59 protein-coding genes (1 of these 59 running past the window's edge) are annotated in these 55340 nt (G+C 63.3%); 33 read left to right on the forward strand and 26 right to left on the reverse strand.

Annotated elements, in window-relative coordinates; genetic code table 11:
• Positions 1-178: 178 nt before the first annotated feature.
• Positions 179-1561 carry a cysteine--tRNA ligase gene (gene cysS, locus N436_RS12735; protein WP_060499013.1) on the reverse strand — a complete coding sequence of 461 codons (1383 nt, stop codon included), beginning with the start codon at positions 1559-1561 and terminating at the stop codon, positions 179-181.
• Between the two features lie 9 nt (positions 1562-1570).
• On the reverse strand, positions 1571-3274 hold the full coding sequence (locus N436_RS12740) for a glutamine--tRNA ligase/YqeY domain fusion protein (RefSeq protein ID WP_105947678.1): 1704 nt from the start codon (positions 3272-3274) through the stop codon (positions 1571-1573).
• A 248-nt stretch (positions 3275-3522) separates the two neighbouring features.
• Between N436_RS12740 and N436_RS12745 the strand changes: the two genes are divergently transcribed.
• Together N436_RS12745 and N436_RS12750 are read left to right on the forward strand one after the other, a co-directional pair.
• Entirely contained in the window at positions 3523-4023 is a 501-nt protein-coding gene (locus tag N436_RS12745) for a peptidylprolyl isomerase (RefSeq protein WP_060499011.1), read from the forward strand.
• A complete protein-coding gene (locus tag N436_RS12750) occupies positions 4020-4742 on the forward strand; it encodes a UDP-2,3-diacylglucosamine diphosphatase (RefSeq protein ID WP_105947679.1) in 723 nt (240 codons plus the stop codon). The genes N436_RS12745 and N436_RS12750 overlap by 4 nt, the downstream gene beginning before the upstream one ends.
• Positions 4743-4865: 123 nt before the next feature.
• Here N436_RS12750 and N436_RS12755 read toward each other — a convergent pair whose 3' ends face one another.
• Positions 4866-7172: an acylase gene (locus N436_RS12755; RefSeq protein WP_105947680.1), complete on the reverse strand. Its 2307-nt coding sequence runs from the start codon at positions 7170-7172 to the stop codon at positions 4866-4868.
• A 196-nt stretch (positions 7173-7368) separates the two neighbouring features.
• Between N436_RS12755 and N436_RS12760 the strand changes: the two genes are divergently transcribed.
• A complete protein-coding gene (locus N436_RS12760) occupies positions 7369-7743 on the forward strand; it encodes a fe2+ zn2+ uptake regulation protein (protein ID WP_016714110.1) in 375 nt (124 codons plus the stop codon).
• Positions 7744-7779: 36 nt separating this feature from the next.
• Here the strand turns inward: N436_RS12760 and N436_RS12765 are convergent, their stop codons facing one another.
• Positions 7780-7968: a hypothetical protein gene (locus N436_RS12765; RefSeq protein ID WP_003248064.1), complete on the reverse strand. Its 189-nt coding sequence runs from the start codon at positions 7966-7968 to the stop codon at positions 7780-7782.
• A gap of 151 nt (positions 7969-8119) precedes the next feature.
• On the opposite strand from N436_RS12765, the gene N436_RS12770 reads away from it, so the two are divergent.
• From N436_RS12770 to N436_RS12785, 4 genes are all read left to right on the forward strand, one after another.
• Positions 8120-8578 (forward strand): hypothetical protein, encoded by a 459-nt coding sequence (locus N436_RS12770; protein ID WP_110741189.1) that lies wholly within the window; start codon positions 8120-8122, stop codon positions 8576-8578.
• Between the two features lie 250 nt (positions 8579-8828).
• Complete coding sequence (locus tag N436_RS12775) at positions 8829-9209, forward strand: Mor transcription activator family protein (protein WP_019097046.1); 381 nt, start codon at positions 8829-8831, stop codon at positions 9207-9209.
• Between the two features lie 61 nt (positions 9210-9270).
• A complete protein-coding gene (locus N436_RS12780) occupies positions 9271-9915 on the forward strand; it encodes a DUF2589 domain-containing protein (RefSeq protein WP_105947682.1) in 645 nt (214 codons plus the stop codon).
• A gap of 74 nt (positions 9916-9989) precedes the next feature.
• On the forward strand, positions 9990-10544 hold the full coding sequence (locus N436_RS12785) for a DUF2589 domain-containing protein (protein ID WP_105947683.1): 555 nt from the start codon (positions 9990-9992) through the stop codon (positions 10542-10544).
• An 18-nt stretch (positions 10545-10562) separates the two neighbouring features.
• Here the strand turns inward: N436_RS12785 and N436_RS12790 are convergent, their stop codons facing one another.
• Genes N436_RS12790 through N436_RS12800 form a run of 3 tightly spaced genes read right to left on the reverse strand, consistent with a single transcriptional unit; the run spans position 10563 to position 16679 of the window.
• Entirely contained in the window at positions 10563-14237 is a 3675-nt protein-coding gene (locus tag N436_RS12790) for a translocation/assembly module TamB domain-containing protein (protein ID WP_105947684.1), read from the reverse strand.
• The gene (locus tag N436_RS12795) at positions 14234-15976 is read right to left on the reverse strand and encodes an autotransporter assembly complex family protein (protein WP_060499003.1); all 1743 of its coding nucleotides are present in this window, start codon (positions 15974-15976) and stop codon (positions 14234-14236) included. Before N436_RS12795 ends, N436_RS12790 begins: the two co-directional genes overlap by 4 nt.
• A 52-nt stretch (positions 15977-16028) precedes the next feature.
• Positions 16029-16679 carry an N-acetyltransferase gene (locus N436_RS12800; protein ID WP_019097051.1) on the reverse strand — a complete coding sequence of 217 codons (651 nt, stop codon included), beginning with the start codon at positions 16677-16679 and terminating at the stop codon, positions 16029-16031.
• A 162-nt stretch (positions 16680-16841) separates the two neighbouring features.
• Between N436_RS12800 and xthA the strand changes: the two genes are divergently transcribed.
• Positions 16842-17654, forward strand: coding sequence for an exodeoxyribonuclease III (xthA, locus tag N436_RS12805; RefSeq protein WP_105947686.1), 813 nt, complete (start codon positions 16842-16844; stop codon positions 17652-17654).
• A 160-nt stretch (positions 17655-17814) separates the two neighbouring features.
• On the opposite strand, the gene N436_RS12810 is transcribed toward xthA, so the two are convergent.
• Both N436_RS12810 and N436_RS12815 read right to left on the reverse strand, forming a co-directional pair.
• The gene (locus N436_RS12810) at positions 17815-18567 is read right to left on the reverse strand and encodes an anti-sigma factor (RefSeq protein WP_110741190.1); all 753 of its coding nucleotides are present in this window, start codon (positions 18565-18567) and stop codon (positions 17815-17817) included.
• Positions 18564-19085, reverse strand: coding sequence for a sigma-70 family RNA polymerase sigma factor (locus N436_RS12815; RefSeq protein ID WP_105947688.1), 522 nt, complete (start codon positions 19083-19085; stop codon positions 18564-18566). Before N436_RS12815 ends, N436_RS12810 begins: the two co-directional genes overlap by 4 nt.
• Before the next feature lie 124 nt (positions 19086-19209).
• On the opposite strand from N436_RS12815, the gene N436_RS12820 reads away from it, so the two are divergent.
• The 5 genes from N436_RS12820 to N436_RS12840 all read left to right on the forward strand — a co-directional run bounded on the left by N436_RS12820 (position 19210) and on the right by N436_RS12840 (position 23009).
• Positions 19210-20262 (forward strand): catalase family peroxidase, encoded by a 1053-nt coding sequence (locus tag N436_RS12820; RefSeq protein ID WP_110741191.1) that lies wholly within the window; start codon positions 19210-19212, stop codon positions 20260-20262.
• The gene (locus N436_RS12825; RefSeq protein ID WP_105947690.1) at positions 20259-20792 is read left to right on the forward strand and encodes a cytochrome b; all 534 of its coding nucleotides are present in this window, start codon (positions 20259-20261) and stop codon (positions 20790-20792) included. Before N436_RS12820 ends, N436_RS12825 begins: the two co-directional genes overlap by 4 nt.
• 82 nt (positions 20793-20874) lie before the next feature.
• Positions 20875-22080, forward strand: coding sequence for an MFS transporter (locus N436_RS12830; RefSeq protein WP_105947691.1), 1206 nt, complete (start codon positions 20875-20877; stop codon positions 22078-22080).
• Between the two features lie 81 nt (positions 22081-22161).
• Positions 22162-22707 carry a cupin domain-containing protein gene (locus tag N436_RS12835; protein WP_003248033.1) on the forward strand — a complete coding sequence of 182 codons (546 nt, stop codon included), beginning with the start codon at positions 22162-22164 and terminating at the stop codon, positions 22705-22707.
• Between the two features lie 2 nt (positions 22708-22709).
• On the forward strand, positions 22710-23009 hold the full coding sequence (locus tag N436_RS12840; RefSeq protein WP_177410299.1) for a hypothetical protein: 300 nt from the start codon (positions 22710-22712) through the stop codon (positions 23007-23009).
• Here N436_RS12840 and N436_RS12845 read toward each other — a convergent pair.
• Complete coding sequence (locus N436_RS12845) at positions 22982-23596, reverse strand: 2-hydroxychromene-2-carboxylate isomerase (protein ID WP_105947692.1); 615 nt, start codon at positions 23594-23596, stop codon at positions 22982-22984. The genes N436_RS12840 and N436_RS12845 overlap by 28 nt on opposite strands.
• Before the next feature lie 30 nt (positions 23597-23626).
• Positions 23627-24358 (reverse strand): SDR family oxidoreductase, encoded by a 732-nt coding sequence (locus tag N436_RS12850; RefSeq protein ID WP_105947693.1) that lies wholly within the window; start codon positions 24356-24358, stop codon positions 23627-23629.
• A gap of 89 nt (positions 24359-24447) precedes the next feature.
• Between N436_RS12850 and N436_RS12855 the strand changes: the two genes are divergently transcribed.
• On the forward strand, positions 24448-25011 hold the full coding sequence (locus N436_RS12855; RefSeq protein WP_105947694.1) for a TetR/AcrR family transcriptional regulator: 564 nt from the start codon (positions 24448-24450) through the stop codon (positions 25009-25011).
• Complete coding sequence (locus tag N436_RS12860; RefSeq protein WP_105947695.1) at positions 24998-25591, forward strand: DUF4157 domain-containing protein; 594 nt, start codon at positions 24998-25000, stop codon at positions 25589-25591. The genes N436_RS12855 and N436_RS12860 overlap by 14 nt, the downstream gene beginning before the upstream one ends.
• Before the next feature lie 47 nt (positions 25592-25638).
• Here N436_RS12860 and N436_RS12865 read toward each other — a convergent pair whose 3' ends face one another.
• On the reverse strand, positions 25639-26631 hold the full coding sequence (locus N436_RS12865) for a bile acid:sodium symporter family protein (RefSeq protein WP_371920911.1): 993 nt from the start codon (positions 26629-26631) through the stop codon (positions 25639-25641).
• Between the two features lie 119 nt (positions 26632-26750).
• Between N436_RS12865 and ampC the strand changes: the two genes are divergently transcribed.
• Both ampC and N436_RS12875 read left to right on the forward strand, forming a co-directional pair.
• Positions 26751-27893, forward strand: a complete 1143-nt coding sequence (gene ampC, locus N436_RS12870) for a class C beta-lactamase (protein ID WP_105947697.1) — start codon at positions 26751-26753, stop codon at positions 27891-27893.
• A 301-nt stretch (positions 27894-28194) separates the two neighbouring features.
• Positions 28195-28527, forward strand: coding sequence for a hypothetical protein (locus N436_RS12875; protein ID WP_003253895.1), 333 nt, complete (start codon positions 28195-28197; stop codon positions 28525-28527).
• Positions 28528-28573: 46 nt separating this feature from the next.
• Here the strand turns inward: N436_RS12875 and N436_RS12880 are convergent, their stop codons facing one another.
• The 6 genes from N436_RS12880 to N436_RS12905 all read right to left on the reverse strand — a co-directional run bounded on the left by N436_RS12880 (position 28574) and on the right by N436_RS12905 (position 32584).
• Entirely contained in the window at positions 28574-28885 is a 312-nt protein-coding gene (locus N436_RS12880; RefSeq protein WP_060498990.1) for a hypothetical protein, read from the reverse strand.
• A gap of 142 nt (positions 28886-29027) precedes the next feature.
• Entirely contained in the window at positions 29028-29216 is a 189-nt protein-coding gene (locus N436_RS12885) for a hypothetical protein (RefSeq protein ID WP_003253897.1), read from the reverse strand.
• 138 nt (positions 29217-29354) lie between these two features.
• Positions 29355-29675, reverse strand: coding sequence for a YbjQ family protein (locus N436_RS12890; protein ID WP_060498989.1), 321 nt, complete (start codon positions 29673-29675; stop codon positions 29355-29357).
• A gap of 69 nt (positions 29676-29744) precedes the next feature.
• Positions 29745-30629: an O-acetylserine/cysteine exporter gene (locus tag N436_RS12895; protein WP_019099052.1), complete on the reverse strand. Its 885-nt coding sequence runs from the start codon at positions 30627-30629 to the stop codon at positions 29745-29747.
• A 121-nt stretch (positions 30630-30750) separates the two neighbouring features.
• Positions 30751-31560: a class II aldolase/adducin family protein gene (locus tag N436_RS12900; protein ID WP_256589729.1), complete on the reverse strand. Its 810-nt coding sequence runs from the start codon at positions 31558-31560 to the stop codon at positions 30751-30753.
• On the reverse strand, positions 31541-32584 hold the full coding sequence (locus N436_RS12905; RefSeq protein ID WP_105947699.1) for an ABC transporter substrate-binding protein: 1044 nt from the start codon (positions 32582-32584) through the stop codon (positions 31541-31543). Before N436_RS12905 ends, N436_RS12900 begins: the two co-directional genes overlap by 20 nt.
• Before the next feature lie 177 nt (positions 32585-32761).
• Between N436_RS12905 and N436_RS12910 the strand changes: the two genes are divergently transcribed.
• The 3 genes from N436_RS12910 to N436_RS12920 all read left to right on the forward strand — a co-directional run bounded on the left by N436_RS12910 (position 32762) and on the right by N436_RS12920 (position 36637).
• Positions 32762-34714 carry an FAD-dependent oxidoreductase gene (locus tag N436_RS12910; protein WP_105947700.1) on the forward strand — a complete coding sequence of 651 codons (1953 nt, stop codon included), beginning with the start codon at positions 32762-32764 and terminating at the stop codon, positions 34712-34714.
• 39 nt (positions 34715-34753) lie between these two features.
• Positions 34754-35353 (forward strand): helix-turn-helix domain-containing protein, encoded by a 600-nt coding sequence (locus tag N436_RS12915; protein ID WP_105947701.1) that lies wholly within the window; start codon positions 34754-34756, stop codon positions 35351-35353.
• Between the two features lie 81 nt (positions 35354-35434).
• Positions 35435-36637, forward strand: a complete 1203-nt coding sequence (locus N436_RS12920) for an NAD(P)/FAD-dependent oxidoreductase (protein ID WP_110741192.1) — start codon at positions 35435-35437, stop codon at positions 36635-36637.
• A gap of 45 nt (positions 36638-36682) precedes the next feature.
• On the opposite strand, the gene N436_RS12925 is transcribed toward N436_RS12920, so the two are convergent.
• Complete coding sequence (locus N436_RS12925) at positions 36683-37294, reverse strand: FMN-dependent NADH-azoreductase (RefSeq protein ID WP_060498984.1); 612 nt, start codon at positions 37292-37294, stop codon at positions 36683-36685.
• A gap of 133 nt (positions 37295-37427) precedes the next feature.
• Between N436_RS12925 and N436_RS12930 the strand changes: the two genes are divergently transcribed.
• Both N436_RS12930 and N436_RS12935 read left to right on the forward strand, forming a co-directional pair.
• The gene (locus tag N436_RS12930) at positions 37428-38330 is read left to right on the forward strand and encodes a LysR substrate-binding domain-containing protein (RefSeq protein WP_060498983.1); all 903 of its coding nucleotides are present in this window, start codon (positions 37428-37430) and stop codon (positions 38328-38330) included.
• Positions 38323-38682 (forward strand): MmcQ/YjbR family DNA-binding protein, encoded by a 360-nt coding sequence (locus tag N436_RS12935; RefSeq protein WP_105947703.1) that lies wholly within the window; start codon positions 38323-38325, stop codon positions 38680-38682. The genes N436_RS12930 and N436_RS12935 overlap by 8 nt, the downstream gene beginning before the upstream one ends.
• A 58-nt stretch (positions 38683-38740) precedes the next feature.
• Here the strand turns inward: N436_RS12935 and N436_RS12940 are convergent, their stop codons facing one another.
• Positions 38741-39154 carry a DUF1294 domain-containing protein gene (locus tag N436_RS12940; RefSeq protein ID WP_105947704.1) on the reverse strand — a complete coding sequence of 138 codons (414 nt, stop codon included), beginning with the start codon at positions 39152-39154 and terminating at the stop codon, positions 38741-38743.
• Complete coding sequence (locus tag N436_RS12945; protein WP_110741353.1) at positions 39147-39977, reverse strand: undecaprenyl-diphosphate phosphatase; 831 nt, start codon at positions 39975-39977, stop codon at positions 39147-39149. Before N436_RS12945 ends, N436_RS12940 begins: the two co-directional genes overlap by 8 nt.
• A 300-nt stretch (positions 39978-40277) precedes the next feature.
• On the opposite strand from N436_RS12945, the gene mcpP reads away from it, so the two are divergent.
• The 11 genes from mcpP (at position 40278) to N436_RS13005 (ending at position 51946) form a co-directional block, all read left to right on the forward strand.
• Positions 40278-41912: a methyl-accepting chemotaxis protein McpP gene (gene mcpP, locus N436_RS12950; RefSeq protein ID WP_110741193.1), complete on the forward strand. Its 1635-nt coding sequence runs from the start codon at positions 40278-40280 to the stop codon at positions 41910-41912.
• Positions 41913-42106: 194 nt separating this feature from the next.
• Positions 42107-42673, forward strand: a complete 567-nt coding sequence (gene pnuC, locus N436_RS12960) for a nicotinamide riboside transporter PnuC (RefSeq protein ID WP_105947706.1) — start codon at positions 42107-42109, stop codon at positions 42671-42673.
• On the forward strand, positions 42670-43239 hold the full coding sequence (locus N436_RS12965; RefSeq protein ID WP_105947707.1) for an AAA family ATPase: 570 nt from the start codon (positions 42670-42672) through the stop codon (positions 43237-43239). Before pnuC ends, N436_RS12965 begins: the two co-directional genes overlap by 4 nt.
• Positions 43240-43536: 297 nt before the next feature.
• A complete protein-coding gene (locus tag N436_RS12970; RefSeq protein WP_016714143.1) occupies positions 43537-43977 on the forward strand; it encodes a hypothetical protein in 441 nt (146 codons plus the stop codon).
• 1 nt (position 43978) lies between these two features.
• The gene (locus tag N436_RS12975; protein WP_105947708.1) at positions 43979-44557 is read left to right on the forward strand and encodes an adhesin; all 579 of its coding nucleotides are present in this window, start codon (positions 43979-43981) and stop codon (positions 44555-44557) included.
• 51 nt (positions 44558-44608) lie between these two features.
• Complete coding sequence (locus N436_RS12980; protein WP_105947709.1) at positions 44609-45916, forward strand: heme utilization protein; 1308 nt, start codon at positions 44609-44611, stop codon at positions 45914-45916.
• Between the two features lie 63 nt (positions 45917-45979).
• Positions 45980-46660, forward strand: coding sequence for a C39 family peptidase (locus N436_RS12985; RefSeq protein ID WP_016714146.1), 681 nt, complete (start codon positions 45980-45982; stop codon positions 46658-46660).
• A gap of 45 nt (positions 46661-46705) precedes the next feature.
• Positions 46706-47458 carry a hypothetical protein gene (locus tag N436_RS12990; RefSeq protein WP_105947710.1) on the forward strand — a complete coding sequence of 251 codons (753 nt, stop codon included), beginning with the start codon at positions 46706-46708 and terminating at the stop codon, positions 47456-47458.
• Positions 47459-47504: 46 nt separating this feature from the next.
• Positions 47505-48785 (forward strand): hypothetical protein, encoded by a 1281-nt coding sequence (locus tag N436_RS12995; protein ID WP_110741194.1) that lies wholly within the window; start codon positions 47505-47507, stop codon positions 48783-48785.
• Between the two features lie 136 nt (positions 48786-48921).
• Positions 48922-51123: an LTA synthase family protein gene (locus tag N436_RS13000; protein ID WP_110741195.1), complete on the forward strand. Its 2202-nt coding sequence runs from the start codon at positions 48922-48924 to the stop codon at positions 51121-51123.
• Between the two features lie 94 nt (positions 51124-51217).
• Positions 51218-51946, forward strand: a complete 729-nt coding sequence (locus tag N436_RS13005) for a thioredoxin family protein (protein WP_105947713.1) — start codon at positions 51218-51220, stop codon at positions 51944-51946.
• A gap of 148 nt (positions 51947-52094) precedes the next feature.
• On the opposite strand, the gene ureG is transcribed toward N436_RS13005, so the two are convergent.
• The 5 genes in view from ureG to ureC are tightly spaced (at most 18 nt apart) and all read right to left on the reverse strand, a layout consistent with a single transcriptional unit that may run on beyond the window.
• Positions 52095-52739, reverse strand: coding sequence for an urease accessory protein UreG (ureG, locus tag N436_RS13010; protein WP_105947714.1), 645 nt, complete (start codon positions 52737-52739; stop codon positions 52095-52097).
• Positions 52740-52750: 11 nt separating this feature from the next.
• Positions 52751-53425, reverse strand: a complete 675-nt coding sequence (locus N436_RS13015) for an urease accessory protein UreF (RefSeq protein WP_105947715.1) — start codon at positions 53423-53425, stop codon at positions 52751-52753.
• The gene (locus N436_RS13020) at positions 53425-53970 is read right to left on the reverse strand and encodes a HupE/UreJ family protein (RefSeq protein ID WP_105947716.1); all 546 of its coding nucleotides are present in this window, start codon (positions 53968-53970) and stop codon (positions 53425-53427) included. Before N436_RS13020 ends, N436_RS13015 begins: the two co-directional genes overlap by 1 nt.
• 18 nt (positions 53971-53988) lie before the next feature.
• The gene (ureE, locus tag N436_RS13025) at positions 53989-54486 is read right to left on the reverse strand and encodes an urease accessory protein UreE (RefSeq protein WP_016714153.1); all 498 of its coding nucleotides are present in this window, start codon (positions 54484-54486) and stop codon (positions 53989-53991) included.
• 10 nt (positions 54487-54496) lie between these two features.
• Positions 54497-55340, reverse strand: the final stretch of a protein-coding gene (ureC, locus tag N436_RS13030; RefSeq protein WP_060498966.1) for an urease subunit alpha. Its footprint extends 860 nt past the window's final position; 844 of the gene's 1704 nt are visible here — the last part of the coding sequence; its start codon lies off the right edge, out of view; the stop codon is at positions 54497-54499.

Genomic DNA, 55340 nt, shown 5'->3' on the forward strand with positions numbered 1-55340 from the left:
TCAAAATGTCAGCGCTGCGCAGATCTGAAGCCGTACATCTCAAGTTTGCTGCGCGACAGCGCAGCCCGGAAGGGCTGGGTGATCTCCCACAGTGACTGCACAGGTCTTCAATACTGCGCGGTTCTTGTGGGAGCTGGCTTGCCGGCGATGGGCTGCAAAGCAGCCCCATTTACACCGATCAGTCAGCCAGACGCCAAGTAGTAGTACCCTTGCTGTCTTCCAGCACCACACCCATGGCGGTCAACTGGTCGCGAATCCGGTCCGACTCGGCCCAGTTCTTGTCCGCACGCGCCTGCAGGCGCGCCTGAATCAGGCTTTCAACCTCGGCCGCATCGACCTTGCCTTCGGCGCCCGCTCGCAGGAAGTCATCGGCTTCCAGCTGCAGCACACCCAGCACATCACCCAGCTCACGCAGGCGACCCGCCAGGCCGGCAGCGGCCTCCGGGTCGCTGTCGCGCAGGCGGTTGATCTCACGCACCAGGTCGAACAGCACGGCGCAGGCTTCGGGAGTACCGAAGTCGTCGTTCATCGCCACGCTGAAGCGCTCGACGAACGCCTCGCCACCCTTGGCTGCCACGCGTGGCAAGCCGCGCAGGGCGTGGTAGAAGCGCTCCAGCGCGCCCTTGGCGTCACGCAGGCTGTCTTCGGAGTAGTTGATCGCGCTGCGGTAGTGGCTGGCCACCAGCAGGTAACGCACCACTTCCGGGTGGTACTTTTCCAGCACGTCACGGATGGTGAAGAAGTTGTTCAACGACTTGGACATCTTCTCGCCATTGATACGGATCATGCCGCAGTGCATCCAGGCGTTGGCGTACTGCTTGCCAGTGGCCGCTTCGCTCTGGGCAATCTCGTTCTCATGGTGCGGGAACTCCAGGTCGCTGCCACCGCCGTGAATGTCGAAGCTCTCGCCCAGGCAGCACGTGGACATCACCGAGCACTCGATGTGCCAGCCCGGACGGCCCGGGCCCCATGGCGACTCCCAGCTCGGCTCGCCCGGCTTCACGCCCTTCCACAGCACGAAGTCCAGCGGGTCTTGCTTGGCTTCGTCAACCTCGATGCGCGCGCCGATGCGCAGGTCTTCGATCTTCTTGCGCGACAGTTTGCCGTAACCGACGAACTTGCCGACGCGGTAGTACACGTCGCCATTGCCTGGGGCGTAGGCGTAACCCTTGTCGATCAGGGTCTGGATCATCGCGTGCATGCCGGCGATGTGGTCGGTGGCACGCGGTTCCTGGTCTGGCGGCAGGATGTTCAGGCGGCGCTCGTCTTCGTGCATCGCATCGATCATGCGGGCGGTCAAGGCGTCGAAGGTTTCGCCGTTCTCGTTGGCCCGGTTGATGATCTTGTCATCGATGTCGGTGATGTTGCGCACGTAGGTCAGGTCGTAGCCGCTCTTGCGCAGCCAGCGGGTGACCAGGTCGAACGCCACCATGCTGCGGCCATGGCCCAGGTGGCAGTAGTCGTACACGGTCATGCCGCACACGTACATGCGCACCTTGTTGCCATCCAGCGGCTTGAAGGTTTCCTTCGCTTTGCTCAGGGTGTTGTAGATGGTAAGCACGGCGTTTCCTCAGCTGCCCCAGGAGTCACGCAGGGTGACAGTGCGGTTGAACACCGGGCGGCCCGGCTGGCTGTCTTTCAGGTCGGCGCAGAAGTAGCCTTCGCGCTCGAACTGGAAGCGGTCCTCGGGCTGGGCCTGGGCCAGCGACGGCTCGGCACGGCAGCCGCTGAGCACTTGCAGCGAATCCGGGTTGATGTTGTCCAGGAAGCTGCCGCCCTCCTCGGTCTTTTCCGGGTTCGGCGAGCGGAACAGACGGTCGTACAGGCGCACTTCGCACTCGACGCTGCCTTCGGCCGGTACCCAGTGGATCACGCCCTTGACCTTGCGGCCTTCAGGGTTTTTGCCCAGGGTGTCCGGGTCGTACGAGCAGCGCAGCTCGACGATGTTGCCGTCGGCGTCCTTGATGGCCTCGTCGGCGCGGATCACGTAGCTGCCACGCAGGCGCACCTCACCGGCCGGTTCCAGGCGCTTGTAGCCCTTTGGCGGCTCTTCCATGAAGTCGTCGCGGTCGATGTACAGCTCACGGGAGAACGGCAGCACGCGCACGCCCATGTCTTCTTTCGGGTGGCGCGGCAGTTCAAGCTGCTCGACCTGGCCTTCCGGGTAGTTGGTGATGACCACTTTCAGCGGGCGCAGCACGCACATGGCACGCGGCGCGGTGCGGTCGAGGTCGTCACGGATGCTGAATTCGAGCATCGACATGTCGACCACGCCGTCGGAACGGTTGGTGCCGATCATTTCGCAGAAGTTGCGGATCGAAGCCGGGGTGTAGCCACGGCGACGGAAGCCGGACAGGGTCGACATGCGCGGGTCGTCCCAGGCTTCGACGTGCTTCTCGTCAACCAGCTGCTTCAGCTTGCGCTTGGACGTGATGGTGTAGTTCAGGTTCAGGCGGCTGAACTCGTACTGACGCGGGTGCGCCGGCACCGGCAGGTTGTCGAGGAACCAGTCGTACAGCGGACGATGCCCTTCGAACTCCAGGGTGCAGATCGAGTGGGTAATGCCCTCGATGGCATCCGACTGGCCGTGGGTAAAGTCGTAGTTGGGGTAGATGCACCACTTGTCACCGGTCTGGTGGTGGTGGGCATGGCGAATGCGGTACAGGATCGGGTCGCGCAGGTTCATGTTTGGCGAAGCCATGTCGATCTTGGCCCGCAGCACGCGCTCGCCGTCCTTGAACTCGCCAGCCTTCATGCGGGCGAACAGGTCGAGGTTGTCTTCCACGCTACGCTCGCGGAACGGGCTGTTCTTGCCCGGTTCCTTGAGGTTGCCGCGGTATTCCTTGGCTTGCTCGGGGGTAAGGTCGCAAACGTAAGCCTTGCCCTGCTTGATCAGCTCGACGGCCCAGTCGTGCAACTGGTCGAAGTAGTCGGAGGCGTAGCGCACGTCGCCCGCCCAATCGAAGCCCAACCACTTCACATCGCTCTGGATGGCGTCGATGTACTCCTGGTCTTCCTTGGCCGGGTTGGTGTCGTCGAAGCGCAGGTGGCAGACGCCGCCGAATTCCTTGGCCAGGCCGAAGTTGACGCAAATCGACTTGGCGTGGCCGATGTGCAGGTAGCCGTTAGGCTCCGGCGGGAAACGGGTGACGATGCTGCTGTGCTTGCCCGAGTCCAGGTCGGCCTGGATGATCGGCCGCAGGAAGTTCGCAGGGACAGCGGGGGCGCCTTTGGCAGCGGCGTTGGGCGCGTTGTCGGCAGTGGGCTTGCTCATAGGATCCTTGAATGCACGTGTCCGGCCTGGGTAGGCCGATTGAATCAAAGGGCCTATCATAGCCGAAGCAGTCAAGCTGCTGACAGTCGGGCCCGGACAAACTGGCGTGATTTATCACGGCTTTTTGCCGCAGCCTGGCAAAATGGCCAGTGCGCGCCATGTGTCGCGATCACCTGATCCTGCGTCAGGTAATAACCCGCGCCCTGCGCACCCTAATTTCTGATTGCCTTGAAAAAGCGAGTTTCAGCATGTCCAAAGTCAAACTGAGCACCAACCACGGCGACATCGTCCTGCAACTGGACGCCGAGAAAGCGCCGCAGACCACCGAAAACTTCGTTCAGTACGTCAAGGACGGCCACTACAATGGCACCGTGTTCCACCGCGTGATCAAGGGCTTCATGATCCAGGGTGGCGGCTTCGATGCCAACATGAGCCAGAAGAAAACCCGCGCCACCATCCAGAACGAAGCCGACAATGGCCTGAAGAACAAGAAGTACAGCATCGCCATGGCCCGTACCATGGAGCCGCACTCTGCCTCGGCGCAGTTCTTCATCAACTCGTCCGACAACGACTTCCTCAACCACAGCGGCAAGAACGTGCAGGGCTGGGGCTACGCCGTGTTCGGCGAAGTGATCGAAGGCCGTGAAATCGTCGACGCCATCGAAAAGGTCGCCACCGGCTCCAAAGCTGGCCACCAGGACGTTCCGAAAGACGACGTGATCATCGAGAAAGCCGAGATCATTGAGTGATCCTGCTGATCTCCGATCTGCATTTGCAAGAAGAACGCCCGGATATTTCCCGGGCGTTTCTTGATCTGCTCGATGGCCGCGCCCGCCACGCCAAGGCGCTGTACATCCTTGGTGATTTTTTCGAAGCGTGGATTGGCGACGATGCCATGACGCCCTTCCAGCAGTCGATCTGCCAGGCCATGCGCCGGCTGAGCGACAGCGGCACGGCCATCTACCTGATGCACGGCAACCGCGACTTCCTGATTGGCCAGGCCTTTTGCGACGCTGCTGGCTGCACGCTGTTGAGTGACCCCAGCGTGATCGAGCTGGGCGGCGAACAGGTGCTGCTGATGCATGGCGACACCCTGTGTACCCGCGACCTGGGCTACATGAAGATGCGCCGCTTGCTGCGCAACCCGCTGAGTTTGTGGATCTTGCGTCACCTGCCGCTGTCGGCCCGCTACAAGCTGGCGCGCAAGCTGCGCAGCGAAAGCCGCACGCAAACGCGGATGAAGTCTACCGAGATTGTCGACGTCACGCCGGAGGAAGTACCCAAGGTGATGGCGGAACATGGCGTGCGCACGCTGGTGCATGGCCATACCCACCGGCCGGCGATACACAAGCTGGTGGTCGATGGGCAGCCGGCACGGCGTATCGTGCTGGGGGACTGGGACCGCCGGGGCTGGGCCTTGCAGGTGGATGAGCAAGGGTTTCAGCTGGCGCCTTTCGAGTTTTCCTGACAGCCCTGTGTCTGTAGCACTGACCCTATCGCCGGCAAGCCAGCTCCCACAAGTCGGCCACAGGATTCAAATCTTGTGGGTGACCTGTGGGAGCTGGCTTGCCGGCGATAGGGCCAGAATGCCTTACTGCTGAGCCACTGCCCCTTTGTCTCGCTCACTGATCACCACTTCCCGATACTCTGGGTCAGCCTTGATCTGCGCCTCGGTAAACGGAATCACCGCCAGCTGCTTGGCGGCGAACGCCTTGGTCTGGTCGCTGGCATGCGCCGAAGCTGCTTCGCTTGACTGGGAAAACGCCAGCAACCCACGAGCCTCTGGCCCCTTGTCGGTAAAGCTGACCAGTTGCAGGTAACTGGTACCGCTCACCACCAGCCGCTTGCCCTGACCGTGCGGCACACTGTACATCGCGTTATACACGCCCAGCGCCTGTGGGCCACCCGGCACCGGCGTGCCATCGAGCGCCTGCTGTACCTGCCCCCAACGCGCCTCACCCGCCACGCCGCTTTCATTCACCTGCTTGAGCGAAGCCAGCGCAGCCTCGTGCACCAGCTTGCTCACGGCCGCTTGCTCTACTGCCAAGCCTCGCGGGGTGTGCTGCGGATCGGCCGGGTTGAAGGCCACCCGCCAGCTTTCCGGGTGTTCGGCCAGGGCATTGAACAGGTTCTGGAAGTGCACCAGGCCAATGCCGCTGTCCAGGTCAGCCTTGCCATTCCAGGCCGCCAGGCTGCTGCAGACGGCTTGCACATCCACGCCTGCGCCCTTGCACCACTGCAGCAGGTCTGGCAGCACCAGGCTGGCCAGGTAAACCTCGTCGTCGGTCACCATGCGCTGCAGGTCATCCACGCCCAGTTTTGCCGTGCCCTGCAGGCGTTGCAGGGCAAAGCGCCCGCGCATGCCCAACGGCTGGTCATTGCGGCTGACCAACGGTGAATAACCGGTCAGCGGCTGGGCCGGGTTGGCCATCCAGGCCGGGTCGTTGGAGTTCTGCACGAAGTCCTCGCGCTCAAGGCTCGGCAGCAGTCGCGCCGGGAAAATACCCGCTTGCGCGGCCTGCGCATCGACCTTCCACTGGCATGCGCTGCGCGAACCATCCAGCACCACCAGGCGCCCCTGCCCTTTCGGGTTACTGCAGGCGTCCAGCAGTGGCTGGTCCACGTAGGGCACCACCGACTGGTTCAGGTACAACGCACGCCCGCCTTGGTCCACCGCCAGGGTATTGACCCATGGGATGCCTTGCAGTTGCTCGACCGAGCCTTTCAACGCGGCCAGGCTGTCGGCACGGTTGATCTGGTACCACTGCTGCAGCACCCGGGTGTTGTCCAGGTTGGCATCACGCAAGCTGTAGGCCGCCTGCGCATCCCAATCCAGGCGCCCAGGCCACTGCACCACCGGGCCGAATTGCGAGCTGTAGACCTGCCGTTCCACCTGGCTCACGCTACCATCCTCGGCCTTGACCGCAACACTGACGGTTTGCCTCGCCAGTGGCAGCGACTTGCCATCGAGCAGGTAACGGGTCGGGTCTTTGGGATCGAGCTGCAAACGGTACAAGGTGAAGTGATTCGACGTATCGACGGTGTGCGTCCAGGCCAGGTGCCGGTTGAACCCGATGTTGACGACCGGCAGGCCGGGCAATGCGGCGCCCATGACATCAAGCTGGCCGGGGATGGTCAGCTGCATCTGGTAAAAGCGCATGCCGCCCATCCACGGGAAGTGCGGGTTGGCCAACAGCAAGCCACGGCCATTGGCCGAACGCTGCGCGCCTACGGCCACCGCGTTGCTGCCGCGCTCCGTGGCAAAGCGCTCTTGCCTTGCCAGTGCGGCGCCGAAGCCAGCCGATGCCTGCTGGCTGGTCTGTGCAGGAGGTTGCGCCCCCGCCAGCGCCTCGACGAACTGCCCGACACCGCCTTCGGCCAGCAGCCGGCGGGTCAGCTTGACCAGGTCCTCGCTACTGATGGGCCGCACCCACTCGCCATTGCCGCACTCGGCAGGCAAGCCTTGCCTGCGACGCTCAGCCAACGCCCGGTTGTAGCCGGTGGCATAGCCCTCCAGCAGCGCTTTCACCGGCGCGGGCTGCGCCTGCAAGTACGCGCTGACCGCCGCCGGGCTGTTGAGCCAGGTGAAGAACAGGTCACTGGCCAGGTTGTCACGCTGTTCCAGGGTCTTGCCTTTGGCACCGAAATGGCGTGACCGCTCGCCGCTTACAGTCAGCACCTCGTTGGCCAGTAGGCACAAGTTGTCCTGCGCATAGGCGTAGCCGACACCATAGCCCAGGCCACGCTCATCCTTGGCCACGATATGCGGCACCCCGTAACTGGTGCGTCGGATCTGCGCACTGGCATCAAGGTCGGGCTGCGCCAGAACGGTAACGCTGAAGGCCACCAGCGCGGCGGCCAGGCCAGCGCAAGTCATGGGACGGGAAAGTGGAAACACGGGCACTCCTCGGGTTCGGGGGTCATCCCGATCAGACGAATGGCCAGATGAAAATTTTACGTATTACAAGGCGGTGGAACGTCTTGATGAGAAAGAGGCATTTTTTTCACGAGTGGGTTGCAGTTTTTGCGTTCTCATTCGTCCTAGTAAGTGAGGCAACCACATTTCGGGTTCGTCCACGAAAAGGAGCATTCACATGTACAACCCGCAACCCTCGATCCAGGCTGGGCGCGTCCCAGGCAAAGCGCCCAAGGGACAGGGCATTTTTGCCGAGGAACGCACCGGCAACGAACAGATCCGCGAACTGCTGCGCACCTTTGGCCTGCGTACCAGCCTGATTCGCCTCAAGGTGATCGACGCCTTGCACGCCGCCGACCGCAACGGCCGCAGCATTGGCGTGCGCGGTGTGCACGCCCAACTGGAACAGCTGGATATCCCGCTGTCGTTTCTCAGTGTGCGCGAAGTGCTCAAGCGCCTGTGCGCCGAAGGCGTCATTCAGCTGGGAAGCGACAAGTGCTACAGCCTGAACCCTCAGGCCCGCGCCGTGCTGGAGCAAACACCGCTGCGCTGAGCGTATGGCCGGCCAGACCTGGCCGGCCCGCACAGGTCAGGGCTTGACCTTGCGCCGCAGGATGCCATTGATCACCACGACCACCACCGCAATGGCAATGGCCAGCATCTGGAAGGTCTGCTCACTGATCGTGCCCTGCTTCTGCAGGTGGGACAGGCCCAGCATCAGGCCCAGTACAACCAGGATGATCAAAAGGGAATATTTCAGGCGCTGCACGTGTGTCATCGAAGGTTCCTTGCAACATCAGGGGCAAAAGGCTCGCAACGAGCCGCGGCCATGATACAACGGCCACCGCCCCCGGCGCTGCATTTCCTGCTGGGTGGGGCGGGATCAGCCTGAAACCATGAGACTCCCAAGCACCCAAGCCGGAGTCACCATGTACAAACCCCTGCTGTTCACTTCGCTGTTTCTGGCCCCTTTTTCCCTTCATGCACTGGACACCTGGCAGACACCCGCCGAGCACCTGCTCGAACTGGGGCGCGAGCTGGCTGCCCATGCCGGCAGCAGTCAATGGCAACAACTGTGGCAACGCGTGCGTCAGGCCGGGTACCTGCAGGCCAATGCGGCGCCGGTCCATTTCAGTGTGCCTGCGGCCCGGCTACCCGACCTGGCCCGGCAAACCCTGACCCAGGCCGATCAGGTGCATGCTCAGCGCCAGACCCAGGCCCTGTACCGCCGCCACTTTGCGGGCCAGGTCATCGGCCAGCGCAACGGCCAGCCCCTGCATGCGCTGTGCCTGCTGGTTGACTGGCGCACATTGCCCCAGGACATGCGCGCCACCCCTCAGGCCTATCTGAGCAGCGCCAGCTTGCTGAACAGCTATCCGTGCGAGTGAAGGTTACCGGACCCATCCGCAACAATCGGCGTGATCAGATGAGAAATCACCAGTCCCCGCCAAATGTCGATGCCATTTCCTACAGCACCGGATATCGCTGCCTGCAAAACCTGTTCACCGAAGCTACAACTCCCAACCCATATGCCGCCTAGCGACGCGCCTTGGCAGTCGCACAGAATTTGCTCACACCTTCGACATACCGCCGCGGGTGATCGGGTCGCACATCCCACCCATCCCGAAGGAGCGCCATATGCAAACGCCAGACTTGAGCCAGATCGATATCAGCCAACTGCCCCACTCGCTACAGGCCCTGATCGACTGCATCGGCATCGAAAACGCCTACCAGCTGACCTGCGCCTTTGGTGGCAGGCCCAAGTACATCCCCAAGCACCGCGAGCGTACCAAGCTTGCCGACGTGCTGCCGGCCGATGCGCTCGATGCGCTGATCAAGCGCTTTGCCGGGGTCGCCCTGGAGATCCCCAAGGCTGACCACTTCCTGCGCCAGCTGCGCAACCAGCAGATCCAGAAGGAAAGCGCCAACGGCCTGTCCCGCAGCCTGTTGGCCAACAAATACGGCCTGAGCCTGCGCCAGATCGGCAACATTCGGCGCCAGGAGCCTTGCGCTCGCTGACGCCACTGCACCGTGGCCGCCATTGGCGGCTTCCTTACCCCACTAGAAAGAGCATCCCGATATGTCGATAGACAACAGCCTTATTGGCTCGGTCATCAACGCCCTGCCGATGGACCGCATGATCGCCGGCCCCCTGCAGGCCATGGTCCAGGCGCAGGTAACCGCCAGCAAATCGTACGCCGACTTCCTGATGCAGGTATGCGTCCAGGATGGCAAGGCGGTCGCCATCCAGTTCGACTACGACGAAACCATCGTCGATGAACAGGGCGAATACAAAGGCGTGGTCAGCAAGACCATGAAAGTGCCGCTGCTGGCTGCCATTACGCACCCGAACATCTCGATTGAAGAGGGCAATGTAGAGTTCGAACTGGTGATCAACCAGATGTCGGAGGATACATCCAGCAAGGACATGAACGCAGAAGCGACCGGCTCACTGGGCTGGGGGCCGTTCAAGCTGAACGTGAAAGGCAGCGTCAGCCACAAGTCCACGCAAACCCGCAAGACGGATACACGCGCCCGCTATGCCTTCAACACCACCCTGAAGCGCCAGGAACCGCCCGAAGCGATGATGAGGGTGATCGAGTTCCTGACGGACGCCGCGACCAAGCCAACCGTTGTCAGAACCGCCGAACTGGAAAGCCCGGACGAGATTTCCCAGGCCGATACCCTGAAAGGGCCAAAACCGGAAGGCCCACCGGCGCCGTGAGACGTTTGAGTGCCCCCATCAACCCCTCCTGCCCGCAACGGGAGGGGCACCACCTGGCTTGAGGAGTCGAATCGTTGCAAAAGCCCCCCGCCCCCATGACCTCCATCGACCTGCGCGAAATCACCCGTGGCCTGCAAGAAGCCGCCAGCGCCACCAACAGCTTGATTGCACAGCAGTACATCAACCTGTTCGACCAGTTTTTCGAGTGCGACACTGAGGCGTTGGGCGCCCCCATGAAGGCCAAGATGGTCGAAGTGGCAATGGACGGCCAGCACATCATGCGCGTTCCCCTGTTTGCTTTGGTGTCGCCCAAAGGCCTGGCCCTGGAGCGCATGCAGGTCGACTTGTCGGTGCGGGTCAAAGGTACTGAAGCGCAGCAGGCCCTGCTGACGGCAAGCGAGAGCAAGGCCGCCAGCTTCAAGGTCACCATCGGCGGCCAGGGCCGTCAGGGTGACAGCCGTGACCCTGACGAAGTGCAGATACGCATGCAGTTCCAGGCCAGCGAACCACCCGAGGCCCTGAACCGGCTGATCGAGGAATACACCAGCCTGATTGTCCCGGTACGTGCTCCCGCAGCACCGCCCTCGCCCGACACCAATGAGTTCATCGAGGCAGCCACCGTCCGCTGACGGCCGCCCCGTCCTCCTTCAGAAGTCGCGCTTGTAGAAGATGTCCAGAGAACTGGCCAACCCGCTGGCGGCTTCCAGGTACACCTTTTTGCTCAGTTTGTAGCGCAACGCAATGGTGTTGGCAGGCTCGAACACGCCTACGCCGTAACGCAGGCTCAACTTCTCGGTCAGGTTGCCGCTGGCGACCACGCTGGTTGTGTTGCCAGAACCCTCGGTATCCAGCTGGAAGTCGTCAATCCCAAGGCTCGAAGCCAGGCTGCCGGTAATCCCGGCGCTACCGGCCAGGCCCAGGCCCAAGGCCGCTTCGGCGAGCATGTTGTTGTCTTCACCGGACGTGCCCAGCGGCCGCCCCAACACCAGGTACGACAGTGCTTGCTCCTGGCTCATGGCCGGTTCCGAGAACACTTTGGTGGTCGGCTGCTCGGCACTGCCGCTCAGGCGGATACCGGCAATTACATCGTCAACCTTGCGAATGGCTTCGATATCCAGATACGGCTGGTCAATCGGGCCGGCGAACAACAGCCGCGCCCGGCGGATGGTCAAGCGCTGGCCGTAGGCACGGTAGCGTCCGTCTGCCAGGCTCAGTTCACCACGGGTGTCGAGGTTATCGCCGATGTGTACATGGCCAAGCAGGTTGGCGGTGAGGCCAAAGCCGCTGAACGACAGCTTGTCGCGACCCACTTCGACGTCAATGTCCATGGCCATCGCCATGGGCGGTTTGCCCTCTTCTGTCTGGTGGCCGACGATAACCGTGTCATCCGACACTTTGACGGTGGACGGGGGCAACTCGCGAACAGTGATCTTGCCCTTGGGCACCTGTACCTTGCCGGTAACCGCCAGCTTGTCGTCGATCAGGCGCAGGGTCAGGTCCGGGGCAACTTCCAGCGTGGCATAAGGCTCGACCGTGACCGGCAGTTGCTGGCCTTGCAAGCGCACGTCCATGCCCAGTGCCTGGCCCCAGGTGAGGTTGCCGCTCACCTGGCCACGCCCGGCCTCGCCACTGCGCCAGTTGCCGTCAAGCTGCACGTGCTCGCCGGAAATCAGCGCCTGCAATGACAGGTCCTGAAGGCTGGCCGGCAGTTCGGCGCCGCTGACTTCGCCACCACTGAGCATCAGGTCGCCGTTGACCTGCGGCGCCAGCAACGTACCGGAAAGCCGGCCACTGCCATTGAGCTGCCCGGCCAGCCGCTCGACCATCGGCACGAACGGACGGGCTACCGACAGGTCCAGCCCGGCCAGGCGGAAATCACCCGACAACGGCTTGTTTTTGCCCAGCGGGTCGAGCCGGGCCGTGAGGTTCAACTCACCCAGGCGCTCGCCGCGAAACGCCAGGCGCGTATCGATGCGCCGCGGTGCCAGTGTGCTGTCCAGGCGCAGGGCCTGGTAAGGGAAGTCGATCCAGCGACCCTTGTCCTTCACACGCAGGGTGCCGCCACTGGCATCGACCACGACCGTACCCTTGGGGCCACTGGCCGGGATGTCCAGGTTGATATCAGCATTGAGCAGGCCTTGCCAGGCGAAGTCCTTCGGCAGCCATTGGGCCAGGCTGTCCAGCGGGAACTGCTTGAGGTGGTAGCGCAGACGCGGCTCGGGGGCCAGGCGCTGGTCATCACCACACAGGCTGGCCTGGCCGGAGCGCCAGCAATGGGCACCGAAATCCAGCTGCCCACTGGCCAGGCGCTGAAGCCGTGCTGGCGCCTGCAACTGCCAGTCCTGGCCACCGGCCTGAATACGCCCACTGGCCAGGCGCCCTCGCCAGTCACCCTTGCTCAACTGGCCATCCAGCCCAAGGTCGAGCTTGAGTTGCGGGCCGTCCAGCGCCAGGGTCAAGGCTTGCTGGCGAATGTCACCTTTGCCGTTGGCCTGCAGCGTGCCCAAGGCGGTGTCGCCAAGCTGGATGCCTGTGGCCTTGAGTTCGATTACACCGCGCTGGGCGTTGTCCAGCCGGGCCTCCAGGCCCAGCTGCTGCAGGCGGTTTTCGGCCTGGGCCAACCGTTGGCCCTGCAGGGTCAGCGTACCTTGCGGGGCCTGCAAGGTGCCGGCGAGGTCCAGCCGGCCCTTGACCTGGCCTTGCAGCCTCGGCCACAACTGGCCCAGGCGCGGCAAATCGAGGTCGATTCGCCCGGCCAGGCGCTGCTGCAGGCTGCCACTGCCGTTGATGCGGTTGTCACCTAGCTGGATAGCCAGTGCACCGAGCGTCCAGCTCTGCCCTGCCCCCTGCGCCTCGGCCTTGAGCACTGCCGGCTGGCCACGCAGACGGCCTTTCAGGTCAAGTTGCGCATCAAGGGTGAGCGCCTCGCCTTTCAGCTCGCCTTTGCTGCGCAGCGGCCCTGCCAGCGTGCCCGGCAGTTCGGCCAGCCAATAAGCAGGGTCGAGCGCCGAAAGCTGCAAGTCGACATCCCAGGCCAGCGTGTCGGCAAAGCGCACAGCGACGCTCCCGGCGGCCTTGCCCTGCCCGGCGGTCAGCGCCAACTGCGGCAGCTTCACCTGGCTCAGGTCGCCTTCGAACGGGCTGGCCAAACTGAATGCACCCGCTGGGCCGTCAAGGTCGCCCTTGAAGGTACCCTGATAGTTGCCATCGCGATAATGCACCTGGGTATTGAAGGCCTTGAGGGTAACCTGGGGCGGCGTCTCCAATGGGTACAGGCGCAACCACGGGAAGTCCTGCCAGTCCAGTTGCGCATCGGCGCTCAGGCCTTTTTGCCAGTCGGCCGTGGCTTGCAGCTTGACCCGTTGGGTGTCGCTGGCGGTCAGGTCCAGGGCATCGAGCCTGGCGCCTTTACTGTCGACCAGGCCGGACAAGGCCAAGGCGATCGGCGACTGTTCAGCCGGCAGGCTGGCCGTACCCGACAGCTGATAACCCTTGAGCAAGTCGCCTTTGGCATCGAGCTTGAGCTGGTTCAACTGCAAAGTGTCAGGCAATGCGCCCGCCGGTTTGAATGCCTCGGAACGGATCTGCAAGGTTGCGGGCAGGTGCTCGGCCAACGCCTGCAACTGCCCGTTCAACGTGGCGTCGAGGTAACCGCTGCTGGTGCCTGCCAGCTTCAGGGTCTTTTGCAAATCACCCGTGGCGGTCAGCGCCAGCTGCCAGGGTTTGCCCTCCACTGCCGGTAATTGCAGCTGTGCCTGCAGTTGCAGCGGCCAGTCACCCTCGGGCTGCAGGTCACCCTGCAGGGCCAGTTTCAGGTCATCGCGCTGCAGGTGCAGGCTGTCGATGCGCATGCCGGTGCTGGTCCAGTGTGCCGCCAGTTGCAAGTCGCCCAGCAGGTCACTGCCGTCCAGCCGCAGTTGGCCGACCTTGACCTCACCCAGTTCGATGGCCAGCGGCAAGCGCAGCGCAGGCAGCTGCAGCGGGCCGCTGTCGGCCGGCTCGGCACTGGGCGCGAAGGCCATGTCGATGCGCTGCGCCTGCAACTGGTCAATGCACAGGGTGGAACGCATCAGGCATGCAGGCGACCAGGCCAGAAGCGGTGCCTGCACCTCTACTGTGCTGCCACCATCGGCCCAGCGCAGCATGCTGGCCTGCCAACTGCCCGCCAGGCGCCCCTGAAAATCGGTTACTTCAAGCCCGGGCACCTTGCCCAGTGCCCAGCGGCTGCCAGCCTCGGTGCCCACCAGCAGGCCCAGCGCCAGGCCCAGGCTCACGACGACCCCGAACAGGCCCAGCAAAATGTATTTGGTCACACGTTTCAAAGCTCAGGCCCCATGGAAAAGTGCAGGCGAATGCCCCCTTCGTCATCCAGCGCCTTGGCCAGGTCCAGGCGCAGCGGCCCGACCGGCGACACCCAGCGCACACCAAAGCCCACCCCGGTCTTGAGGCTGGGCAGCTCCAGGTTGTTGAACGAGTTGCCTTGGTCGACGAACGTTGCAAGCCGCCACTTCTCGGTCAGCGAATACTGGTACTCGACACTGCCGGCCACCAGGTAGCGCCCGCCAATACGGTCACCGTCGCTGTTCTTGGGCGACAGGGTCTGGTAATCGTAGCCACGCACGCTCTGGTCACCACCGGCGAAGAAGCGCAACGACGGCGGGATGTTGTTCTTGAAGCCATTGGTCGCACTGCCGCCGAACTGTACGCGGCCGAGCAAGCGGTGGTTGTGGCCGAGCGTGGTCAGGCCCTTGAGCAGCACGTTGCCATGCAACAGGTTGGTGTCGGAAACCAGCCCTTCCTTGGCCCCCTGTACATCGAACTGCAGGCGGTAGCCGTTATGCGGGTCGATACGGTTGTCACTGCGCAGGAAGGAATAGCTGACGCCCGGCATGAGCAAGTTGCTCAGCCCGGAGTCGTCACCCAGGCGATATTCCTCGCGCTGGTACTTGAGCGATATCACCCGCTGCCAGCCACTGGGCAGCTTGCTGTGCCACTCGGGGCCGACCGTCAACAGTTTGCTGAGGGTGTCGGTACCGGCAAGTTCCTCGTTCTGGTAGCCACCGGCGAAGCGCAGCTTGTCGGTCAGCGGCGGGTCGAGGGGAATGTCGTACCACAGGCCGACGTTCTGCCGCGGCGCCGACAGCTCGGTTTCCCAGCCGTAGCTGTGGCCCTGTGGGTTAACCCAGTGGCGAGTCCAGTTGGCCTTGCCGCGTGGCCCGACGTCGGTCGAGAAGCCCAACCCCAGGCCCATGGTACGGGGCTTGCGGGTTTCCAGGCGCACATCCACAGGGACTTCTTCGCCCACCGCGGCGGTGGGTGCTGCATCCACGCGCACACCTTCAAAATAGCCGCTCGACTGCAAGTCGTTGTTCAGTTCGGCGATCAGTTCAGAATCGTAGGGAGTCCCCGGTTTGAACGACACCATGCGGTGCAGCAGGTCGTCATCCAGTGGCGTGTCGCCACCGAAGGTGACGGCACCCAGGCGGTAACGCGGGCCACTTTGGTAGACCAGTTCGATATCGGCCACGCCGGCCTGCGGGTCGACCGCCAGGCGCTGGCGGGTAAAGCGGCCGCTGAAGAAGCCGTAGCGTGATGCCTGGTTCTGGATCAGGCGCTTGGCATCCTCGTAATGGCCATGGTTAAGTTGTTCCCCGGCACGCAACGCCTTGCTGTCGGGAACGCGGAAGGCCTTCATTTCGCTGGCCGGGCCGTCGATGCGCACGGTCACGTTACGCAGGCGAATCGGCTCGCCGGGGTTAATGCGGATGATCAGTTGTGGGGAATGGTCAGCGTCACTGGCGGGCTTGACCTCGGTATCGATTTGCGCCTGATAGTAGCCAAGTGCCTGCGCCGCTTTGCGCGCCTGCTCCTCTGCCCCGCGACTGAAGCGCAAAAGCGCTTCTTCATCGCGGTCACCCAAAGTGCCTATATAGCCTTCGACATTGGCCTTGAGCGCCTTGTTGGCCGGTTTTACCTTCACCAGCAACTCGCTCTGGCCCCATGCTGCGAAACTGGCGGCCCAGAAAACCAGGCCCCAGGTCAATCTTCCTGAATACGTCATGCGGCGAATGCTACCAGAGCCAGGCGCTCAAGGGAGCCGCCTGGCAGCCTGTTCAGGCAAAAGCGGAATTTGAAGAGACCGGATTCGGATGGAAGAACACCCTTTCCCGGATGGGTCCTACAGCCACCTCGCCAATTTCCTCATAACCCTGACGCTGGTAAAAGGCCAGGTAATGCTCGTTTCCGGTGTCCAGCACCACACCCTGGGTACCAGGGTCGTCCGCGCACCAGTCGTGCACCGCTTGTAACAATTGCTCACCGTAATGCTTGCCCTGAAACTGCGGGTGTACGCCCAGCAACGGCAGTACATGCACTTGGTCGGTGGGCAGGCAGGTAGCCAGCGCGGCCTGGTAGTCCATGTAGCGCCGCGTGCAGCGCGGGCCCGTACCCAGGATCATGCGCAGGCGCCAGGCCCAGCTGTCGGCCACGCCCAGCCGGCGCAGCGGCGGCACGATCAGTGCCAGGGCGATCAGGCGGTCCTCCACCAGCAGGCCGATGGCAGGCAGCTGCAGGTAGAAATGCTGGCGCACCCATTCGCGCACCATCACCCGCAGGCGCCGCTCATACCCTGGGCGCTGGGCCTCGAAAATATAGGCAAAGGTGGGTTCATGGCGGTAGGCGTTATACAGCAGCGAACGCGCCTCGCGGCTGTAACCATCATCGAGCAGGCAGACACGGGCCGGGGCGGCGTTGGTATCGGGCATTGCGGGCAGACCTCCTGGAATGGGCGTACAGTGCCTTGGAGGTGCCCCAGCGCGCTTCGTTCACCCCCAACAGCACGTTAGCAGCAGGTTCGCCTGGCCGCCACGCTGGTGATGACGGGCGATGTCGGCTAGCATCGCGCCTTTTACCGGGATTATCTTTCCATGAAGATCGTCTGTTTCAACATCAACGGCCTGCGGGCCCGCCCGCACCAGCTGGCGGCGCTGATCGAAAAGCACCAGCCGGACGTGATCGGCCTGCAGGAAACCAAGGTCAGCGACGATCAGTTCCCGCTGGCCGACGTGCAGGCACTGGGTTACCACGTGCACTACCACGGCCAGAAAGGCCACTACGGCGTGGCCCTGCTGTCGCGCCAGGCGCCGCTTAGCGTGCACAAAGGCTTTGCAACCGATGAAGAAGACGCCCAGCGCCGCTTTATCTGGGGCACCTTCGCCGATGCCGATGGCAACCCGATCACCATCATGAACGGCTATTTCCCCCAAGGCGAAAGCCGCGACCACCCCACCAAGTTCCCGGCCAAGCAGCGCTTCTACAGCGACCTGCAGGCATTGCTGGAGGGCCAGTTCCGCAACGACCAGCCACTGCTGGTGATGGGCGACATGAACATTTCGCCGCAGGACTGCGATATCGGCATCGGCCCGGACAACGCCAAGCGCTGGCTGAAGACCGGCAAGTGCAGCTTCCTGCCGGAAGAGCGTGAGTGGATGGAGCGGTTGAAAGGCTGGGGGCTGGTCGACAGTTTCCGCCACCTTTACCCGGATGTCACCGACCGCTTCAGCTGGTTCGACTACCGCAGCCGTGGTTTCGAGGACGATCCCAAGCGTGGGCTGCGCATCGACCTGATCATGGCCTCGCAGCAGCTGGTGCCACGGATCAAGGCAGCGGGCGTGGACTATGAACTGCGCGGGATGGAAAAGCCGTCGGACCATGCACCGATATGGTTGGAGTTGAACTGACCTAAAAGGCAGCACTGGGGCTGCTTTGCAGCCCATCGCCGGCAAGCCAGCTCCCACAGGTAATGCGTTAATCTCAAGAGCTACGCGGTCCCTGTGGGAGCTGGCTTGCCGGCGATGGGCCGCACAGCGGCCCCGGCAATTTTGACGGCGAAGCTGATCTTCACAAACCCAGCCGTAACGCCTCCCCTACACCTGCTCCACGCAAATCATCCGCCGCGCTGACCAGGGCAAAGTTGTAAGCCCCATGCGACCAATACCTTGCCTCCAGCTGACCATCGACCCGCTGCCCGTCCGGCATGCGCCGATAAAGCTCGCCCGGTGAGCGCAGGAACAGGCTGATGCGCTGGCCTTTGCCATCTTCAAACACCAGCAGGGCCGCCGGCCCTTGCTCGTTGCTGAGCAACCGCGCCCCTACCGGTTTGAAACCATAGCCCGCCAGGTCGGGCAACTGGCCCACACGATTGAAGTGCCGCCCCAGCCAGTCGCGCAACTGCCCCGGGTCGCTGGCCTGGATATCCAGCGCCTGGCTGTCGGCAAACAAGCGGTGCGCCTGGACGGCATCGGCCATGGGCAAATCGACCCGCGCTAGGGTGGCATCGCGTACTTGCCAGCCGCCCAGCCCTCCCATACCCAATGCCAGCATCACCACCGCCGCCGTCGCCCAGCGCCGCTGACGACGCTGGCGCAATTGCCGCCGTAACTGCCCAATGTCCAGCTGCGCGGCCCCGGGCATTTCGCCAAACCCGGCCAACGCGGTACGCAGCCGGCGGGCATCGGCACGCCAGCCCTCCACCCGCTCCGCAGCCTGTGGGTTGGCCGCCAGCCAGGCCTGCACCTCGGCCCGGCGCACAGGCCCAAGGCGCTCATCGACGTAAGCGTGCAATTCGTCTTCGCTGGGGATCAGGCGCGTCATTTCAGTCTCCGCAAGGCCGGGGGCTGCGGGTTGCCCTCGGTCAGTTCGCGCAAGGCATTGCGCGCGCGCGACAGGCGCGACATCACAGTGCCGATGGGGATGCCCAAGGCCTGGGCGGCCTCCTTGTAACTCAAACCTTCGATGCTGACCAGCAGCAACAGGGCGCGCTGCTCTGCCGACAGCCGGGCAAACGCCTGCAGGTCGGCCTGGGCCAGGACGATGGCTTCGAGGTTGTCGCCAACCGGCTCGTCGTCGCGCTCGGCGCGGCCGAACCAGGACAACCAGCGCGCATGCATGCGCTCGCGGCGTTTACCGTCGAGAAACTGCCGATAAAGAATGGTGAACAGCCAGGCGCGCAGTGCATCAGCATCGCGTTGCTGGTCACGCCGGCTCAGGGCCCGCTCGACCGTGGCCTGCACCAGGTCGTCGGCGCTGCCCGGCTCGCGGGTCAGCCACACGGCAAAGCGGCGCAGGCGGGCCAGCAGCTCGCGCCACTGGTGGTCGTCCAGATCGTGCATGGCAAAGTCCCGGCCTTTGAAGTTGTCAGTGTAAAAGGCAGACGCCTGGCGGCAAATTCTATTCCCTCCGAGGGAATAAGTTTTTCCCTGAGCCGTCGTACCGGCACATTCCCCCAACCGGACGATGACCATGAACTCACCCTTGCACGGCCCGGCCAAAGCGTTGCGCCTGGCTGCCATCGGCGCCGTGATGCTGGCCGCAGGCGCCGGCTTTGCCTATGCCGCCGGCTGGCTCGGCGAAAGCCGGCTGACGCCGCAGCGCATCATCGACACCTTCGAAGCCCAGGCCGGGCAATACCCGGGCTATCGCAAGAACCACGCCAAAGGCCTGTGCGTCAGCGGCTACTTCCAGGCCAGCGGGCAGGCCGCCAAGCTGTCCACGGCGCGAGCATTCAGCCAGTCGCGGGTGCCGGTGATCGGCCGTTTCGCCATCGGCGGTGCCAACCCGTTTGCCCCGGACACCGGCATTCCGGTACGCAGCCTGGCGATTCAGCTGAGCACCGACGACGGCCAGGTCTGGCGCACCGGCATGAACAACCCGCCAGTGCTGGCGGTCAGCACCCCACAAGGGTTCTACGAGCAAGTGCTGGCGGGCGCACCAGACCCAACCACCCACAAGCCGGACCCCGCCAGGCTACAGGCGTTCTTCGCTGCCCACCCGGAAAGCGCGGCGTTTCGCCAATGGGCGGCCAGCTACAAGCCCAGCGACAGCTTCGCCAGCACGCAATACCACAGCATCAATGCCTTCCGCCTGATCGACGCAGCCGGGGTGGCCCACCCGGTACGCTGGCAACTTGAACCACAAGCCGCATTTGCTGCGTTGCCTGCCCAAGTAGATGACAAGCAGTTCCTGCAGCACGACCTGCAGCAGCGCTTGGCCCAAAGCCCGCTGCGCTGGACGCTGCGCCTGGTGCTGGCCGACCCGGGCGATGCAGTGGACGATCCTGCCCGCCCCTGGCCCACCGAGCGGCGCAGCGTAGACGCCGGCACCCTGGTGCTGGAGCACGTCGACGCCCCGGAGCAAGGGGCCTGCCGCGACCTCAACTTTGACCCGCTGATTCTGCCGCACGGCATCGAGGCGTCAGGCGACCCGATTCTCGCCGCCCGCTCCGCCGCCTACTCGGAATCGTTCAATCGCCGCAGCCGTGAATCGCTCAGCACCGGAGCCCAGCCATGAGACCCGAAGCCTTCCACCCGTTCGCCCGTTTGCTGCACTGGTTGATGGCCGTGCTGATCCTGGCCATGTTGTTCATCGGCGTAAGCATGGTCGCCGACCTGTCGCCGCGCCACCCCGTGCTGATCAGCCTGCACAAGGCCACCGGCCTGGCCCTGTTGGTACTGGTCGTGCTGCGCATCGCCGTACGCCTGGCTGTGCCTCACCCGCCGCTGCCGCCGGCGCTGCCGACACTGCAGCGCTGGGCCGCCGGGGCCTCGCACCTGTTGCTCTATGCCCTGATGCTGGCCATGCCGTTGCTGGGCTGGGCCATGCTGTCGGCCGGCGACTACCCTCGCCCGCTGGGCTTGCCCGCCATCGCCCCGCACAACCTCCAGTTGTATGCCGTGCTGCGTCAGGCCCATGGCTGGGCCGGCTACCTGCTGTTCGCCACGGTGCTGGTGCATGTGGCGGCGGCTTTGATGCACGCGTGGGTGCGCCGCGACGGCGTGTTGCGTAGCATGTGGCCTGGCCCCCTGCGTCGCAACGACTGACCGGCAGCAGCCCAGGGGTTCGACAAACGATAATTATTCTTAATAAGATCGGCTTTCACTTGCCGCACTACCTGGACTGCCCATGAACGTCGCAAAGGACTCTGCAACCCTTCTACCTGCCAGCACGCTGGACTTACGCCCGCTGCTGCTGGCCAACATGGCCTGTACCATGTCGATGATGGCCTTCGTCGCCCTGATCGGCCCGATCGCCCGCCAACTCGGCATGGCCACCTGGCAGGCCGGCGCCGCCGTAACGGTGGCCGGCGTGGTCTGGGTGCTGCTGGCCCGGCCCTGGGGCCGGGCTTCAGACCGCCTGGGCCGCCGGCGCATTCTGTTGCTGGGCACTGCCGGATTCACCCTGGCGTACTGGCTGTTGTGCCTGTTCGTCGAAGGCGCACTGCGCTTCATGCCGGGGGCGACCCTGGCCTTCTTTGGCCTGATGATCGCGCGCGGCTGTATCGGCGCTTTCTATGCCGCCATCCCGGTGGGCTGCAACGCACTGATTGCAGACCATGTCGAGCCGCAGCGACGCGCGCGCGCCATGGCCTCGCTAGGGGCGGCCAACGCCGTCGGTCTGGTGGTGGGGCCAGCGCTGGCTGCGCTACTGGCGCGGCATAGCCTGAGCCTGCCATTCCATATCATGTCGCTGCTGCCGGCCAGCGCCTTCCTTGTGCTGCTGTTCACCCTCAAGCCGCAGGCCCTGCCCCACAGCCACGCCCCCAGCCCGGTGCGGCTGGGCGACCCGCGCCTGCGTCGGCCCTTGCTGGTGGCGTTCAGCGCCATGCTCAGTGTCACCGTGTCGCAGATCGTCGTCGGTTTCTTCGCTCTCGACCGCCTGCACCTGGGCCCGGCAGAAGCGGCCCAGGCCGCCGGCATCGCGCTGACTACCGTAGGCGTGGCACTGATGCTGTCGCAGATACTGCTGCGCAAGCTGGAATGGCCACCGCTGAAGATGATCCGGGTAGGCGCCACGGTTTCGGCCATCGGCTTTGCCTGCGGCTCGCTCGCGGCTACCGCACCTTGGCTATGGGCGTGCTACTTCGTCGCGGCAGCCGGCATGGGCTTTGTCTTCCCGTCGTTCTCAGCGCTGGCGGCCAATGCCATGCAGGCGTCTGAACAAGGCGCTACAGCCGGCTCCATTGGCGCGGCACAAGGCATGGGCGCCGTGATCGGGCCACTGGCCGGTACCTTGGTGTATGCGCTCGATCCGCGCTTGCCATTCCTGGCCGTGGCCGTGCTGTTGTTGCTGGTCGGGTTGTGGCCGATGCCGCGTGAACAGCGGCTTTGACAAGCACAGCGCGCAAGCGCGCAGAGTGTGTTTTAATGCGCATCGCTCATTATTATTGACACCTCTGATTACAAGGCGGCTATGGACACGGGGACGCGACTCAAACTGGTGCGTGAACGCAACAACCTCTCCCAACGGGAACTGGCCCGTCGCAGCGGGCTGACCAATTCGACGATCTCGCAGATCGAGCAGAATCGCGTCAGCCCTTCGGTCAGCTCCCTGAAAAAACTGCTTGAAGGCATTCCCATGAGCCTGGCGGAGTTTTTCAGTTTCGACGAGCCGGTGCGTGAAGAGCGCTACGTGTTCCGGGGTGGCGAACAGCCCGACCTGGGCCGCAACGGCCTGCGCATGTTGCTGGTCGGTGCAAGTGTCGAAGGCCGACAGATGCGCATGCTGCGCGAACTGTATGCCCCCGGCGCCGACTCGGGCGAGCCGATCGTGCATGCCGAGGGCGAAGAATGTGGCCTGGTCACTCGCGGCACCGTGGAGCTGTGGGTCGATGGCCAGGTCAGCGTCCTCAACTCGGGCGATGGCTACTACATTCCCACTACCCTGCCGCACAGTTTCAAGAACATTGGCCCGGACGAGGCCGAGATCATCAGCGCCAACACCCCGGCGAATTTCTGACCTTGACGCAACGGGCTTCGCTGAACACGCGCGACATTTATCAATGCCTGCGCAACGCAGCCTTGGGCGTGCACCCACTTGAAGTGTGTGCACGCCACGCTGATAGCCTGGTCGATGTGAGCATTCAAGGTTGGCGATTGACGTTGGCCCTGGATGCCGAAGGCCTTGCCCATTGCGTCCACTGCCATACCCCGGGCGGCCAGCAAGCCGGGCTCGAAGATTGGCAGCGCTACGGCACCAACCCGGTCGACCTGCTCAGCCTGTGGGAGCGCACTCAGCTGGAAAAGCTGCTAGCCCCTTGAGTCAATGCCTCCTCGACAAAATCCAGGCGGTCCTGCCCAAAGAACATCGCCTCACCCACAAAACAGGTCGGCGCACCAAACACCCCACGCGCCACAGCCGCCTCGGTCGCCTGCTTGAGCGCCGCCTTCACTTCACCGTCAGCCGTCAGTGCGTGAAAAGCCTGTGGATCGAAGCCTGCCGCTGTCAGTGCTTCATCCAGAACGGCGCTGTCGCCCAGGTTACGCCGCTGCGCCCACAGCCCATTGAACAGCGCCGACAGCAACGGCTCGAACCGCTCCGGGGAATGCAACTGGGTGCCCATCACGCCGCGCATCAAGCTCAGCGTATTGACCGGGAACCCCGGCGGCATGCCGAACGGCACGCCATAACGAGCGGCAAAGCGCGCCAGGTCGGTGAACATGTAGCGGCCCTTGGCCGGGATCATGGCCGGCGAAGCATTGCCAGTCGCTTGAAACACCCCTCCCAGCAGCATTGGCCGGTAGCGCAGTGTGGCACCCCGGCGAGCGCACAGGCTCGGCAGTTGCGTCCAGGCCAGGTAGCTGGCCGGGCTGCCCAGGTCAAAGTAGAAATCGACAGTGTTGTGCATGGGTTTCGGTCCTTGCTGGGTGAGAGGGGCTTACCAACGTTCCATCCAGGGGCGCAGGTCCAGTTCGAATGTCCAGGCGTCTCGCGGCTGGGCGTGCAAGAACCAGTAGCTGTCGGCAATGTGCGCGGGGTCGAGAATGCCATCCTGATCCTTGAGGGCGTAACGCTCGGGGAAGCTGTCACGGATGAAGGCCGTGTCGATGGCCCCGTCTACCACCACATGCGCGACATGAATGTTCCGCGGCCCCAGCTCGCGCGCCATGCTCTGGGCCAGGGCACGCAAGCCATGCTTGGCCCCGGCAAAAGCGGCGAACCCGGCTGCACCACGCGTGCCAGCGGTGGCGCCAGTAAACAGAAGGGTGCCACGTTCACGTTGAACCATGCGCCGGGCAACTGCTTGAGCCGTGAGAAAACCGGCAAAGCAGGCCATTTCCCAGATCTTGAAGTACTTGCGCGGGGTTTCTTCAAGGATGCTGCAGGGAACATTGGCACCGATATTGAAGACAAACGCCTCGATAGGGCCAATATCACGCTCGATAGTCTCGACCAGCGCGGCCACTTCATCCTCCTTGCGTGCATCAGAGCCAAACCCATGGGCCTGGCCACCGGCTGCGCGTATTTCCTCCAGCAGCGGTTGCAGTTTTTCGGCCTGGCGCCGGGTCACGCAAGCGACATAACCCTCGCGGGCAAAGCGCTTGGCAATCTCACCCCCGGTGGCGTCGCCTGCACCAATCACCAGCACTACTTTTTGTTGTTCTGCCATGCCTGCCTCCATTGGTGAATGATCGTTTAGTAAACGAACGCTATGTTAAGATCGCGGTCATCGTCAAGCCCGCCTGCAGAGGCATGTGAATGCGCTACTCCAATGAACACAAACAGCAAACCCGCGAGCGGCTGCTGGCCAGCAGCGGCGCGCTGGCCAAGCGGGGAGGTTTTTCCAGCACCGGCGTGGCCGGGCTGATGAAAGCGATTGGCCTGACCGGCGGCGCCTTCTACAACCACTTCCCTTCCAAAGATGACCTGTTCACCGAAGTGGTACGCCAGGAGCTGTGCAACAGCCCACTGGCACGCCTGGCCAGTTCGGGCGCAAGCCGCGAGCGGCTGGGCCGTTGCCTGCAGCAGTACCTGAGCCTGGCCCACCTGCACAATGCCGAAGGTGGCTGCCCGCTGCCGCCGCTGGGTGTGGAAATCGCCCGGGCCGCCGCGCCCGTGCGCGAAGAGGCCGAGCACTGGCTGGTCAGCCTGCACAATGCCTGGTGTGCAACACTGGAGGATGATCAACTGGCCTGGGTGCTCATCAGCCAATGCGTCGGTGCGTTGATGGTCGGGCGCATGCTGGCCACTGAGGGTGTGCAGTCGCAGGTGCTGGACGCAAGCCGCCAGTTTGTCGAAAAGGCCCTGCATGAAGCGGATTAGCCTGCTGCTGGGCCTCACACTGGCGCTGCCCGCGCTTGCCGAACAAGCGTGCCCACCCGGGCAATACCAGGTGTGCCTGATGGGGTGTTTCTGTGCGCCGATAGACCCAGGTCAGGCCGGCCAGATTCTCAAGGATGTGGAGGTCATGGCGTCTTCCAGCCTGACGTTCGCCTTGCGCCAGGCCAGGGATGAGGCCACCGCCAACGGCGTCGAGCCGATCCCGCTGCATATCCGGGCGCAACTCGAACCCTGGTACGACTTTGCCGTGCTTGACGCAGCGCGCTTCCGGGTGGGTGACGAACAGCAGATGAGCGCGGCCAATGCATTGTTGCAAAACCCTGATGTGAACGCTGTGACGCTGATCGACACGATCATCTTCCGCCGGGCCGACGATGCCGAGAACAACGTGGCCCTGTGGGCACATGAGCTCAAGCATGTGCAGCAATATCAGGAACTGGGGGTAGAGGAATTCGCCCGGCGCTATACACGCAACTACGACGACCTGGAGGGACCTGCCTACAAGATCGAGGCAGAGGTGGGCAAGGCTCTGCGCGAACGCGGCTCGGGCCAGGCCAGATAGCAGCAGCGGTGCGCGCCGCTGTGGGCGCGCCCGCTGCGCTTGGTTTTTCAGGACGCCGCCGATGCCTCTTCTGTCACTTGCTCTCGGCTGGCATAACGCTGCGCCAACACCGCGCAGACCATCAGCTGGATCTGATGGAACAGCATCAGCGGCAAGATCATCGCACCAATGCCGCTGCCCACGAACAACACCTGGGCCATCGGTACGCCGGTCGCCAGGCTCTTCTTGGAGCCGGCGAACAGGATGGTGATACGGTCTTCCAGGTCAAAGCCCAGCACCTTGCCAAGCAGACGAGTGCCAAACAGCACCACCGCCAGCAGAATCCCGCACACGGCGAACAACCCGGCCAGGTGCTGCGGCGATACCGTGTGCCACAGCCCGGTGACGACTGCCTCGCTGAAGGCGGTGTACACCACCAGCAGGATCGAGCCCTGATCCACCACCTTGAGCCAACGGGCATTGCGCTTGACCCAGGCGCCGATCCAGCGTCGCGCAATCTGCCCCGCCACGAACGGCACCAGCAGTTGCAAGGTGATCTTCAGCACGGCATCCAGGCCAGAGCCGGTGTCGCCACTGGCGCCCAGCAGCATCATCACCAGCAACGGGGTAAGGAAGATGCCCAGCAGGCTGGACGCTGCAGCACTGCAAATGGCCGCCGGCACATTGCCACGGGCCAGCGAAGTGAACGCAATGGCCGACTGCACGGTAGCCGGCAAGGCACACAGGTAGAGCACGCCCAGGTACAGTTCATTGCCCACCAGCGGCACGAACAGCGGCTTGAAGGCCAGGCCCAGCAACGGGAACAGCACGAACGTGCAGGAGAACACCAGCAGGTGCAGGCGCCAGTGCCCGGCACCGGCAATGATCGCCTCACGCGACAGCTTGGCGCCGTGCAGGAAGAACAGCAGGCCGATGGCCAGGTTGGTCAGCCAGCCGAAATACACTGCGCCATCCCCTGAGCAAGGCAGCACGGTGGCAATCAGCACCACCCCGAGCAAGGCCAGGGTGAAATTGTCGAATAACATGCGCAAATACTTCATCACTGTGTCCATCTTGTCATTGTGCAAGGGCAAACGATAAGGTCTGCGGCTTTTCGCCGCTAACGCCGGAACCCCCACCGGTATCGCTCAACGGACACGCTCCACAAAAGGACCCCACCATGCCCCTCTCCCGCCTGGCCGCGCTTGCAGCCGCCATTACCCTCACCTTGGGCCATGCCGGCGCCCAGGCCGATGACCAGCTGCAAGCCAAGGTAGACCGTATCGTCCGCCCACTGATGCAGGCGCAAGGCATCAGCGGCATGGCCGTGGCCATCTACGCCCGCGACCACGCGCACTACTTCAGCTACGGCGTGGCCAGCAAGGCCGACAACGTGCCGGTGAGCCGTGACACGCTGTTCGAGATCGGTTCGCTGAGCAAGACCTACACCGCCACCCTGGCCGCACTGGCCAGTGCCGAGGGCCAGCTGGACCTCACCGCGCCGGCCAAACGCTACCACCCGGCGCTGGCCGGCACGCCCATCGGCGACGCCACGGTGCTGGAACTGGGCGCCTACAGTGCCGACTGCCTGCCCTTGCAGTTCCCGGATGCGGTGCAGACGCCGCAGCAGGTCGTCGATTTCTTCCGACACTGGCAGCCCCACGCCAAGCCCGGTACGCAACGCTGCTATTCCAATCCTAGCCTTGGCTTGTTTGGTGACCTTGCCGCCCGCGCGCAGCACCAGCCGTTTGCCACACTGATGACCGAAGGCCTGCTGCCGAAAATGGGCCTGGAGAACACCTACCTGCACATCCCGGCCAGCGCCCAGGGCCTTTATGCCCAAGGGTACGATGCCGCCGAAAAACCGGTGCGCGTCGGCCCCGGCCCGTACGCCGACGAAGCCTATGGCATCAAGACCAGCGCCAGCGACTTGCTGCGTTACGTGCGCCTGCAGATGCAGCCTGAAGGCTTGCCGCCAGCACTGGTGAAAGCCATCGACATCACCCAGCAAGGCTACTTCCAGGTCGGCGCCATGACGCAGGGCCTGGGCTGGGAACGCTACCCCTACCCGGCAACCCTGGCCACGCTGGTCGATGGCAACAGCCCGCGGCTGATCCGTGAACCCCAGGCAACCACACGGCTGCAACCGGCCCTGCCCGCCCAGCCGGCTGCCTGGTACAACAAGACCGGTTCAACCAACGGTTTTGGTGCCTACGCCGCGTTCGTGCCTTCCGAACAGCTGGCGATCGTGTTGCTGGCCAACCGAAACTACCCGAACGAAGCGCGGGTGCGCGCCGCCTTCGAGATACTGTCCGGCCTGTAGTACGAGCAGCGATTGTCGAACAAAACGACAGAAATGTAGTGCCAGAAAATATTCACTACAAAATGGTTGACGCCGTTCATCGCCCTTGTGCATGATGAAGCCGTCTCCCCGATCGGGAGCGGTGGCAAGGGTGTTCCAGACGGCCTGCGCGGTAACGCAGGCCGTCCGTGGAGAGGGAAACTGTCCAAAAGGCAGCGTGAGAAAGCCCCTGTTGCGATGCTGCTGTAGCAGCCTTGGTAGTGCGCTACACCGTGGTAGCGCCAACTGTGAAAATCACCTACGAATGGGTAATGGGGGCTTTATGATGAACTTGAACAACAATCCGACTATCGACCAATTGGCCCAGCTGTTCGCCGTACGCAAAGACAGCCTTGACGACCACCTGCTGTGGGTCAGCCAAACCGGTGAAGTGCGCCTCGACCGCCTGCCACCGAACACCGTCGAAGATGAATTTGAAGAGCACCTGCCCAGCATGCGTGCACGCTTCAAGGTCTACCGCCGCGGCCAGGGCTACGTTGGCAAGAAGGCCGCCGCCGACACCGAGTTCGTTGGCCGCGTGCTGCAGACCCTGCAACAAGAATGGCCCGCTGCCCGTGAGCAGCAGGCAGTCAAGGTGATCGAACCGCTCAATTGAGGGTTCCCGCCTTTACCTGAGCCCGGCCCACTTTGGCCGGGCTTTTTCATGCCTGGCGCCGCTGGCTGCAGGTTTCTGGCAAGGGCAAGGCACCGGTTGCCATCGCCCGGGCGCGGTCGACACCCCATACCAGGGCGCGGGTCATGGTCTCGCCCGGCCGTGTCGGGTAGTACTCCTCCAGCAGTGCGCGCCCATCTCCAGCGTACAACCCCAAAAACAGCTGAGTGGCCCCCAGGCGTGACAGGCGCACCTGCACATCCAGCGTGGTGCCGTCACTGAGGGCTTCATCGTGGCTGCGGCTGTGCAGTTGGGCGTCGGCCCACTGCCAATAGGTCTGTTCCCTGACTCGCATGAGCATTCAATCCTCCGTTACTGGAATGCCCCGCCAGAAAACCACAACCTCGGCCAGCCGGCGAGTGCTACCCGGCAATGCCATGAGGCGGATCAACAAAGCGCAATAAAAACCCCGCCATTCAGCGGGGTCATGTACGGGGGCGGGATCACTTCTTCAGCGGAACCCGCGGCATGAAGCGGCCTTTTTTGCTGCGCTGCAGGTGTGCAGGCTGGAGCTGTTCGGAATCATCCAGCGTCATGTGGGCGAAGCCCAGGCGAAAGGCCGCCTGACCGCAACGCACCTGGCTGTTGATCGGGAACGCGTCATTCAGGTCTTCGAAAAAGGATTCGCTCATGCCCTGTCTCCCTCCAGTGGCGGTCGCGTCGGCAACCAGAAGAGCTGCCCAGGAAACGCGGCCTGTGAAAATGAGACTAGCTGGTCATTTGCGGACCGCCCGGACAAGATTCCGGCAGCCGACCAGTGGCAACCCGCTCTACTTCAAGCGCACTGCCGTACCGGTGGCAAATACCACGACCATACCGCCCTGTACCGACGGCATACTGATCTCGAAATCCACACCCACTACCGCATCGGCTTGCAACTGGCGTGCCCGAGCCTTGAGTTCTTCTGTGGCCTGCTCGCGCGCCTCGCGCAGGGCGCTCTCCAGGGTTTGCGAACGGCCGCCGAACACATCGCGAAAGCGTGCAAAGAAATCGCGCACGAAGTTGATGCCCTGCACCGATTCGGAGCTGACCACGCCCAGGTATTCGGCAATCGGGCGGCCTTCGAGCTGGCTGGTGGTGGAAATGATCATGGGTGCGCTCCGCTGGCCTGGCAAAAGAGGCCGATTCTAACAGAGCGCAGTCCGGCAGATGGGGCCGCTTTACGCGTTGGCCGCGCGCAAGCGTTGGCCAAGCCGCGCGCCAAACACGTTCACCAGCAACCCGGCCATCACCAGCAGTGCCCCCCAACCTTGGGTTGCGGTCAGCCGTTCGCCCAGCAGCAATGCCGACGAACTCAGGCCAATCACCGGCACCAGCAACGAAAAAGGCGCCACCTTGCCAGCCGGGTGGCGTGACAACAGCTTGCTCCACAAGCTGTAGCCAAGCATGGTGGCGACAAAGGCCAGGTACGCCAACGCCAGCACCGAGCTCCAGCTGATGTTGGCCAGCGCATGGCCAATGCGCTCAGGCCCTTCCAGCCACCAGGACAACGCCAGGAACGGCAACGGCGGGATCAGGCCGCCCCAGATCACCAGTGCCACCAGGTCAACCGAACCAAACCGCCGGGTGATGATGTTACCCAGGCCCCACATGGCACCGCCGCACAGGGTCAGCACCAGCGCCAGCATGGGCACATGGCCGCCGTCTTCGCTGCCGATCAATGCCAGGCCGCTGGCCGCCACCAGCAGCCCCAGCACGCTGGCCAGGCGCAGCCGCTCACCCAGGAACAACGCCGCGAAACCGAGGGTGAAGAACGCTTGCGACTGCAAAATCAACGAGGCCAGCCCTGGCGGCATGCCGCTGTACATGGCCTGGAACAGAAAGGCGAACTGGCCCAGCGAAATGGTGGCCCCGTAGGCGATCAGCCAGCGCCACGGCAGTTTGGGCCGCCTGACCAGCAAGATGGCCGGAAACGCCACCAACAAGAAGCGCAATGCCCCCAGCAACATCGGCGGCAAGCCATCGAGGCCAACCTTGATGACCACGAAGTTGACTCCCCAGGCGACAATCACCACCAGGGCGATGAGCAGGTCCTTGAGCGGCATTGCGGGTTCCTTCTTCAGGCTTTTCTAGACATATTTCGTTACAGCATAAGGCTATTCCTTCGGCTGCGACCAGCACAGTTGTGGCCAAGGGTTGCGCAACAGTGACTGTTACTGCATCCGTTCAATCCCGAAAGCCAGGCGCGGTCTTTTCCAGCATCCGCAACAGCGCCGCCCATGCCAATTGCAGTGCATCCGGGTCCGCCAGCTCCCCCTGCTTCAACCCCCTGCCCGGGTCATTGAACTGCCGCTCGGTATGCGCGCACACCGCCGGGGGCGGCAAAACCAGTTGCCCGGCACTCTGCGCCGCCAACTGGATCTCGCAGGCTTTCTCCAGGTAATACATGCGCAGAAAAGCTTCGGCCACGCTGCGCCCGGTTGTCAGCAGGCCATGGTTGCGCAGGATCATCACAGGCTTGTCACCCAGATCGGCCACCAGCCGTTGCTGCTCATCCATGTCCAGCGCAATACCCTCGTAAGCGTGGTAAGCCACCTTGCCGTAAAACTCCATGGACATCTGGTTCACCGGCAGCAGCCCACATTCCAGCGCCGCCACTGCACACCCGGCCCGGGTATGAGTGTGCAGCACGCACTGGGCATCCTCGCGGGCGGCATGAATGGCGCTATGAATGACGAAGCCGGCCGGGTTGACCGGGTGCGGCGTGGGTTCCACCGGCCTGCCCTGCAAGTCGATCTTCACCAGGCTGGAGGCCGTGATTTCATCGAACAGCAGGCCGTACGGGTTGATGAGAAAGTGATGCTCCGGCCCCGGCAGGCGCAGGGAAATATGGGTGAAGATCAAGTCACTCATGCGAAAGTGCGCGATCAGCCGATAACAAGCCGCCAACTCCTGGCGCAAGTGCTGTTCCGTTGCGGTCATGGTCATTGCCCTTGATTGATGAGGTGGCACGAAACTACTTGGTCGCCCAGGCATTGAAGCGCTGTTCCAGCTCTTCGCCATGGTCAACCCAGAATTCCACATTCATCGCCAGCGCCCCTTGCAGGTTCTGTGGCGAAGTGGGCACCCAGTCGGCCAAGGCCGGGTCAAGCCTGGCAGCAGCCTGGGTATTGGTAGGCCCATACGGAATCTGCTGCACATAACGCACCTGGGTATCCGGTTGATTGGCATAGGCAATCAGCCGATTGGCCTGGTCCACATGCCGCGAGCCTTTTATGATCGCCCAGTAATCCATGCCATACAGGCTACCGGGCCACACGACGGCCAGCGGGCTGCCCTGTTGTGCTGCCACGGCGATGCGCCCGCTGTAGGTGGAGGTCATCACCACATCGCCTGCAGTCAACCACTGCGCTGGCTGGGCGCCCGCGTCCCACCACTGGATGTAGGGCTTGAGTTCACTCAGTTTGGCGAAGGCACGTTCAACCCCGGCCGGCGTCGACAGTACCTGGTAGACATCTTCAACCTTGACCCCATCGGCCAGCAGGGCGAACTCCAGGTTGTACACCGCACGCTTGCGCAGGCCGCGCTTGCCCGGGTACTTGTTCACGTCCCAGAAGTCGGCCCACGATGTCGGTGCCTGGGCCAGCTTGTTGCGGTCGTAAGCGATCGCCACGCTCCACACCAGCGCAGCCGAGCCGCAGTCCTGCGCTGCATCGGGGATCAGTTCGGCGGCATGGCCCAGGCGTTTCCAGTCAAGGTGCTCGTACACGCCCTCGTCACAGCCGCGCATCAAGTCCGGCCCTTCGATCTGCACCACGTCCCAGTCGACGTTACCGGTGTCGGCCATCACCTGGATCCGCGCCATCTCGCCGTTGTATTCGCTCTGGATCAACTTGCTGCCGTCCTGCGCGCTGAACGGCTTGAAGATCGCCTCGTCCTGGGCCTTCTGGCCAGCACCGCCATAAGCGACCACAACCATCTCTGGCGCGGCCTGCGCACTGCCCAGGCCAAGGGCCAGCAGCGCCGCACAAAGGCCGCTCACACGTGGGAATACCTGCATCGTAGTTTCCTCCTTCCGGTGCCCAAAGGGCCCGTTTTCTTGTTGTTGTGAGGTCACGCCCTCGCCGTGAGGGTGAACAAAACCTAGTCGCGCATCAGTAAAAAAACAAGTTGATTTTTTACTAGCGCTACACTTTCATAAACAAAACAAGAACAACACCGCACCGGAGCCGCCTGTATGCAGACCGCCTTCCCTCACCTGTTCGAACCCTTGCAGATCCGCGGCAAACGCCTGAAGAACCGCATCATGTCCACCGGCCACGACACCTGCCTGCCTACCGACAATCTGGTGAATGACAAACTGATCGCCTACCAGCGCGACCGCGCCGCCGGGGGCGTCGGCCTGATCGTGCTGCAAGTTGCCGGGGTGCATGACAGCGCCCGCTACACCTCGCATGTGCTGATGGCCACCGACGATGCCTGCATCGACGGCTACCGCCAGCTTGCCGAGGCCTGCCATGCGCACGGTACCGTGGTGCTCTCGCAGCTGTTTCACCCCGGGCGGGAGATCATGGAGTCGGCAGACGGCCTGTTGGCGGTGGCGTACTCGGCGTCTTCGGTGCCCAACGAACGCTTCCGCGTCATGCCGCGCGCGCTGGACCAGGCGATGATCGATGAAATCGTCAAGGGCTACGCCAGCGCCGCCCGCCGCCTGCACCAGGCCGGGCTGGATGGTGTCGAGGTGGTGGCCAGCCATGGCTATCTGCCCGCGCAGTTCCTCAACCCGCGGGTGAACCTGCGCAGCGACGGCTACAACGGCGAACTGGAACAACGCCTGAGGTTCCTGCGTGAAGTGCTGGCCGCCGTGCGCGCCGCCACCGATGAGCAGTTCATCATCGGCCTGCGCATCAGCGCCGACGAACGTGACAGCCAGGGCCTGAGCGAGGATGAGTCACTGGCCGCCGCAGTTGCCTTGCAGGGCCAACTCGACTACCTGCACATCGTCGCCGGCACCTCAGCGTCACTGGGTGGCGCCGTGCATATCGTGCCGCCCATGGCCATCGAGCCCGCCTACCTGGCCCGCGAGGCCGCCGCCTTCAAGCAACAGCTGGCTATCCCGCTGTTCGTGACCGGGCGCATCAACCAGCCCCAGGAAGCCGAACTGATTCTGGCCCGCGGCCAGGCCGATGTCTGCGGCATGACCCGAGCCTTGATCTGCGACCCGTTGATGCCGAACAAGACCGAACGCGGCCAGATCGAAGATGTACGCGCCTGCATCGCCTGCAACCAGGCGTGCATCGGCCACTTCCACCGTGGCCTGGCCATCTCCTGCATCCAGCGCCCCGAAACCGGTCGAGAACTGCAGTACGGGCAACTGACGGCCACGGCCACACCCAAGCGCATCCTTGTGGCCGGCGGCGGGCCAGCTGGCATGAAGGCCGCCGCCGTGGCCGCTGCCCGAGGGCATCAGGTGACACTGTACGAGGCTGGCCCCCAGCTCGGCGGCCAGGTGCTGCTGGCCCAGTTGCTACCGCGCCGCGCCGAGTTCGGCGGGGCCAGCACCAACCTGCAGCGGGAAATGGCCCTGGCCGGCGTGGAAGTTGTGCGCAACACCCGGGTCGACCGCGCCTTGGTCGAGCGCGAACGCCCCGACCTGGTCATTGCCGCCACCGGTGCCACTCCTTACTGGCCAGCGTTCGAACGCACCGGCGACTTGCAGGTGGTGGACGCCTGGCAGGTGCTGCGCAATGAAGTGAAGCCGGGGCGCTCGGTGCTGGTCATCGACTGGCGCTGCGACTGGATCGGCCCGGGCATCGCCGAACGCCTGGTGCGCGAGGGGCATCACGTACAGCTGGCGGTTAACGGTACCCATTGCGGCGAAAGCCTGCCGCTGTACGTGCGCGATCAACTGGCCGGCGAGTTGCATCGCCTGGGCATCCCCATCACCCCGTACGCGCGCCTGTATGGCAGCGACGACAACACGGTGTACTTGCAGCACACCGCCAGTGGCGAGCCGATGATCTTCGAGGGTATCGACACCCTGGTGCTGTGCCTGGGTCATCAGCCTGAAGACAGGCTGGCCAGCGAGCTGGCCGGCCTGGTGGAAGTGCGGCGTGTTGGCGACTGCCTGGCGCCGCGCACCGCCGAAGAAGCGATTCACGACGGCCTGACGGTTGCCTGGTCGCTCTGAGGCTGTACATACTGCGGCTTTTACGATGGACCGACGTGCATGAGCCAACTTCCCCAGCCCCCCGCCAGTGAAGCCGGGGGCGCCGCGCCGCAGTTCCTGGGCACCCGCATCCGCGGCCTGCGCAAGCGCCGTGGCATGACCCTGGCGGAGTTGGCTGCACACAGTGAACTGACTGCCGGTTACATCAGCCAGCTGGAGCGCAACCTTTCCTATCCGTCGATCCCCGCGTTGTTCAACATCGCCCGCAGCCTGGGCGTGACCATCCAGTGGTTCTTTGCCAGCGAAGCCAACACCGCCCCCGAAGACCAAGGTTACGTGGTGCGACGCAACAGCCGCCTGAGCGTGCATTACGAAGATGGCATTGTCGATCAGTTGCTCACCCCCCAACCCAACCGCCAGCTGGAAATCCTGCACTCACGCTTCCCCCCGGGCACCTACAGCCAGCAAAGCTACAGCCATGAGGGCGAAGAAGCCGGCTACCTCCTCAGCGGCAGCTTCGAGCTTTGGGTGGGCGAGCGGCATTTCCAGCTGGGTGAAGGCGACAGTTTCAGCTTTTCCAGCCAAGAACCCCATCGCTATGGCAACCCCGGCGAAGTGGATGCCGTGGTGATCTGGGTGATCACGCCGCCAACATTTTGAAGCACTCCCGCAGGCCTTGGTAACACTGCTGACCCTCGATAGGGTCTACCTTGTCAACCGAACTCACGAGGAGCCAACAACATGAAGCAGATCCTGATCATCGGCGCCGGCTTTGCCGGCCTGTGGAGTGCCCTCAGCGCCGTCCGCCAGCTTGCCCTCAACGGCAACAAAGGCGTCGAAGTCACCTTGCTCGCGCCCCAGGCCGAACTGCATATACGCCCGCGCTTCTACGAGCCCGATGTGCACACCATGGCCGCGCCACTGCAGGCGCTGTTCGATGCCGTCAACGTCCGCTTCGTGCAAGGTACGGCCTTTCATATTGATGAACAGGCCCGCCGGGTCAGCTACCGCACCCGCAGTGGCACCCAGTGTGCCCTGCCCTACGACCGCCTGATCATGGCCTGCGGCAGTGTGCTCAACCGGCCTGACATGGCCGGCATCGAGCACGTCTTCGATGTCGACAAGATCGACAGCGCCGCACGCCTGGAAGCCCACCTCAAGTCCCTGGCCAGCTTGCCCGACACACCCGCACGCAACACCGTGGTAGTGGCCGGTGGCGGCTTTACCGGCATCGAGACGGCAACCGAACTGCCAGCACGGCTGCGCAAAATCCTGGGTGAAGACGCCGCGTTACGCGTGGTAGTGGTCGACCGCGGCGCAAAAATCGGTGCCGCCTTGGGCGACGGCATTCGCCCGGCCATTGAACAGGCCTGTGAGGCGTTGGGCGTGGAATGGATCTGCGGTGCCACGGTGGCCTCGGTAGACCCTGCCGGCGTGCTGCTGGACAACGGCCAGCGCATCGATGCCAGTACGGTGGTCTGGACAGTAGGTTTCAAGGCCAACCCGCTCACCGAACAGATCACCGGCGAGCGCGACCGCCAGGGCCGCTTGCATGTGGATGGCAACCTCAAGGTCAAGGGCAATGATGCGGTGTATGCAGCCGGCGATGTGGCGTATGCCGCCTGCGACGAGCGTGGCAACTACGCGGTGATGTCCTGCCAGCACGCGATTCCACTGGGGCGCTATGCGGGCAACAATGCGGCGGCCGAGCTGATTGGCGTGGCGCCGATGACGTACAGCCAACCCAAGTACGTAACCTGCCTGGACCTGGGCGCCTGGGGCGCGGTGTATACCGAAGGGTGGGCGCGCGCGGTGGCGCCGCCGGAGGACAAGGCCGAGGCCAAGGTGTTGAAATCGCAGATCAACACCGTGTGGATCTACCCGCCAGCGGCAGACCGTACAGCCGCTTTGGCGGCGGCTGATCCGAGTATTCCGGTGGCCTGACACGGCTTGCCGGCAATGGGGCCGTGACGGGCCCCATGCCTGCCATCAGGCAGCTGCAAACAGCTCGTTGGCAATCTGAGCCTGGGCAGCGTCAATCGCCTGGCTACGGTGTTCCGGGCCATAGGCCAGGCCATGGGCGCGGACGATTTCCAGGTCGGTGACACCGATGAAGCCCAGGAACACTTTCAGGAAGTCCTCATGCCCGGCACCGGTCGGCTGGCCAGCGTGCAGGCCACCGGCGGTGGAAACCAGCACCACTTTCTTGTTGCCGCACAGGCCTTCCGGGCCAGCTTCGGTGTAGCGGAACGTTTTGCCGGCAACGGCCACGCGGTCGATCCAGGCCTTGAGTTGGGTCGGTACCGTGAAGTTGTACATCGGCGCGCCAATGACTACAGCATCAGCAGCCAGGAATTCTTCCAGGGTTTCAGCACTGAGCCTGGCTTCAAAAGCCTGGGCAGCATCACGCATGTCTTCAGGGGTGCCAGCAGCTACCAGGGTGGCGGCAGAAAAGTGGGCGATGGCGTCAGCGGCCAGGTCACGGTAAACCACTTCCACGCTTGGATCGGCGGCTTTCCAGGCTTCGACCACTTCACGGCTTAGCTGGCGGGAGGCGGAATTGTCGCCCAGGATGCTCGAATCGATGTGCAACAGTTTCATGGGACTCTCCTGTGATTGAAGACCGCGCCAGTGGGCGATCACGATGGGGAGAATCCTACCGGGGTGCGCAATGGCTGATAAGGAGGCAAAAATGCGTTAGTTTGTCCCACAGATAGAACAGTGAGACATGCCCATGCAAGATCTTAACGACCTCTTTTACTTCGCGCGCGTCGTCGAAGCCGGTGGATTCGCCGCAGCCGGGCGCCAGCTGGGTATCCCCAAGTCGCGCCTGTCGCGGCGTATCGCCGAGCTGGAAGAGCGCCTTGGCACGCGCCTGCTGCAACGCACCACGCGGCAGCTCAAGCTCACCGCAGTAGGTGAACGCTACCTGCATCATTGCCAGGCCATGCTGCTGGAAGCCGAAGCGGCCGATGAAGCCGTAGCCAGCATGAGCAGTGAACCGCGCGGGCGCTTGCGGGTGTCTTGCCCGGTGGCGCTGGCACATGCATTCCTGCCAGATGTGATCAGCCGTTTTCTTGAGCAGTACCCGCTGGTGCAACTGGACATGGTGCTGCTCAACCGCCGGGTCGACCTGATTTCCGAAGGCATCGACGTGGCACTGCGCGTGCGTGACCTGGGCGATGAAGACCCGGCGCTGGTCACCCGCCGCCTTCGCCAGGCGCAAATGCAACTGGTGGCTGCGCCCGGGTTCGCCGATCACATTCGTGAACCTGCAGAGCTGGCGTCACTGCCCGTGCTGGGCGCCGCTGAAGCAGACCGGTTGGTACACTTCCGCTTGTTCGGCCCTCATGGCAAGCAGCAGGAAATCGCCCTGGAACCGCGCCTGGCCATTGATGATTTCGTAGTACGTAATGCTGCTGTACGGGCCGGCCTCGGCTTCACTGCCCTGCCCAGCATGTTTTGCGAGGAAGAACTGGAGCGCGGCGAACTGGTGCGCCTGCTGCCAGACTGGTCGCTACCGGGTGGCTACCTGCAAGCGGTATACCCCCACCGGCGGGGTGTACTGCCTGCAGTGCGGGTATGGATCGATCACCTGGCGGCATCATTCGAGGCCTGTGGAGAACGGTATGTCTGAAAGGAAAATGAGCGAAGCCGAAGTGGCAGCGTTTTGCCTGAGCCTGCCGGGTGCGCGGGAAGACTACAAATGGGGTGGCATTCGGGTGTTTTCAGTGGCAGGCAACAAGATGTTCGCCGTGCTCGACCTGGCCGGTGCGGGTTTGTCATTCAAAGTGGCCGATGAACTGTTTCTCGGCTACTGCGACCGCCCAGGGGTGCGGCCTGCGCCGTATCTGGCGCGGGCAAAATGGATCAGCATGGCGCAGCCCTACCCCATGGGGCGTGATGAGCTGTGTGATGTGTTGCAGCGCTCGCACCAACTGGTGGTGCGCCGGCTGCCGAAGCGCTTGCAGGTAGGGCTGATGATGTGAACTACCTGTACCGGCCTCTTCGCGGGTTTACCCGCGAAGAGGCCGGTACAGGCAATAATCAATTGAAGGGCAGATAACGCCCCTCAAAAAACAGCCAGTCCGCCCAGAACACCTGGTGCACCAGCACAATCCCCCAGAACACCAGCTGGTAAGACAGCTTGCGAGTCTTGTGCCGAAACACCTGCTGCGCCACCAGTGCCCCCGGCCAGCCACCCAACAGCTCACTGGCATGCAGCACTTTCTCGGGCGTACGCCAGGCCTGGGTACGCGCCTGCTGCTTATCCTGCCAATACAGCAACAGGCTGATCAGGCTCATGGCCGGGTACAGCGCCAGCGGCCACCAGGCCTGGTCGTTCCAGGCCATGCGCGCAGCGCCCAGCCCGGGCAACAGGCACAGCACCCCCAACAGCAGCAGTTTCAGGCGCACATTGCGCACGCCCTCCGCCCGTTGCCCGCGCAACACCTCAGCCATGCGCTGTCGACCAGTCAACCCAGCCGAACTGCCAGGTCGCCAGAATCAGCAGGCCGAACACAATGCGATACCAGGCAAACGCCGCGTAGCTGTGGTTGGCAATGAACTTGAGCAACGCGCGCACGGCGATCATGGCGAAGATGAACGACGTCACGAAACCAACGGCAAATACCGGCAAGTCACCGGGCTGGAACAGGTCACGGTACTTGTAACCCGAATACACCGCCGCGCCGACCATGGTCGGCATCGCCAGAAAGAACGAAAATTCGGTCGCGGCCTTGCGCGACAAGCCGAACAGCAGGCCGCCAATGATGGTCGAGCCCGAGCGGGAAGTGCCCGGAATCATTGCCAGGCACTGGATGAAGCCGATCTTCAGCGCATGGCTCCAGCGCATGTCGTCCACATGGTCCACCTGCACGCGGTGTTCGCGGCGCTCGGCCCAGAGCATGATGACGCCACCCACCACCAATGCCGCCGCCACGGTGATCGGGTTGAACAGGTACTCGTGAATCAGGTCGGCGAACAGCACGCCCAGCACCACCGCCGGCATGAACGCCAACAGCAGGTTACCGGTGAAACGCCGCGCCTTGGGCTGGCTGGTCAGGCCAAACACCACTTCGAAAATTTTGCCACGAAACTCCCACACCACCGCCAGGATCGCTGCCAGCTGAATGATGATGTTGAATGCCATGGCCCGCTCACCGCCAAAACCTATCAGGTCGGCGACGATGATCTGGTGCCCGGTACTGGAGATCGGCAGAAACTCCGTCAGCCCTTCGACCACGCCTAAGATGATTGCCTGAAAGGCAGTCCAAAAATCCATCATTCCCCCGGATGGAGCGCCGCTTGCTGCGGGCCCCTTGTTCTTGATTTGCTTGAATTTGCCGCACGCGGCCCGGCTGTTTTACAGCGACTGTTGGGCGCAACGCCAGTAGAAAAGTTCACACCCGCTAAAGGTTTCATCTTGCGCGGCCGAAATCCTAGCAGAGCGCCTTTGCAATCGCTTTACGCGACCTGCTGCAGACTATTTCAAAGATAGCACTTAGCCATTAGTCGGGTGGGGACCTGTCGCAAAGCATGCTTGGATGCACCTCAATAAAAAGAACAATGCGGGAGCTCCTGGATGAACACGTTGAGATCGATGTCGATCAGCCGGCGCCTGTGGCTGATCCTTGTGGTGGCGGTGGCCATGCTGGTGGTGCTTGGCCTGCTCATGCTGCGCCAGATCCACGGTGACCTTTACCAGGCCAAAGCGGAAAAAACCCGCCATGTGGTGCAGACCGCCGCTGGCGTGCTGGCCTATTACCAAGGGCTGGAGGCGGCCGGCTCGCTCAGCCGCGAAGCCGCCCAGCAACAGGCACTGCAGGTGGTACGTGCGTTGCGCTACGACCACGATGACTATTTCTGGATCAACGACCTGGGGCCAAAGATGATCATGCATCCGGCCAACCCCAAGCTCGATGGCCAAGACCTTTCTGCCATTCGCGACCCCGACGGCTTTGCCGTGTTCAACGAAATGGTCGCCCTGGCCCGCCAGCAGGATGCAGGGCCGGTCAACTACCGCTGGCCCAAACCCGGTGCCAGCGAGCCGGTCGCCAAGACTTCCTATATACAGCTGTTCAAACCCTGGGGCTGGATTATCGGTTCAGGCGTGTACGTCGATGACGTGCAGGCCGAATTCGCCCGCCAGTTGCGCGATGCCTCGCTGGTGGGCGTGGGCATTGCCCTGCTGATGGCACTGGTGGTACTGCTGATTGCGCGCAGCATTGCCCGCCCCTTGCAGGAGGCCGTGCAGGCCATGGGCAACATCGCCAGCGGCGAAAGCGACCTGACCCGGCGCCTGGACACCCACGGCCGTGACGAAATCACCCACCTGGGCGAGCACTTCAACCGTTTCAACGGCAAGCTGCAGGGTGTGGTCGGCCAGCTGCAAGGGGCGGCCCACGCGCTGGCCCAGTCCGCCGGGCACGTCGGCGACAATGCAGGCGCCGCACAGCAGCACAGCGCTCAACAATCGCTACAGATGGACCAGGTAGCCACCGCCGTGAACGAGGTGACCTATGCCGTGCAGGACGTGGCCAAGACCGCCGAACAGGCCGCCGGGGAAATGCGCACCGCGCAGCAGCAGGTAACCCATGGCCAGCAAGCGATTCATGGCAGCCTGGCGCAGATCGACCGGTTGTCGCTGACCATCGACCAGGCCGTGCAGGTGATTCGCGACCTGGCCGGCCACAGCACGCGCATCGGCGGTGTGCTCGATGTCATCCGCTCCATCGCCGAGCAGACCAACCTGCTGGCGCTGAATGCGGCCATCGAAGCGGCGCGGGCCGGGGAACAGGGCCGTGGCTTTGCCGTGGTCGCTGACGAGGTTCGCCTGCTGGCCCAGCGCACCGCGCAGTCGACGGCAGAGATCCATACCATGATCGAGCACCTGCAAAGCCAGTCGGACGCAGCGGTCAAAGCCATCGACACCAGCAGCGAAGCCTCGCGCCAAACCGTCGAGCAAGCCCGCGAAGCCGGCGCCAGCCTGGACGCCATCAACCAGGCACTGACCAACCTGACCGCGCTGAATGCCTCCATTGCCAGCGCCACCTTGCAGCAGTCGCATGTGGTCGAGGAAATCAACCGCAATGTGCTGGATACCGCCGGGCTGTCCCAGCAGACGGCCGATGCGGCGCGCCAGTCCAGCGATGCCGGGGTGGCACTGGGGCAGTTGAGCGAAGAGCTGGAACAGTTACTTCGGCAATTCCGGGTTTAACGCCGGCCTCTTTTGTGGGAGCGGGCATGCCCGCGAAGCATGCAACGCGGTGTATGGCACCGGCTTCGCCGGTGTTCGCGGGCATGCCCGCTCCCACAGAGAACCTATGCATCCCCACCTACTGCGCCCTACACCTTCCCTGGCCGACCCGCTACAATCGCGCCCTTCCCCGATAGTCTCCCCAAGGATCGCCGATGTCCGGCCTTGAACTCATCGCCGCCGTCCTCGGCGTCACCGCTGTCTGGCTCACGGTCAAACAAAACGCCTGGTGCTGGCCGATCGGCCTGGTCATGGTGCTGATCTATGGCTGGCTGTTCTACGAGGTAAAGCTGTACTCGGGCATGCTGCTGCAACTGGCCTACGCGATCCTGCAACTGTACGGCTGGTGGCAATGGAAACGCCCCGGCCGCACCGAAGACGCCCGCCAGGTATCGCGCCTGCAAGGCCCTGCGTTATGTGCCGGCCTGGCTGCCGGGGTACTCCTGAGCGCAGCACTGGGCTCGGCCATGGCCAACTGGACCGATGCCGCCCTGCCCTGGCTCGACGCCACCCTGACCGGTTTCAGCCTGGTGGCGCAACTGTGGATGGCCCAGAAGCGCCTGCAATGCTGGCCGCTGTGGGTGGCAGTAGACATCGTCTATGTAGGCTTATACCTGCACCAGCAGCTGTACTTCACGGCGGGCTTCTTTGCCGTGCTCACCCTGATTGCCGTGCGCGGCTGGCTGGAATGGCGCCGCGACCCGGCGTTGGCGCAACCATGAGCACGCAACACGCCATGAAGGTCCTGGTGCTGTGCGGCCCCGAATCCAGCGGCAAGAGCTGGCTCAGCGGTGTGATCCAGGCGCATTTCGGCGGTGTGGTGGTGGCCGAGTACGTGCGCCACTTCATCGACCAGGAGTGCCGCGATACCTGCTATGCCGATATCCCTGCCATCGCCCACGGCCAGCTGGCCTGGGAGGACCGGGCGCGCGAACAGGCGCCACCGCTGCTGATCCTCGACACCCACCTGCTCAGCAACATGCTCTGGAGCCGCGCCTTGTTCGATGACTGCCCGGCCTGGCTGGAACAAGCCTTGCTTGAACGGCACTACGACCTGCACCTGCTGCTGAGCCCGCAGGGGGTGGACTGGGTTGCCGATGGCCAGCGCAGCCAACCCGACATCAACGACCGCCAGCGCTTTTTCGACGACAGCCTTGCCTGGCTGCAACAGCATAATCAGGCGCACCAGATACTTGAGGGCAATTGGCCGCAGCGCCAGTTGCTGGCCTTGCAAGCCGTTGCTACGCTGCTTGATAGCGATGCGCCATCCTGCCCGACCGAGTGTTAACCTACTGACACACTCCAGTGGGGCAAGGCCCCCGAAATTGCGGGGCTTCCCCCCTTTTCGGGGGCAGTGTCAAACCCGTGAAACACCCCTGCAAAAACCCTTCCAATCAAGGCCACAGCTGGCTTGGCCAGCAACGCCCACGGCTGGCTGTTTCACCGCTGAGACAGAATACGCCGCAGTTTGTCAGCCTCTTGCCCTAACTGTCTGATCTGAAAACGATTCTCAAAAGCGGCACACCATCTGCTCTGTCCTTTGCATCGCTGAACAAGGCCAGCGCTCAAAGAAGGAGTTGCCGTCGTGAGGAAGAGTGACAAACGCCTCTATCACTTGTTGTTGGCGGGTTGTGTACTGGGGGCATTGAGCCTCACGGCCCACGCAGACAAAGGCATCATCATCATCAAGCGCGACGTGCAGGTGCGCAACGCGACGATCCCGCCCTTGATCCCTGACCCGAGCCCGACCACGGTCAACGCCAACCCTTCTGCCCACGTGCTCAAGCAAACCAACGAGCTGAGCGATGGCGATTTCGCCAGCATCAGCAGTGGCGCCGGCATCAGCAACATGATTACCCAGCAGACCAACAACCTGGGGGGTAACCTCGGCAACCAGAACCAATTGCCCAACCTGTCAGGCGGCCGTGGCACGGGGGGCGCGGGTAACGGCATCTCCAACATGGTCAACTCAAGTGTGCAACGCGGCCTCGCGCCATTGCAGATTCTGACCGGCGGGGGCAAGTGACATGAAGCACATGCTGCTGATTCTGGCCACCCTGTGCAGTACGCCAGGCCTCGCCGATTCCCTGGTTCCCGTCATCAACAATGCCAACATCGACAGCTCCGGCAGCCGCTATCAGGGCAACCTCTCCGTCAACCAGGCTGCCGGCGACAAACAGCAACAGGCCAATGCGCGGGCCATCGCCGTCGGGCCCGAAGCGAATGCCAGCACGCAGATCCGGCAACGGCTGAACACCCCCGCCGACCCGACGATGGATGCCCGCTCGACCATTCAAGGTAGCGCGTTCAGCAACGGCAGTGGTGCGCTGGGCGTCAACCAGAGCGCCGGCGCCAATACCCAGCAAGCCAATGCCCTGAGCATAACCCTCAGTGCTCAACCGCAAAGCATCGACGACAGCGTCCTCATGCAACAGAACGTGGCGCTGCTCAACAACTCCGGTCCAACTGACACCCCAACAGGCCATCGCCAGGTCACCACCAGTGACCAGGCCTTCACCGGTAGCCGCGGGGTGATCCAGTTGAACCAGAGTGCCGGGGTGGGAAACCGAATGGCCAACACCTTGAGCATCCGGGTCGCGGATTGACCCTTTCAGTTAAGAACGACACTTAACCAACATAGAGTACGGAGAATCACCATGAAACCCTCGATGGCAATCAAGCCTCTGGTGTTCGCAATTGCTGCGGTCATGGCTGTTGCTGTACAAGCTGGGCAAAACGATCGGCGCAATGACCACCACAACGGCCACCATAACAATGGTCATCACACGCCTCCTCCAACCAAAATCCCTGTGTATGCAACGGCCAATGCCTGGGATACCCAAACCAGCACCGATAACCGTATCAGCAATGAAGGCACCATCAACGAAGCCGAGATGAACCAGTCGGGCGAAGGCTCCAGTGGCAACGTCGGTATCAACGTGGCGGCCGGTAACGGCAACCAGCAGGATAACGCCGCAGCCATTGCCAACGCCGGCTCCGAGTCGAGCCTGGACAACAGCTTCGTGTTCGGCATGGCCAGTGCCACTGCCGATGTCGTGCAATCCAGCGACAACAACCGGGTCGACAACTATTCGACCCAGTCGTCTGCTGTGATGAGCGGCTCGGCCAGCGGGGCTGAGGGCAACATTGGCATCAACATCGCCGGTGGCGACCTCAACCAACAGAAAAACACCATGGCCATCGCCAACACCGGTGCGCCTCTGGGTAATGCCACTGCCACGGCTTCTGCCGAACAGGACGGGCCAGGCCTGGTCGTGAACAACAGTGCTGACCGCACTTACCGCGTCGACACGATCACCATCACCACCTCGGCCAGCGGCAGCTCGTCGCGCGACGGCGACTTCAACCTCAGCGTGGACAAGAGCTCGTCTTCGAGCTGGAACGCCAGCGGCTCCAACAGCTGGGATGCCAGCGGTTCGAAGTCGAAGGATGTCAGCGGGTCGCGTAGCAAAGAGTCCAGCTCCAGCTACAACGCTCAGCTTCACGCAACCCTGGATGCAGCGGCAGAAGCCTCGCACAGTGTCACCGTCGATCATGGCCGCCATGACCGCACGCGCAGCGAATCGGCCGACGCCTCGCTCAATGCATCGCTCGACGTGACCATCGACAAGTCGAAAGACAAGTCGTCCAGCTCTTCGTTCCAGAAGTCGTATGACTCTTCGTTCGAAGAAGCCTACAACTCCTCGTTCGAAAAATCGGGCAGCAAGTCGAAGGAATCGTCCAAGGACATCGTGAAGAGCTACAGCGAAAGCAGCTCGTACGACCTGAGCAACACTGTGTCCTTCCAGGTACTGACCCCGACCGGCTGGGCCAACCCTGTGACCAACACTGCAACCCTGAGCGGTTCGGTGAACGGTGGCAGTGGCAACCTGGGCGTGAACGTGGCAGCCGGTGTGGGCAACCAGCAGAGCAACTCGCTGGCCATTTCCAACACCTCGTTCTAAACGCTGCGCTTGAGGCCCCCTTCGGGGGGCCTTTCTTCAACACCCACCGGAAGGCATCCGATCATGCGCATTATCGCCTTGGCGTTTTTGCTGTGCCTGGCCAGCGTGAGCGAAGCTGCACAAATGCCGCTGTCCGTCCTGCCGGGCGGTGCCGTGGTATTCAAGCCCATCCAGAGCGTGCGTGAACGCAAGTTCGCCGACCTGGTGCAACAAAAAACCGACTTCAGTTGCGGCGCCGCCGCACTGGCGACCATCCTGCGCCAGGCCTACTGGCTGGATGTGGACGAACATCAGATCATCGAAGGCATGCTGGCCCACGCCGACCAGAACCTGGTGCGCACGCAAGGCTTCTCCATGCTCGACATGAAACGCTACGTCGAAAGCCTGGGGATGCGTGCCCGCGGCTACCGGGTAGCACCCGACACCCTGCACAGTGTGCGCATCCCGGTCGTGGTGCTGATGGACGTGCGTGGCTACAAGCACTTCGTGGTCATGCAAAAGGTCGACAAAGGCTGGGTGTACATCGGTGACCCGGTGCTGGGCCACAAGCGTTACAAGATCGATGATTTCCTGAAGGGCTGGAACGGCATCATCTTCGCTGTGATCGGCCAAGGGTACGACAAGAACAATGTCCTGCTCGACCCGCCCCTGCCACTGACTGCCAAGGGCCGGGTGAACAACTTCACCCCAGTGAAGGACACCGAGCTGCTGGACTTCGGCTTCATCAAAAGCGACTTCTTCTAACGACTGTTCTAATGACAAGGAGCATGAGGCTCCAGGGAGCATTTCATGAAGACTTCATTGTGGCTGGCCATGGCCTGCCTGGCCGCCAGCCTGCCAAGCCACGCCGAGGCGTTGAAACCCATCGAACTCAAGGACCAGGAGCTGGCCAACCTGCGTGGCCGCTATGTGATGCCGGGGCGCATCGTGAGTTTCGGGATTGTCATGTCCAGCACCTGGCAAAATGCCAAAGGGGACGTGATCGGGGCGACATCCACGCTGCAGGTTCAGCAGTCGACCATCAAGCCCCAGTTCTATGTCTCGATGATCGACGAAAAAGGCACCGGTGCCGCGTCGAGCGGTGCCTCTTCTGCGGGCACGGGCGTGGTCACAGGTGGCAACGGCCTGACCACCACTGAGGGTGTCACCCAGGTGGTGCGTGCAGCCGGCGACAATAATACGGCCTACAACAACGTTGATATCAATGTCACCAAAGCCAACCAGGCCCCCGCCGTGCAGCAGCAAGGCCAGGTACTGGCCGCTGGCCAGACCCTGGTCGGTGAAAACGGCGCCGGCTCGCTCAGCGTGTCCTCGACCGGCGTGGGCGTGCAGCTCAACATCAATGCCAGCAATAACCAGGGCAGCAGCGTGCAGCGCCTAGCCCAGGGCGGCCTGATGCAGAATTCGACGCTGCTCGGCAACGGCAACCTGGTCAACAACGTCACTTCCCTGAATGTGGTCATGCGTGAAAGCGTGCCAACGGCCGCCTCGCTGAACGGTAGCCTCGACCAGCTCAAAGGTCTTCGCACCTTCGGATACTGATCTACGCTCAGTCTCATCAAAAGTAGTCGGAAGGGACGGCAAATCCATGCACCGATCTTTAACGCTCAAAGCTTTTGTATGTTTGACTACCCTGGCCCCGGCCACAATGCTCTACGCAGCTGCCGACCCACAGGTCGAGGCCCTCAAGCAGGAACTGATCGAGCTTAAACGCCGTTACGAAGCCCAGCAGCAAGCGCTGATGGTGCTGGAGCAGCGCGTGCGACAGGTCGAGGAAGCCCCGGCGGCAGCGCAACCCAAACGCCTGGTCAAATCCCCCGCCGAAGGGGTCAAGGGTGCACAGACTGTCGCATCCGGCGCACCGGGCACCACCGGCAGCTCCTACGGCCAGGCGCTCACCGCCGACTCGGAGCCGGCGCAAAGTGTGTCCAACCTGTATGACGAAGCCAGCGGCTTTTTCGGTGGCGGCAAGTTCAGCTTCGAAACCGGCCTGACCTACACCCATTACGATACCCGTGCGCTCACGCTCAACGGCTTCCTGGCACTGGACTCGATTTTCCTCGGCAGTATCAACCTGGACCGCATCAAGGCCGACAACTGGACCCTGGACATGACCGCGCGCTACAACCTGGCGCAGCGTTGGCAATTCGACATCAACGTGCCCGTGGTGTACCGCGAGTCTACCTACTCTTCCGGCGGCGCGGGTGGCGCCGGGGCCAGTACCTCCGACGCCAGCGTGACCCGTGACCCGGAGATCGGCGACATCAACGTTGGTGTCGCGTACAAGTTCCTCGACGAGGACGAGACCTGGCCTGACGCTGTGGCCACCCTGCGTATCAAGGCACCGACCGGCAAAGACCCCTATGGCATCAAGCTCCGCGAGGTCGACGGCAACAGTAACCTGTCAGTACCGGAAAGCCTGCCGACCGGTAACGGTGTGTGGTCGATCACGCCGGGCATTTCGCTGGTCAAGACCTTCGACCCGGCCGTGCTGTTCGGCAGCCTGTCCTACACCTACAACATGCAAGACTCGTTCAGCGACATAAGCCCGCAGGTCAACAGCAAGGTGCCGGGTGACGTGAAGCTCGGCGACTCCTGGCAGATTGGCGGTGGCATTGCCTTCGCCCTGAACGAAAAAATGAGTATGTCGTTCTCGGTGTCCGACCAGTTCGCCCGCAAGAGCAAGATCAAACCGGATGGTGGTGACTGGCAATCGATCTCCAACAGTGACTACAACGCCGCCAACTTCAACATCGGCATGACCTTCGCCGCCACCAACAACCTGACCATCGTCCCCAACCTGTCCATTGGTCTGACCGATGACGCGCCAGACTTCTCCTTCAGCCTGAAATTCCCCTACTACTTCTGATACTTGCCCTCAGCCTGGCCCGTGCAAGCGGGCCTGGCTTTTGGTTACCAGCCTTGTAGCCAGCCGCTTTCCCCTTCCCGGCCTGTTATCATCCAGCACAGATGCATGACGATTTAATGGCAAAAGGGAAGTTTTTGTGAAGAACCTGTCCGACCACCCACGTACCCGGCTTGCCGCCTTGGCAGCCCTGGTGCTGGTGATCCCACTGGGTACGCGCGCCATGCTGGGTTGGTCCAACCCGCTCGGTTACCTGTCCGACCTCGCCCTCGGCAGCCTGCTGGTCTTGCTGCTGCACCGTCGGCCATGGTGGCTGGCCCTGCCCGTGCTGCTGGCCTGGGCTGCCCTGTGGGTGGCCTCGGCCGAACTCGTGAGCGCGGTGGGTCGGTTGCCCACCAGCGCCGACCTGACGTACCTCGTCGACCCGCAATTCATGGAGAACTCTACCGGCGGCGGCCTGGCCCATGCCTGGCTGCCCTGGCTTATGGGCGCAGGCCTGCTGGCCTGGCTGGCCACCGCGTGGCGTAGCCGCACCCGACGCAGCCAGCCGCTGCCGCGCAAGGCCTGGGCCATTCCCGCGCTGTTGTTCGCTACCCACTGGGGCAGCCAGCAGCTGGTACCCAGCGACGCCGACCAATGGCGGCAATACAACCTCACCCACCAACTGATGTCTGCCGGGGTCGGCACCCTGGAGCGCAAGGTCGAGGGCTGGATGGGCCGCACGCAAACGTTCACGCCGCTGGCCAGCAGCGGCCTGACGCAATCCGACCTGCATGGCCAGCGCCTGCTGGCCGGGCCAGGCAGTGCTCGCAACCTGCTGGTCATCACGGTGGAAGGTATCCCCGGGGCCTACCTGCGGCCCAATCGCCAGGCCCTGCACAGCCGCTTCGACGAAGACCTGATGCCCAAGGTCAGCCAGTGGGCCGAGCGCGGCATGAACACCCCGGACTACGTGCTGCACACCCACCAGACCATCCGCGGCCTGTACGCGATGCTGTGTGGTGACTACGACAAACTGGCCAATGGCACCCCCAAGGGCGTCGAGCTGCTAACCCAGAACGAACGCAACCAGGCCTGCCTGCCGGCGCAACTGCGCCAGGCCGGCTTTACCACCCATTACCTGCAAGGTGCCGGCCTGCGCTTCATGGCCAAGGACCGCATCATGCCGCACATCGGCTTCGATTCGGTGCACGGCCTGGAGTGGTTCCGCAACAAGAACTACCTGGACTTCCCTTGGGGCAAGGATGACCGGGCCTTCTTCGAAGGTGCCCTGGACTACGTCGGCCAGCTGCAAAAGCAGGACAAACCCTGGATGCTGACCCTGCTTACCGTGGGCACGCACCAGCCATATTCGGCACCCGCCGAGTACCTGGAACGCTATGACACGCCCAAACAGGCTGCCGTGGCTTACCTGGACGATGCGCTGGGGGCGTTTCTCGATAACCTGGAACGCCAGGGCGTGCTCAAGGACACGTTGGTGGTGGTGACCTCCGACGAGTCTCACGGCATCGACGGTGTGCGCCTGGCCTCGTCCTGGGGCTTCAACCTCACCCTGGCGCCGGAGCAGGCGCAACTGCCCCACATCAAGCGCGGCACGTACGGCCATATCGACCTGGCCACCTCCGTGCTCGACTACTTTGCACTGCCCATTCCAATAGCGCTTGGTGGTCGCTCGCTGTACCGCGACTACGATACCGGCCGCGAAATGATTTCCTACACCAATGGCATGCTGCGCTATCACAACGGCCAGGGCGTCTTCACCGAATGTGACTTCCAGCAGCGCTGCCGGCGTTACGCCAGCGAGGGCTTCATTGCCGACCAGGCCCGCTATCTGGGCCCGGGCGACAGCCTGCTCGGCCAGCAGATCGGCGCTTTGGCCGGGGTGCTCGACCAGTCCCTGCTGCAAACCCCGCTTAACCTGCGTTACCAGTTCGGCGGCCCTTCGCCGATCAAGCTGCGCAAGCGCATTCACGATGACTGGGCCGATAACCTGATCGGCGCCCAGTACCTTGAAATGCCGGAAGGCTCGCACACCCGCGTGAGGGTGAAGGTGCGCTCGCTGGACCCCAAACGTGTCGCCTACATCCAGCTCAAGGCCAAGCAACTGGAGCAGGATGTGCCACTGGGCCTGCCTGCCGAGGTGAAGGTCACCGCCGACGAACCGCTGGAGATGGAGTTCAGCTTCGACAACCCGACCGAACGCAAAGCGTTTTCCTTCCATTTGCTGGGGTATGGCGGCGGTAAGGTGGAAGTCAGCGACTTCAGCGTGATCACCGCGCTGCCCGGAGAGGATGACGCCGCAGATGAACTGACCGAGGGCCACATTGCCCATTCGGGCTGAGCGGATAACCACTCATCGCCCGGCTACCGGTGCCTGTCGAATCGGCAAACGCGTGCTCGACTAGTGTGTGAATCCCCAGTGTGGAGACAGCACCATGAGCACAAGCGAAAGCAGGCACCCGGTGGTTTCCCGTAGCCAGTGGCTGGCAGCACGCCGGCAACTGTGGCTCCACGAAAAGGCCTTTACCCACCACCGCGACGCGCTGTCCGCAGCGCGCCGCGCCCTACCCTGGGTCAAGGTCGAGCAAAGCTATCGCTTCCAGGGACCGGACGGCGAACTGAGCCTGGCTGACCTGTTCGCAGGCCGCAGCCAGCTACTGCTTTATCACTTCATGTTCGCCGAAGGCTGGAGCGAAGGCTGCCCCGGCTGTTCGTTCCTGGCCGACCACTTTGACGGCGCCAACCTGCACCTGGCGCACCACGACGTGTCGCTGGTGGCGGTGTCGCGAGCCCCCTATGCCGAATTTCAGGCGTTTCGCCGCCGCATGGGCTGGCAGTTCCCGTGGTACTCGTCACAGGGCAGTGGTTTCAACGAGGACTTTGGCGTCAGTGTGGGCACCGAGGGAGAACGGCAGTACAACTATGAGCCGTATGACGGCAGTGAAAGCGAGTTGCCTGGCCTGAGTGCGTTCTACCGTGAAGCGGACGGCAGCGTTTACCACACCTACTCGACCTATGCCCGTGGGCTGGACATTCTGGTCAACACCTACAACTTCCTGGACATTGCGCCACTGGGGCGCAACGAAGGCGGGACCATGGACTGGGTGCGGCATCATGATCGGTATGAAGGGCAGCCAGATAAACCTCACTGCTGCCACAAATGACCCAGGCACCACGCACGGAACTTTGGGGCTGCTGCGCAGCCCATCGCCGGCAAGCCAGCTCCCACAGGGACCGCGTAATTTTGAAGATCTGCGCAGTAGCTGTGGGAGCTGGCTTGCCGGCGATGGGCCGCAAAGCGGCCCCAACTGCTTAACTGACTGGCGTTAGGGCAGGCCCGCGTACGCCTAGCATCCCGCGCTCGACGATAAAGTCGATCACCGCCTGCAACCCCTCGCCCTTCTTCAGGTTGCTGAACGTCCACGGCCGCTGCGGGCGCATGCGCTGGGTGTCGCGCTCCATCACTTCCAGCGAAGCCCCCACATAGGGCGCCAGATCAGTCTTGTTGATCACCAGAAAGTCCGACTTGGTAATACCCGGGCCGCCCTTGCGCGGAATCTTCTCGCCCTCAGCCACGTCGATCACATAGATCGTCAGGTCGGCCAGCTCCGGGCTGAACGTGGCGCTGAGGTTGTCACCGCCGCTTTCCACGAAAATGACCTCAAGGTTACCGAACTTGCGCGCCAGCGCCTCAACGGCGGCCAGGTTCATCGAGGCGTCTTCGCGAATGGCCGTGTGCGGGCAACCGCCGGTTTCCACGCCCACGATGCGCTCCGGCTCCAGGGCGCCGGCTTCGGTGAGGATGCGCTGGTCTTCCTTGGTGTAGATGTCATTGGTAACCACAGCGATCTGGTAGTGATCGCGCATGGCCTTGCACAGCGCTTCCAGCAGTGCGGTCTTGCCAGAGCCGACCGGGCCGCCGACACCGACGCGCAGGGGTTGTTGATAGCTTTGCATGAAGGCAGTCCTCAGGAACGGAACAAACGGGTGTATTGGGTTTCGTGACGCGATGAGGCAATGGCCAGCAATGGCAGGCCGCCACCGAGCTGGTCATCAGCCAGCGCCAGGGCCTGGTCAAGTGCAGCGGGCAATTCGGTGCCCAGGTCGCGCAGCAAGGTCTGGGCCGCCTGCTGGCCGAACGGCACCAGCTTGACCCCGGCCATGACCGCGCCTTCGAGCCAGGCAAAGCCATGGCCCAGGGCCAGCTGACGCAGTGGAATGCCCCAGTGCGCAGCCAACCAGGCCATACCGCCCAACTGGGTCAATTCAAGGCTGGCGCGCCACACCGGCGCCTGGCCCAGTTGCCAGCCGTCGAGCAGACGCGCCAACGCCGCACCACGCTGCTGCTCTTCCAGGCGCAGCTCGGCGGTTTCGCGGTTGGCCAGCAAGAAGCGGCTCCAATGGCCGAAGGCCTCGGCGTCCTCGGCCTGACACGCGTGATACAGGCGCGCCAGCACCGGCCAGTCCAGGCGCGCCAAGGTGTCTTCGACCTGCTCGCGCTGCCAGGCAGCGAAGCCGTCCACGCCCTTCACCCAGCCCGCCTCGACCGCCCACTCCAGGCCTTGCGAATACGTGAAGCCGCCCACCGGCAGGCCGGGGCTGGCCAGCTGCAACAGGCGCAGCAACGCCAGGTCGCTGTCCATCAACCGGCCAGCACCAGCGCGGCACCGGCCAACAGGCCACCACCGAAGGCTTTCTGCAGGCCACTGTGCCGGCGCAGCAGGCACCCGACGGCAAAGCCCGCCGCCAACAGCAAGCCGCTGACCGTGACAAAGCCGGCGCTGAACTGCCAGAACGCGCTTGGCGTGGCTTCCACGCCATGGGCCCAGCCGTGGAACAGGGCAAACACCGGCATGGCCATGGCCAGCAGCAACTGCCGGCTCGGCAGCAGCACCGCCCCGGCGGCCACCAGCAGCGACACGGCAATCAGGGTTTCCATGCCCAGCACGTCACCGAACAAGTGGCCACATACGGCCCCAGCAAACATCGCCGCCAGGGTTGCCAAGGGCAGCGTCAGGCTACGCCGGGTCAGTGCAGCGAGTACGCCAGTGCCCAACAGCATCAGCAGGTGGTCAAGGCCCGTCAGCGGGTGCAGCAGGCCATCGTGCAACGGATTGCTGTCATGCCCAGGGTGAGCGAAAGCCGGCAGCGCCAGCATCAGTAGAAACAGGGCGAACGTCTTTTTCATGGGTTGCTCCAGGGCAGTTCAGGAATGGGCAGGCAGGCGAACGAACGGGTGATCGTTGCCGTGGGCATGGCTGTGGCCATGCGGCGCGCTCTGGTAGGCGCCCGCTTCGGGCTCGAACGGAGCCTGTTCGGCCTCCACCGTCAGGCCCAGACCACGCAGCATGTCGTCCAGCACATGGTCGTGCTGGAAACGCAGCAGGCCAGGCTCGATCTGCAGGGGCACGTGGCGGTTCCCCAGGTGATAGGCCGCACGGGCCAACAGGTGCGGGTCGGCACAGCGCACCGTCGACACCGTTTCGGGTGCCGCCAGCACGCGAATCAGCTGGCTGCCATCGGCATCGGCAAGCAACTCTCCCCCGCGTAGCAGGTGGCCGCGTTCGAGCATCAGGCCGGCCTCGCGGCCATCGTCCAGGGTCACGCGCAGGCGGCTCTTGATACGGCTGTCCACATCCAGGGTGACAGTGCCGGTTTCGGTGAGCGTGCCGGGCTCGGTGATGCGGCGGGTCAAGACAATCATCGGTGCTCCTTCAAAACAGGAAATAACGCTGGGCCAGCGGCAACTCGCTGGCCGGCTCGCAGACCAGCAGCTCGCCATCGGCACGCACCTGGTAGGTTTGCGCATCGACCTCGATCAGCGGCTGCAAGGTGTTGTGGACCATGTCCGGCTTGCGCACCCGGCGGCAGCCGTTGACCACGCCTATCAGGCTGCGCAGGTTCAGCTCTTCTGCCAGGCCGCGGTCCATGGCCGCCTGGGGCAGGAAGGTCATGCGCGTGGCATGCCGCGCCGCGCCCAGGGCGCCGAACATGGGCCGGTAGTGCACCGGCTGCGGCGTGGGGATGGAGCCGTTGATATCGCCCATGGGTGCGGTGACGATCATTCCGCCCTTGATCACCAGCGCCGGCTTGACCGCGAAGAACGCCGGCGACCACAGCACCAGGTCGGCCAGCTTGCCCGCCTCCACCGAGCCCACTTCGTGGCCGATGCCATGGGTGAGTGCCGGGTTGATGGTGTACTTGGCGATGTAGCGCTTGACCCGGAAGTTGTCGCTGTAGGCGGTGTCGGGCGCCAGAGGCCCGCGGCGAAGCTTCATCTGGTGCGCTACCTGCCAGGTACGCAATACCACTTCCCCGACCCGGCCCATCGCCTGAGAGTCGGACGACGTCATGGCAAAGGCGCCCATGTCGTGGAGAATGTCCTCGGCCGCGATGGTTTCGCGGCGGATGCGTGATTCGGCAAAGGCCACGTCCTCGGCAATGCTTGGGTCCAGGTGGTGGCAGACCATCAGCATGTCCAGGTGCTCGTCGACGGTGTTGACCGTGTACGGCAGGGTCGGGTTGGTCGAGGAAGGCAACACGTTGGCCTGCCCCGCC

Origin of the sequence: Pseudomonas sp. RV120224-01b, assembly GCF_003208145.1 — a bacterium.
Lineage (GTDB): Bacteria > Pseudomonadota > Gammaproteobacteria > Pseudomonadales > Pseudomonadaceae > Aquipseudomonas > Aquipseudomonas monteilii.

Coding starts and splice junctions, on each gene's coding strand:
- N436_RS12740 (WP_105947678.1), bottom strand. CDS start 3,274: ATGAGCAAGCCCACTGCCGACAACGCGCCCAACGCCGCTGCCAAAGGC.
- N436_RS12745 (WP_060499011.1), top strand. CDS start 3,523: ATGTCCAAAGTCAAACTGAGCACCAACCACGGCGACATCGTCCTGCAA.
- N436_RS12760 (WP_016714110.1), top strand. CDS start 7,369: ATGTACAACCCGCAACCCTCGATCCAGGCTGGGCGCGTCCCAGGCAAA.
- N436_RS12765 (WP_003248064.1), bottom strand. CDS start 7,968: ATGACACACGTGCAGCGCCTGAAATATTCCCTTTTGATCATCCTGGTT.
- N436_RS12770 (WP_110741189.1), top strand. CDS start 8,120: ATGTACAAACCCCTGCTGTTCACTTCGCTGTTTCTGGCCCCTTTTTCC.
- N436_RS12775 (WP_019097046.1), top strand. CDS start 8,829: ATGCAAACGCCAGACTTGAGCCAGATCGATATCAGCCAACTGCCCCAC.
- N436_RS12780 (WP_105947682.1), top strand. CDS start 9,271: ATGTCGATAGACAACAGCCTTATTGGCTCGGTCATCAACGCCCTGCCG.
- N436_RS12795 (WP_060499003.1), bottom strand. CDS start 15,976: ATGACGTATTCAGGAAGATTGACCTGGGGCCTGGTTTTCTGGGCCGCC.
- N436_RS12800 (WP_019097051.1), bottom strand. CDS start 16,679: ATGCCCGATACCAACGCCGCCCCGGCCCGTGTCTGCCTGCTCGATGAT.
- xthA (WP_105947686.1), top strand. CDS start 16,842: ATGAAGATCGTCTGTTTCAACATCAACGGCCTGCGGGCCCGCCCGCAC.
- N436_RS12810 (WP_110741190.1), bottom strand. CDS start 18,567: ATGACGCGCCTGATCCCCAGCGAAGACGAATTGCACGCTTACGTCGAT.
- N436_RS12815 (WP_105947688.1), bottom strand. CDS start 19,085: ATGCACGATCTGGACGACCACCAGTGGCGCGAGCTGCTGGCCCGCCTG.
- N436_RS12820 (WP_110741191.1), top strand. CDS start 19,210: ATGACCATGAACTCACCCTTGCACGGCCCGGCCAAAGCGTTGCGCCTG.
- N436_RS12825 (WP_105947690.1), top strand. CDS start 20,259: ATGAGACCCGAAGCCTTCCACCCGTTCGCCCGTTTGCTGCACTGGTTG.
- N436_RS12830 (WP_105947691.1), top strand. CDS start 20,875: ATGAACGTCGCAAAGGACTCTGCAACCCTTCTACCTGCCAGCACGCTG.
- N436_RS12835 (WP_003248033.1), top strand. CDS start 22,162: ATGGACACGGGGACGCGACTCAAACTGGTGCGTGAACGCAACAACCTC.
- N436_RS12845 (WP_105947692.1), bottom strand. CDS start 23,596: ATGCACAACACTGTCGATTTCTACTTTGACCTGGGCAGCCCGGCCAGC.
- N436_RS12850 (WP_105947693.1), bottom strand. CDS start 24,358: ATGGCAGAACAACAAAAAGTAGTGCTGGTGATTGGTGCAGGCGACGCC.
- N436_RS12855 (WP_105947694.1), top strand. CDS start 24,448: ATGCGCTACTCCAATGAACACAAACAGCAAACCCGCGAGCGGCTGCTG.
- N436_RS12860 (WP_105947695.1), top strand. CDS start 24,998: ATGAAGCGGATTAGCCTGCTGCTGGGCCTCACACTGGCGCTGCCCGCG.
- N436_RS12865 (WP_371920911.1), bottom strand. CDS start 26,631: ATGAAGTATTTGCGCATGTTATTCGACAATTTCACCCTGGCCTTGCTC.
- ampC (WP_105947697.1), top strand. CDS start 26,751: ATGCCCCTCTCCCGCCTGGCCGCGCTTGCAGCCGCCATTACCCTCACC.
- N436_RS12875 (WP_003253895.1), top strand. CDS start 28,195: ATGATGAACTTGAACAACAATCCGACTATCGACCAATTGGCCCAGCTG.
- N436_RS12880 (WP_060498990.1), bottom strand. CDS start 28,885: ATGCTCATGCGAGTCAGGGAACAGACCTATTGGCAGTGGGCCGACGCC.
- N436_RS12885 (WP_003253897.1), bottom strand. CDS start 29,216: ATGAGCGAATCCTTTTTCGAAGACCTGAATGACGCGTTCCCGATCAAC.
- N436_RS12890 (WP_060498989.1), bottom strand. CDS start 29,675: ATGATCATTTCCACCACCAGCCAGCTCGAAGGCCGCCCGATTGCCGAA.
- N436_RS12895 (WP_019099052.1), bottom strand. CDS start 30,629: ATGCCGCTCAAGGACCTGCTCATCGCCCTGGTGGTGATTGTCGCCTGG.
- N436_RS12900 (WP_256589729.1), bottom strand. CDS start 31,560: ATGCCTGGGCGACCAAGTAGTTTCGTGCCACCTCATCAATCAAGGGCA.
- N436_RS12905 (WP_105947699.1), bottom strand. CDS start 32,584: ATGCAGGTATTCCCACGTGTGAGCGGCCTTTGTGCGGCGCTGCTGGCC.
- N436_RS12910 (WP_105947700.1), top strand. CDS start 32,762: ATGCAGACCGCCTTCCCTCACCTGTTCGAACCCTTGCAGATCCGCGGC.
- N436_RS12915 (WP_105947701.1), top strand. CDS start 34,754: ATGAGCCAACTTCCCCAGCCCCCCGCCAGTGAAGCCGGGGGCGCCGCG.
- N436_RS12920 (WP_110741192.1), top strand. CDS start 35,435: ATGAAGCAGATCCTGATCATCGGCGCCGGCTTTGCCGGCCTGTGGAGT.
- N436_RS12925 (WP_060498984.1), bottom strand. CDS start 37,294: ATGAAACTGTTGCACATCGATTCGAGCATCCTGGGCGACAATTCCGCC.
- N436_RS12930 (WP_060498983.1), top strand. CDS start 37,428: ATGCAAGATCTTAACGACCTCTTTTACTTCGCGCGCGTCGTCGAAGCC.
- N436_RS12935 (WP_105947703.1), top strand. CDS start 38,323: ATGTCTGAAAGGAAAATGAGCGAAGCCGAAGTGGCAGCGTTTTGCCTG.
- N436_RS12940 (WP_105947704.1), bottom strand. CDS start 39,154: ATGGCTGAGGTGTTGCGCGGGCAACGGGCGGAGGGCGTGCGCAATGTG.
- N436_RS12945 (WP_110741353.1), bottom strand. CDS start 39,977: ATGGATTTTTGGACTGCCTTTCAGGCAATCATCTTAGGCGTGGTCGAA.
- mcpP (WP_110741193.1), top strand. CDS start 40,278: ATGAACACGTTGAGATCGATGTCGATCAGCCGGCGCCTGTGGCTGATC.
- pnuC (WP_105947706.1), top strand. CDS start 42,107: ATGTCCGGCCTTGAACTCATCGCCGCCGTCCTCGGCGTCACCGCTGTC.
- N436_RS12965 (WP_105947707.1), top strand. CDS start 42,670: ATGAGCACGCAACACGCCATGAAGGTCCTGGTGCTGTGCGGCCCCGAA.
- N436_RS12975 (WP_105947708.1), top strand. CDS start 43,979: ATGAAGCACATGCTGCTGATTCTGGCCACCCTGTGCAGTACGCCAGGC.
- N436_RS12980 (WP_105947709.1), top strand. CDS start 44,609: ATGAAACCCTCGATGGCAATCAAGCCTCTGGTGTTCGCAATTGCTGCG.
- N436_RS12985 (WP_016714146.1), top strand. CDS start 45,980: ATGCGCATTATCGCCTTGGCGTTTTTGCTGTGCCTGGCCAGCGTGAGC.
- N436_RS12990 (WP_105947710.1), top strand. CDS start 46,706: ATGAAGACTTCATTGTGGCTGGCCATGGCCTGCCTGGCCGCCAGCCTG.
- N436_RS12995 (WP_110741194.1), top strand. CDS start 47,505: ATGCACCGATCTTTAACGCTCAAAGCTTTTGTATGTTTGACTACCCTG.
- N436_RS13005 (WP_105947713.1), top strand. CDS start 51,218: ATGAGCACAAGCGAAAGCAGGCACCCGGTGGTTTCCCGTAGCCAGTGG.
- ureG (WP_105947714.1), bottom strand. CDS start 52,739: ATGCAAAGCTATCAACAACCCCTGCGCGTCGGTGTCGGCGGCCCGGTC.
- N436_RS13015 (WP_105947715.1), bottom strand. CDS start 53,425: ATGGACAGCGACCTGGCGTTGCTGCGCCTGTTGCAGCTGGCCAGCCCC.
- N436_RS13020 (WP_105947716.1), bottom strand. CDS start 53,970: ATGAAAAAGACGTTCGCCCTGTTTCTACTGATGCTGGCGCTGCCGGCT.
- ureE (WP_016714153.1), bottom strand. CDS start 54,486: ATGATTGTCTTGACCCGCCGCATCACCGAGCCCGGCACGCTCACCGAA.